Annotated in this window: 52 protein-coding genes and 2 pseudogenes; 35 read left to right on the top strand and 19 right to left on the bottom strand. The window is 71.7% G+C overall.

The window, feature by feature from the left end; translation table 11 throughout:
* Positions 1-107: 107 nt before the first annotated feature.
* Positions 108-1436: a hypothetical protein gene (locus AB0L56_RS04690; RefSeq protein ID WP_365418978.1), complete on the top strand. Its 1329-nt coding sequence runs from the start codon at positions 108-110 to the stop codon at positions 1434-1436.
* Positions 1437-1462: 26 nt separating this feature from the next.
* On the opposite strand, the gene AB0L56_RS04685 is transcribed toward AB0L56_RS04690, so the two are convergent.
* Together AB0L56_RS04685 and AB0L56_RS04680 are read right to left on the bottom strand one after the other, a co-directional pair.
* A complete protein-coding gene (locus tag AB0L56_RS04685) occupies positions 1463-2797 on the bottom strand; it encodes a PH domain-containing protein (RefSeq protein WP_365418975.1) in 1335 nt (444 codons plus the stop codon).
* The gene (locus AB0L56_RS04680) at positions 2794-3339 is read right to left on the bottom strand and encodes a PH domain-containing protein (RefSeq protein WP_361035561.1); all 546 of its coding nucleotides are present in this window, start codon (positions 3337-3339) and stop codon (positions 2794-2796) included. The genes AB0L56_RS04685 and AB0L56_RS04680 overlap by 4 nt, the downstream gene beginning before the upstream one ends.
* Positions 3340-3370: 31 nt before the next feature.
* Here AB0L56_RS04680 and AB0L56_RS04675 point away from each other — a divergent pair, with 31 nt between their 5' ends.
* Together AB0L56_RS04675 and AB0L56_RS04670 are read left to right on the top strand one after the other, a co-directional pair.
* A complete protein-coding gene (locus AB0L56_RS04675) occupies positions 3371-4522 on the top strand; it encodes an NADH-quinone oxidoreductase subunit D (protein WP_361035564.1) in 1152 nt (383 codons plus the stop codon).
* A 36-nt stretch (positions 4523-4558) separates the two neighbouring features.
* Positions 4559-4856: pseudogene (locus AB0L56_RS04670) on the top strand (alpha/beta hydrolase); the annotation flags it as partial.
* Here the strand turns inward: AB0L56_RS04670 and AB0L56_RS04665 are convergent.
* Complete coding sequence (locus AB0L56_RS04665) at positions 4837-5865, bottom strand: SAM-dependent methyltransferase (RefSeq protein WP_365419925.1); 1029 nt, start codon at positions 5863-5865, stop codon at positions 4837-4839. The pseudogene AB0L56_RS04670 and the gene AB0L56_RS04665 sit on opposite strands and share 20 nt — an antisense overlap.
* Before the next feature lie 148 nt (positions 5866-6013).
* Between AB0L56_RS04665 and AB0L56_RS04660 the strand changes: the two genes are divergently transcribed.
* The 3 genes from AB0L56_RS04660 (at position 6014) to AB0L56_RS04650 (ending at position 8627) form a co-directional block, all read left to right on the top strand.
* Positions 6014-7216, top strand: a complete 1203-nt coding sequence (locus tag AB0L56_RS04660; RefSeq protein WP_365418971.1) for a sensor histidine kinase — start codon at positions 6014-6016, stop codon at positions 7214-7216.
* Between the two features lie 78 nt (positions 7217-7294).
* On the top strand, positions 7295-7966 hold the full coding sequence (locus AB0L56_RS04655) for a response regulator transcription factor (RefSeq protein ID WP_190166706.1): 672 nt from the start codon (positions 7295-7297) through the stop codon (positions 7964-7966).
* 31 nt (positions 7967-7997) lie between these two features.
* Positions 7998-8627, top strand: a complete 630-nt coding sequence (locus AB0L56_RS04650; protein ID WP_365418967.1) for an ATP-binding protein — start codon at positions 7998-8000, stop codon at positions 8625-8627.
* Between the two features lie 42 nt (positions 8628-8669).
* On the opposite strand, the gene AB0L56_RS04645 is transcribed toward AB0L56_RS04650, so the two are convergent.
* Positions 8670-9776, bottom strand: coding sequence for a DUF5937 family protein (locus tag AB0L56_RS04645; RefSeq protein WP_365418964.1), 1107 nt, complete (start codon positions 9774-9776; stop codon positions 8670-8672).
* A 97-nt stretch (positions 9777-9873) separates the two neighbouring features.
* Positions 9874-11061, bottom strand: a complete 1188-nt coding sequence (locus AB0L56_RS04640; protein ID WP_365418961.1) for a beta-eliminating lyase-related protein — start codon at positions 11059-11061, stop codon at positions 9874-9876.
* A gap of 208 nt (positions 11062-11269) precedes the next feature.
* Between AB0L56_RS04640 and AB0L56_RS04635 the strand changes: the two genes are divergently transcribed.
* The 10 genes from AB0L56_RS04635 (at position 11270) to AB0L56_RS04590 (ending at position 19926) form a co-directional block, all read left to right on the top strand.
* Entirely contained in the window at positions 11270-12196 is a 927-nt protein-coding gene (locus tag AB0L56_RS04635) for a DUF2520 domain-containing protein (RefSeq protein ID WP_365418958.1), read from the top strand.
* Positions 12197-12254: 58 nt separating this feature from the next.
* Entirely contained in the window at positions 12255-13253 is a 999-nt protein-coding gene (panC, locus tag AB0L56_RS04630; protein WP_365418955.1) for a pantoate--beta-alanine ligase, read from the top strand.
* 11 nt (positions 13254-13264) lie between these two features.
* A complete protein-coding gene (locus AB0L56_RS04625; protein ID WP_365419922.1) occupies positions 13265-15004 on the top strand; it encodes an L-aspartate oxidase in 1740 nt (579 codons plus the stop codon).
* A gap of 5 nt (positions 15005-15009) precedes the next feature.
* A complete protein-coding gene (gene nadC / locus AB0L56_RS04620) occupies positions 15010-15984 on the top strand; it encodes a carboxylating nicotinate-nucleotide diphosphorylase (protein ID WP_361035588.1) in 975 nt (324 codons plus the stop codon).
* A 2-nt stretch (positions 15985-15986) separates the two neighbouring features.
* Entirely contained in the window at positions 15987-16784 is a 798-nt protein-coding gene (locus tag AB0L56_RS04615; protein ID WP_361035591.1) for a type III pantothenate kinase, read from the top strand.
* 717 nt (positions 16785-17501) lie between these two features.
* Positions 17502-18092, top strand: coding sequence for a hypothetical protein (locus AB0L56_RS04610; RefSeq protein WP_361035594.1), 591 nt, complete (start codon positions 17502-17504; stop codon positions 18090-18092).
* A gap of 26 nt (positions 18093-18118) precedes the next feature.
* The gene (locus tag AB0L56_RS04605; protein WP_361035597.1) at positions 18119-18283 is read left to right on the top strand and encodes a hypothetical protein; all 165 of its coding nucleotides are present in this window, start codon (positions 18119-18121) and stop codon (positions 18281-18283) included.
* A 147-nt stretch (positions 18284-18430) separates the two neighbouring features.
* Positions 18431-18850: a BlaI/MecI/CopY family transcriptional regulator gene (locus AB0L56_RS04600; RefSeq protein ID WP_361035600.1), complete on the top strand. Its 420-nt coding sequence runs from the start codon at positions 18431-18433 to the stop codon at positions 18848-18850.
* Between the two features lie 9 nt (positions 18851-18859).
* Complete coding sequence (locus AB0L56_RS04595; RefSeq protein WP_361035603.1) at positions 18860-19393, top strand: amino-acid N-acetyltransferase; 534 nt, start codon at positions 18860-18862, stop codon at positions 19391-19393.
* Positions 19394-19590: 197 nt separating this feature from the next.
* Positions 19591-19926: an Lsr2 family protein gene (locus AB0L56_RS04590; protein ID WP_361035606.1), complete on the top strand. Its 336-nt coding sequence runs from the start codon at positions 19591-19593 to the stop codon at positions 19924-19926.
* Here the strand turns inward: AB0L56_RS04590 and AB0L56_RS04585 are convergent.
* Positions 19905-20537 carry an SCO3374 family protein gene (locus AB0L56_RS04585; protein ID WP_365418949.1) on the bottom strand — a complete coding sequence of 211 codons (633 nt, stop codon included), beginning with the start codon at positions 20535-20537 and terminating at the stop codon, positions 19905-19907. The two genes, AB0L56_RS04590 and AB0L56_RS04585, sit on opposite strands and share 22 nt — an antisense overlap.
* 432 nt (positions 20538-20969) lie before the next feature.
* Between AB0L56_RS04585 and AB0L56_RS04580 the strand changes: the two genes are divergently transcribed.
* A complete protein-coding gene (locus tag AB0L56_RS04580) occupies positions 20970-23495 on the top strand; it encodes an ATP-dependent Clp protease ATP-binding subunit (protein ID WP_361035612.1) in 2526 nt (841 codons plus the stop codon).
* A gap of 107 nt (positions 23496-23602) precedes the next feature.
* On the opposite strand, the gene AB0L56_RS04575 is transcribed toward AB0L56_RS04580, so the two are convergent.
* Positions 23603-24238: an HAD family acid phosphatase gene (locus AB0L56_RS04575; RefSeq protein ID WP_361035615.1), complete on the bottom strand. Its 636-nt coding sequence runs from the start codon at positions 24236-24238 to the stop codon at positions 23603-23605.
* Between the two features lie 443 nt (positions 24239-24681).
* Between AB0L56_RS04575 and AB0L56_RS04570 the strand changes: the two genes are divergently transcribed.
* On the top strand, positions 24682-25398 hold the full coding sequence (locus AB0L56_RS04570; protein WP_365418945.1) for a M23 family metallopeptidase: 717 nt from the start codon (positions 24682-24684) through the stop codon (positions 25396-25398).
* 40 nt (positions 25399-25438) lie between these two features.
* Here AB0L56_RS04570 and AB0L56_RS04565 read toward each other — a convergent pair whose 3' ends face one another.
* Positions 25439-26035 (bottom strand): helix-turn-helix domain-containing protein, encoded by a 597-nt coding sequence (locus AB0L56_RS04565; protein ID WP_361037726.1) that lies wholly within the window; start codon positions 26033-26035, stop codon positions 25439-25441.
* A 137-nt stretch (positions 26036-26172) separates the two neighbouring features.
* Here AB0L56_RS04565 and AB0L56_RS04560 point away from each other — a divergent pair, with 137 nt between their 5' ends.
* From AB0L56_RS04560 to AB0L56_RS04550, 3 genes are all read left to right on the top strand, one after another.
* The gene (locus tag AB0L56_RS04560) at positions 26173-27759 is read left to right on the top strand and encodes an MDR family MFS transporter (RefSeq protein ID WP_365418942.1); all 1587 of its coding nucleotides are present in this window, start codon (positions 26173-26175) and stop codon (positions 27757-27759) included.
* A gap of 102 nt (positions 27760-27861) precedes the next feature.
* Positions 27862-28299, top strand: a complete 438-nt coding sequence (locus tag AB0L56_RS04555; protein WP_365419919.1) for a helix-turn-helix transcriptional regulator — start codon at positions 27862-27864, stop codon at positions 28297-28299.
* 60 nt (positions 28300-28359) lie between these two features.
* Complete coding sequence (locus AB0L56_RS04550; RefSeq protein WP_361037732.1) at positions 28360-28803, top strand: VOC family protein; 444 nt, start codon at positions 28360-28362, stop codon at positions 28801-28803.
* Between the two features lie 22 nt (positions 28804-28825).
* Here AB0L56_RS04550 and cseC read toward each other — a convergent pair whose 3' ends face one another.
* The 5 genes from cseC to AB0L56_RS04525 form a co-directional block, all read right to left on the bottom strand.
* The gene (gene cseC / locus AB0L56_RS04545) at positions 28826-30169 is read right to left on the bottom strand and encodes a two-component system sensor histidine kinase CseC (RefSeq protein ID WP_361037734.1); all 1344 of its coding nucleotides are present in this window, start codon (positions 30167-30169) and stop codon (positions 28826-28828) included.
* Between the two features lie 8 nt (positions 30170-30177).
* On the bottom strand, positions 30178-30873 hold the full coding sequence (cseB, locus tag AB0L56_RS04540) for a two-component system response regulator CseB (protein WP_361037736.1): 696 nt from the start codon (positions 30871-30873) through the stop codon (positions 30178-30180).
* A 163-nt stretch (positions 30874-31036) separates the two neighbouring features.
* Entirely contained in the window at positions 31037-31690 is a 654-nt protein-coding gene (locus AB0L56_RS04535; protein ID WP_361037738.1) for a hypothetical protein, read from the bottom strand.
* Positions 31678-32217: a SigE family RNA polymerase sigma factor gene (locus AB0L56_RS04530; protein ID WP_361037740.1), complete on the bottom strand. Its 540-nt coding sequence runs from the start codon at positions 32215-32217 to the stop codon at positions 31678-31680. The genes AB0L56_RS04535 and AB0L56_RS04530 overlap by 13 nt, the downstream gene beginning before the upstream one ends.
* Positions 32218-32505: 288 nt before the next feature.
* On the bottom strand, positions 32506-33459 hold the full coding sequence (locus AB0L56_RS04525; protein WP_361037742.1) for an A/G-specific adenine glycosylase: 954 nt from the start codon (positions 33457-33459) through the stop codon (positions 32506-32508).
* 888 nt (positions 33460-34347) lie between these two features.
* On the opposite strand from AB0L56_RS04525, the pseudogene AB0L56_RS04520 reads away from it, so the two are divergent.
* A pseudogene (locus AB0L56_RS04520) lies at positions 34348-34563 on the top strand (LuxR C-terminal-related transcriptional regulator); the annotation flags it as partial.
* A gap of 6 nt (positions 34564-34569) precedes the next feature.
* On the opposite strand, the gene AB0L56_RS04515 reads toward AB0L56_RS04520, so the two are convergent.
* Positions 34570-35226 carry a phosphatase PAP2 family protein gene (locus AB0L56_RS04515; RefSeq protein WP_365418938.1) on the bottom strand — a complete coding sequence of 219 codons (657 nt, stop codon included), beginning with the start codon at positions 35224-35226 and terminating at the stop codon, positions 34570-34572.
* A gap of 174 nt (positions 35227-35400) precedes the next feature.
* On the opposite strand from AB0L56_RS04515, the gene AB0L56_RS04510 reads away from it, so the two are divergent.
* Positions 35401-36270: a hypothetical protein gene (locus AB0L56_RS04510; protein WP_365418936.1), complete on the top strand. Its 870-nt coding sequence runs from the start codon at positions 35401-35403 to the stop codon at positions 36268-36270.
* A gap of 88 nt (positions 36271-36358) precedes the next feature.
* Here the strand turns inward: AB0L56_RS04510 and disA are convergent, their stop codons facing one another.
* Both disA and radA read right to left on the bottom strand, forming a co-directional pair.
* Complete coding sequence (gene disA, locus AB0L56_RS04505) at positions 36359-37483, bottom strand: DNA integrity scanning diadenylate cyclase DisA (protein WP_361037748.1); 1125 nt, start codon at positions 37481-37483, stop codon at positions 36359-36361.
* 80 nt (positions 37484-37563) lie between these two features.
* Positions 37564-38973 carry a DNA repair protein RadA gene (gene radA, locus AB0L56_RS04500; protein WP_190167432.1) on the bottom strand — a complete coding sequence of 470 codons (1410 nt, stop codon included), beginning with the start codon at positions 38971-38973 and terminating at the stop codon, positions 37564-37566.
* Between the two features lie 183 nt (positions 38974-39156).
* Between radA and AB0L56_RS04495 the strand changes: the two genes are divergently transcribed.
* Positions 39157-40938 carry a hypothetical protein gene (locus AB0L56_RS04495; protein WP_365418932.1) on the top strand — a complete coding sequence of 594 codons (1782 nt, stop codon included), beginning with the start codon at positions 39157-39159 and terminating at the stop codon, positions 40936-40938.
* Between the two features lie 1000 nt (positions 40939-41938).
* On the opposite strand, the gene AB0L56_RS04490 is transcribed toward AB0L56_RS04495, so the two are convergent.
* On the bottom strand, positions 41939-42832 hold the full coding sequence (locus AB0L56_RS04490; RefSeq protein ID WP_365418929.1) for a hypothetical protein: 894 nt from the start codon (positions 42830-42832) through the stop codon (positions 41939-41941).
* Between the two features lie 95 nt (positions 42833-42927).
* Between AB0L56_RS04490 and AB0L56_RS04485 the strand changes: the two genes are divergently transcribed.
* The 4 genes from AB0L56_RS04485 to ilvD all read left to right on the top strand — a co-directional run bounded on the left by AB0L56_RS04485 (position 42928) and on the right by ilvD (position 47529).
* Entirely contained in the window at positions 42928-43860 is a 933-nt protein-coding gene (locus AB0L56_RS04485; RefSeq protein WP_361037754.1) for a Ppx/GppA phosphatase family protein, read from the top strand.
* A 183-nt stretch (positions 43861-44043) separates the two neighbouring features.
* Positions 44044-44883 carry a sugar phosphate isomerase/epimerase gene (locus tag AB0L56_RS04480; protein WP_361037756.1) on the top strand — a complete coding sequence of 280 codons (840 nt, stop codon included), beginning with the start codon at positions 44044-44046 and terminating at the stop codon, positions 44881-44883.
* Positions 44880-45527 (top strand): TetR family transcriptional regulator, encoded by a 648-nt coding sequence (locus AB0L56_RS04475; protein WP_365418925.1) that lies wholly within the window; start codon positions 44880-44882, stop codon positions 45525-45527. Before AB0L56_RS04480 ends, AB0L56_RS04475 begins: the two co-directional genes overlap by 4 nt.
* Positions 45528-45675: 148 nt before the next feature.
* On the top strand, positions 45676-47529 hold the full coding sequence (ilvD, locus tag AB0L56_RS04470) for a dihydroxy-acid dehydratase (protein ID WP_365418923.1): 1854 nt from the start codon (positions 45676-45678) through the stop codon (positions 47527-47529).
* A gap of 24 nt (positions 47530-47553) precedes the next feature.
* Here the strand turns inward: ilvD and AB0L56_RS04465 are convergent, their stop codons facing one another.
* On the bottom strand, positions 47554-49674 hold the full coding sequence (locus tag AB0L56_RS04465) for a serine/threonine-protein kinase (RefSeq protein WP_365418920.1): 2121 nt from the start codon (positions 49672-49674) through the stop codon (positions 47554-47556).
* Positions 49675-49852: 178 nt separating this feature from the next.
* Here AB0L56_RS04465 and AB0L56_RS04460 point away from each other — a divergent pair, with 178 nt between their 5' ends.
* From AB0L56_RS04460 to proC, 6 genes are all read left to right on the top strand, one after another.
* Entirely contained in the window at positions 49853-50161 is a 309-nt protein-coding gene (locus tag AB0L56_RS04460) for an SH3 domain-containing protein (RefSeq protein WP_365418917.1), read from the top strand.
* A 108-nt stretch (positions 50162-50269) separates the two neighbouring features.
* The gene (locus AB0L56_RS04455; RefSeq protein WP_365418915.1) at positions 50270-50773 is read left to right on the top strand and encodes an EamA/RhaT family transporter; all 504 of its coding nucleotides are present in this window, start codon (positions 50270-50272) and stop codon (positions 50771-50773) included.
* A gap of 50 nt (positions 50774-50823) precedes the next feature.
* Positions 50824-51618 (top strand): class I SAM-dependent methyltransferase, encoded by a 795-nt coding sequence (locus AB0L56_RS04450; RefSeq protein ID WP_365418912.1) that lies wholly within the window; start codon positions 50824-50826, stop codon positions 51616-51618.
* A gap of 33 nt (positions 51619-51651) precedes the next feature.
* Positions 51652-52467 (top strand): ABC transporter ATP-binding protein, encoded by an 816-nt coding sequence (locus AB0L56_RS04445; protein ID WP_365418909.1) that lies wholly within the window; start codon positions 51652-51654, stop codon positions 52465-52467.
* Positions 52464-53249 (top strand): ABC transporter permease, encoded by a 786-nt coding sequence (locus tag AB0L56_RS04440; protein ID WP_361037772.1) that lies wholly within the window; start codon positions 52464-52466, stop codon positions 53247-53249. Before AB0L56_RS04445 ends, AB0L56_RS04440 begins: the two co-directional genes overlap by 4 nt.
* A gap of 91 nt (positions 53250-53340) precedes the next feature.
* Complete coding sequence (proC, locus tag AB0L56_RS04435) at positions 53341-54153, top strand: pyrroline-5-carboxylate reductase (RefSeq protein WP_361037774.1); 813 nt, start codon at positions 53341-53343, stop codon at positions 54151-54153.
* Between the two features lie 29 nt (positions 54154-54182).
* On the opposite strand, the gene AB0L56_RS04430 is transcribed toward proC, so the two are convergent.
* Positions 54183-54770, bottom strand: coding sequence for a cysteine hydrolase family protein (locus tag AB0L56_RS04430; protein WP_365418905.1), 588 nt, complete (start codon positions 54768-54770; stop codon positions 54183-54185).
* A 75-nt stretch (positions 54771-54845) separates the two neighbouring features.
* On the opposite strand from AB0L56_RS04430, the gene AB0L56_RS04425 reads away from it, so the two are divergent.
* The gene (locus AB0L56_RS04425; RefSeq protein WP_361037778.1) at positions 54846-55838 is read left to right on the top strand and encodes a helix-turn-helix domain-containing protein; all 993 of its coding nucleotides are present in this window, start codon (positions 54846-54848) and stop codon (positions 55836-55838) included.
* The last annotated feature ends 329 nt before the right edge of the window (positions 55839-56167 follow it).

The raw sequence follows: 56167 nt of genomic DNA, 5'->3' as shown, positions 1-56167 counted from the left end.
ATTCACGATCGATCCGAGTTCCCTGATGCCCTGTGAAACCCTACGTATGGCTTTGTTTTTACGGGCCGGGGCACCACGATTACCGTACGCGCGGTAAGTTTCTGGCCATGCCACGTGGACGTCACCGTCATTCCCCGCCGCTGCACAGGATGCTGCCCCCGTCGGCGATCGCAGGCGTCTCCGCCGTCTGCGCCCTGGGGCCCTGGGTGTTCACGCAACCGATGGCGCTTCGCCTCCTGGCCGCGGTCGCCGCGGTCACCGCGATCGTCGGCGCCGTCGTCATGCGGCACTGGGATGCCCAGGCGGGCAAACGCGTCGCCGATCTCACGCGCGCGCGTGCGAGCGATGAGTGGCGTTTCGAGGAACGGGTCGCCGAACTCGAGGCCGACCTCGAGGAGTCGCGCGAACTGCGGATCAAGCTGGAGCAGCGGCTGCGTGCCAAGCGCGCGGAACTGGCCGGGCTGCGCAACGAGCACGCATCCCTACTGCGCAGGTACGCCGCGGCGGAGGTCGACCGGGCGAGCGTCCTGGAGGAGCGCCGGGTCCTCGAGATAGAGGCCACGGTGCCGGCCCGCGCGCTGCCGGCCGGGCCGTCGGCGTCCGCGGAGCCGGGATCCGCGGAAGCGTCCGTGGAGGCTGAGGACGTGACGCCGGCGGAGGAGGCGGCCGACGCCGAGGAGTCGGAGGACACGGCTCCCGCGGTCTTCTCGCCGGAGGGGTCGAAGCTGTTCCTGCGGGCCGACGCGGCGCTGTCACGGTTCGCCGAGGAAGCGGACGAGGAAGCCGACGCGGAAGTCGATGCCGAAGCCGACACGGAGACCGGCGGGCAGGCGGCAGAGGAGCCCGGCGACGACCGTGCCGAGGCCGCCGGTGCCGCCGGCACGGCCGACCGGCCCGCCGCAGACACGCCGAAGGACGACGCCGCCCCGAAGCGGAACGACGCCCCGAAGGGCGATGGCACCCCCGAGGACGACGGCCCGGAGCCCACCAGGAAGTCCAGGCCCGATCCGGCGCAGGAGGACGACGCCGAGGGGCAGCCCGAGGCGGCCGGCGATCACGAGCGCGCGGCCGCCTCCACCGCACCGGCCGCGCCTTCGACCCAGCCCGTGCGACAGCCCTCCGGGCACTTCACCGTGCCGACGGCGGTCGCGGTCGTACCGCCGACGGCACCCGTACGGCGTCCCGTGTCCGGGGGCGGGTTCGACTTCTTCGGGACGAAGAAGGACACGGACGATTCCGCCCTGGACACCGTCCAGAACGAGGACCTCGCCGATGTCGTAGGCCAAGAGGCGCTCGCGCTGCACAAGGCCGAGGCGGAGGCGCGGTACAAGCCCGCCGACGAGGAGGCCCGCGGGGTCGGCCAGGTCATCGACCTGACGGAACACGACGAGACGGAACCCATCGACCTCAAGGGCCTGCGCAGCGCGGTGTCCTGAACCACCGACCTCACCGACGGGGCCCGTCAGGCCATCCAGCGGTCCGGGCGGGCGTCCCTGCGGCCCGTGCGGGAGCGCTCTGCCTGGGCGCGCAGCAGGGCCGCCGCCTCCACGGCGTCCCTGAGGCGGGCCGTGACCGACTTGTTCGCGCCGGTGTCGACCACGACGTCGGCGACCCCCCGGGCCCGCTGCCAGGGGCCCTGGACGAGCCGTACGCTCTGCACCTTGGCGTGCGGCACCAGGGCCAGGCTGCGGCGCAGCAGCCCATGCCGCGCGACGAACACGGCGTCGGTCACGGTGAGCCCATAGCCGCGCCACCACACCGGCACGCACCACCGCGCGCGGCGCGGCGGCGGGACGAGCGCCTCGCGCGGGGGCACGCTCACCCCGGGCAGCACCCGCGCGACGACCGACTCGGCCAGTTCGCGCGGGGCGACCGGCAGCAGCAGGGAGTTCGACGACCCCGCCACGTCGAGTTCCACCCGCACCCAGCCGCGCCCCCGCCACAGCAGCGGTTCCACGAGCCGTACGGTCTGCACGCGCCCGGGCGGCACCGTCTCGTGCGCCCGGTCCAGCAGCCCGTGGTCGATGCGCAGCCCGTCCGGCGACTCGCCGAGGGTCCAGTCGTACTCGGCGACGAACCGCCCCACGCTGCTCGCGCCCGCCGCGCCCAGCATCGGCACGGCCGCGGCGAGCACCGTCCACAGGCTGTGGGTGGCCGTCCACAGCAACGGCACCGCCACACAGGCGACCACGAGCCAGCCCCAGGTCGCCCCGGTCAGCAGCAGGGAGACGGCGAGGACTCCCGGCGGCACCCGCACCATCTGCCGGGACGGCGCCTCCCCGACCTCGTGCGCGGTCTCCGGCGCGAAACCCGCCGCCCGCGCGAGCAGCTCGGCGCGCAGCGCCCGCGCCTCGTCGGCGCCGAGGAAGGCGAGCTCGTCCTTGCTGTCGGTGCCTATGACGTCGAGTTTGAGTTTCGCCACGCCCGCGACCCGCGCGAGCAGCGGCTGGGTGACGTCGATGGCCTGGATCCGCTCCAGCCGGATGTGCGCGGTGCGCCGGAACACCAGCCCGGTACGGATGCGCAACTCGCTGTCGGTCACCGCGAAGTGGGTGAACCACCAACTCAGAAAGCCGTAGAGAGCGGCCGCCGGGACGAGCACGGCGAGCGCGATCAGCAGGGTGGTGGTCGTCAGCCGGGTCAGCTGGCGCTGCGCCTGGTCGGGATCGTGCACCGCCCAGCCGATCAGGACCGCGACGGGCGCCCACGCCCGCCTGAAGGGCGTGACGGGGTGCAGCCGCCTCTCGGTCACCGGCGGCCGGCCGTGTACGTCCTCATGGACGTCCGGGGCCGTCACAGCCCCGCCGATCGGGCCTCGCCCAGCTCCGTGAGCCGGTCGCGCAGCCGTTCCGCCTCGGCCGGATCGAGGCCGGGGATGGTCGCGTCGGTCGCCGCGGCCGCCGTATGCAGCTGCACGCTGGACAGCCCGAAATGCCGCTCCACGGGCCCGGAGGTGACCTCGACCAGCTGCATCCGCCCGTACGGGACGACCGTCTCCTCGCGCCACAGCACGCCCCGGCTGATGAGCAGGTCGTCGGCGCGCTCCGCGTACCGCCAGGAGCGCCAGTTGCGCTCCAGCATCACCCAGCCCCAGAGGAGCAGAGCCAGCGGCAGCACCGCGAAGGCGGCCCAGCCGGGTCCCGCGAGCAGCCCCGGCACCAGACCCGTGGCGAGCGTCAGCAGCCCCAGCCACACCACCAGCAACAACCGGCGCATCCTCAGCAGCCCCGGGGGCAGCGCGATCCACACCGGTTCGTTCCCCGCGCCCACCGGCTCCGCCGCTCGCGCCGTCCCGTCCGTTCCCGCCGGCCCCGTGTCGTGCGGGCTCCCCGTCTCCATGGAGCCAGCGTACGTAGGAGAGACTGTGTTCATGACTCCTACGACGGAGACCATGGTCGGCATCGGCGGCGGGGCGGAGAGCACCGACATGGTGCTGAACATCGGACCCCAGCACCCCTCCACGCACGGCGTGCTGCGGCTGAAGCTCGTCCTGGACGGCGAGCGCATCGTCCGCGCGGAGCCCGTGATCGGCTATATGCACCGGGGCGCGGAGAAACTGTTCGAGGCCCGTGACTACCGCCAGATCATCATGCTGGCCAACCGCCACGACTGGCTGTCGGCGTTCTCCAACGAGCTGGGCGTGGTCCTCGCCGTGGAGCGGATGCTCGGCATGGAGGTTCCCGAGCGCGCGGTGTGGCTGCGCACCCTGCTCGCGGAGCTGAACCGGGTGCTCAACCACCTGATGTTCCTCGGCTCCTATCCGCTGGAGCTCGGCGGCATCACCCCGATCTTCTACGCCTTCACCGAGCGCGAGGAACTCCAGCACGTGATGGAGGAGGTCTCCGGCGGGCGTATGCACTACATGTTCAACCGCGTGGGCGGCCTCAAGGAGGACCTCCCCGCCGGATGGACCACGCGCGCGCGTGCCGCCATCTCCGACGTCCGCTCCCGCATGGACCGCTTCGACGACCTGGTACTCGGCAACGAGATCTTCCGGGGCCGCACGCGCGGCGTCGGCGTGCTCTCCCCGGAGGCCGTGCACGCGTACGGGGTGAGCGGGCCGATCGGGCGCGCCTCGGGTGTCGACTTCGACCTGCGCCGTGACGAGCCGTACCTCGCCTACGGGGAGCTGGGTGGCGTCCTGAAGGTGGTGACCCGCGAGGAGGGCGACTGCCTGGCCCGCTTCGAGTGCCTCCTGGCGCAGACCCACAACGCCCTCGACCTCGCCGACGCCTGCCTCGACCGCCTCGCCGACCTGCCCCCGGGCCCGGTCAACCAGCGCCTCCCGAAGGTCCTCAAGGCGCCCGAGGGCCATACCTACGCGTGGACCGAGAACCCGCTCGGCATCAACGGCTACTACCTGGTCAGCAAGGGCGAGAAGACCCCGTACCGGCTGAAGCTGCGCTCGGCGTCGTACAACAACATCCAGGCACTCACCGAGTTGCTGCCGGGGACGCTGGTGGCGGACATGGTGGCGATCCTGGGGTCGATGTTCTTCGTGGTGGGCGACATCGACAAGTAGCCCCGCCCCAAACCGCCCGCACCCCGCCCGCGCCACCAGCGCAGCCACGGCTGTTCGGCGCGGGGCGCGGCGCAGACGGAGCGCCGCGAGCCGGTCACCATCGAGCAGCGGCGCGCGATCTGAAGGCCGTCATCGACGCTCCGGCGCCCAAGGGGCCTGTCGTGCCGGCCGGTCACTCCATGGCGGCATGACGGTGATAGTCCTCGCCGACCAGGACCCGGAGCTGATCCGGGAGCGGTGTGTGGGCGTCGCCCCGGTCGGTACGCCGTCGGGGCGGCTCGGAGAGGTCAACGTCGGGCTCCCGGTGGCCCCCGTCAACGCGGTGCGGCGGGTGCGCCGCCCAGTACGTCCCCGATCCCCACCGGCTGCACCAGCCACCCGAAGTCCCCGAGCCCGCCCGGCGCGGTGAGTTCGGCGGCCTCCCCCGCGCGGGCGAGGGCACGCATGTACCCGGTGGGGTCCGTCGACGCCAGGGCGAGCGGGGGGCGTGCGCCGCTCACCCCGAGGGCGTGCAGGGCCTCCCGCTGCGACAGCAGGCGCGCGCCGGGGAGCGGGCAGGCCTCGGCGCACGCGTCCAGCGCGACATGGGCGGTGAGGTCGCAGGACCCGTCCGGCACGGGCGTCGTCTCCCGCCCCTCGCGGAAGGCGGTGAGCGTCCCGAACGGTGGCCGCGCGGCGGCCGTGTGCGCGTAGTCCACGGCGACGGCGAGCCCCCGGGCGACCGTCCCGGCCGCCGCCGCCCACGCCCGGTCCCGGGGCAGCCCGATCTCCGCGCGGAGCCCCGGCTCGTCCCCCAGGGGCCACCACCGCGCCAGCCACGCGGCCTCCGCACCGGCGACCGGCGCACCGAGCCGCTCCGTCCCGTCCTCCCGCACCAGCACCGTCCGCGGTACGCCCGCCGGGTCCACCTCGGCGACCTCCACGGGCACGTTGTCCAGCCACTCGTTGGCGAAGAGCAGCCCCGTGATCCCCGCCGGGGGCTCCGTCCGCCACTCGATGCGGTGATCGAGGCCGGCAGGCCGGCCGGCGAGCTCGACGGCGTACGCACGCGCGCGTGCCGCCACGTCCGCGGGCAGCGCGGCGAGGACGCCGGTGACCAGTTCGCCCCGCCCGGCCGCCATGTCCACGAGGCCCAGCTCCGCCGGCCGCCCCAGCGCCTCGTCGACCCGGCACAGCAGCCGCGCCACGGCGTCGGCGAACAGCGGCGAGGCGTGCACCGACGTACGGAAGTGTCCGGCCGGGCCCTCCCCGGACCGTCGGTAGAAGCCGCCTGGCCCGTACAGGGCCTCCTGGGCCGCCGCCCGCCAGCCCCGCCCGCCGTCCGCCCCCGCCACTGCCGTCACCGGTTCCGTTCTCCCGTCCCTGCCGTCGTCACCGCCCAGGTTAGGGGCGCGGATATGCACGGCCTCCACCTTGCGGAGTACACGTACCGACCGGGGATCGACCCTCCGGTTGACCCTGCACGCATTTCACCTCCCTACGCTGGGTTACGTGCAGCGCCTCTATGACTTCCTCCGCAGACACCCGACATGGGTCGACGGCTTCTGGGCCGTGGTCCTGTTCGGGATTTCGCTACTCGGCGGAGCCGCCACGGAGGAGGCGCGGGGGACGGATCTGCCGGCCCTCACCGTGCCGGTCATGCTGCTGTTGTCGCTGGTGGTCGCGCTGCGCCGGCGGATGCCCGAGCGGATGCTGGTGCTCGCCGTCGTGGTGGGTGCGGGACAGCTGCTGGCGGACGTGGCACCGCTGCCCGCCGATTTCGCGCTGCTGGTGATCGTCTACACGGTCGCGGCGGTCGGCGCCCGCTGGGCGTCCCGCTTCGCGCTGGCCGCCGCCCTGTGCGCGGCGCCGCTGGCGCAGCTGCGCTGGCCCAACCCCGACGCGAGCGCGGCGGAGAACATCGCCGTGATGATCTTCCAGACCGTGCCGTTCGCCCTCGCCTGGGTGCTCGGCGACTCCATCCGCACCCGCCGCGCCTACTTCGCGCAGCTGGAGGAGCGGGCCGCCCGCCTGGAGAAGGAGCGCGCGGCGCAGGCCAAGGTCGCTGTCGCAGCCGAGCGCGCCCGGATAGCCCGCGAGCTGCACGACGTCGTCGCGCACAACGTGTCGGTGATGGTGGTGCAGGCCGACGGTGCCGCCTATGTCCTCGACGCAGCGCCCGACCAGGCGAAGAAGGCCCTGGAGACCATCTCCTCCACGGGCCGCCAGGCCCTCGCCGAGATGCGCCGTCTGCTGGGCGTGCTGCGCACCGGCGAGCACCAGGAGGCCGGCGAGTACGTGCCGCAGCCCGACGTGCGGCAGATCGAGGACCTCGTCGAGCAGTGCCGGGATTCCGGACTGCCCGTGGACTTCAAGGTCGAGGGCACCCCGCGCCCGCTGCCCAGCGGCGTCGAGCTCACCGCGTACCGCATCGTGCAGGAGGCGCTCACCAACACCCGCAAGCACGGCGGGCCCAACGCGGGGGCCAGCGTGCGCCTGGTGTACTTCGACGACGGACTGGGCCTGCTCGTGGAGGACGACGGCAAGGGCGCCCCGCACGAGCTGTACGAGGAGGGCGGCTTCGACGGCCAGGGGCATGGCCTGATCGGCATGCGCGAACGCGTCGGCATGGTCGGCGGAACTCTGGACGCGGGACCGCGCCCGGGCGGAGGATTCCGCATCAGTGTGCTGCTGCCGCTCAAACCCGCGCACTGACGCATTCGCGCGCCGCCTGTTGACACCTGTCACAACCCCTGTGACGCCCGACGACCCAACCGAACGGAAGAGGCCCCGATGACGATCCGCGTGATGCTCGTCGACGACCAGGTGCTGCTGCGCACCGGGTTCCGGATGGTGCTCGCCGCCCAGCCGGACATGGAGGTCGTGGCCGAGGCGGGCGACGGCGTCGAGGCCCTGCAGGTGCTGCGTTCCACCGCCGTCGACGTGGTGCTGATGGACGTCCGCATGCCCAAGCTCGACGGCGTGGAGACCACCCGCCGGATCTGCGCGGACACCGACCCGCCGAAGGTGCTCATCCTCACCACCTTCGACCTTGACGAGTACGCCTTCTCCGGGCTGAAGGCGGGCGCGTCCGGCTTCATGCTCAAGGACGTGCCGCCCGGCGAGCTGCTCGCCGCGATCCGCGCGGTGCACAGCGGCGACGCCGTGGTCGCCCCCTCCACCACCCGCCGCCTCCTGGACCGTTTCGCGCCGATGCTGCCCAGCGCCGGCAAGCAGCCCGAGCACAAGGCGCTGGAACGGCTCACCGAGCGCGAGCGCGAGGTCATGGTGCTGGTCGCCCAGGGCCTGTCCAACGGCGAGATCGCGGCCCGGCTGGTGCTCTCCGAGGCGACCGTGAAGACCCATGTGGGCCGCATCCTCACCAAACTGGGCCTGCGGGACCGGGTGCAGGTGGTCGTTCTCGCCTACGAGACGGGTCTGGTACGGGCCGGCGGACACGGCTGAACGGACGGCCGGACGCCGGTAGGGTCTGCGCATGCTGCTGTGGATCAACGGGCCCTTCGGGGGCGGCAAGACACAGACCGCACACGAGATACGGCGCCGCCTGCCGGGCAGCGTCATCTGCGACCCGGAGCATCCGGGGTTCGGCCTCAACTACATGCTGCCGCCCGGACTGCGCGGCGACTTCCAGGATCTGACGGCCTGGCGGCAGGGCGTCGTCGAGGTCCTCGACCTCGCCCTGACGAAGCACGACGGCGTGGTGATCGCCCCCATGACCGTCACCGACTCCGGATACTTCGCGGACACGGTGGGCCGGCTGCGCGACATGGGCCACGACGTCCGTCACTTCACCCTCCTCGCCGAACGCGACACCGTGCTGCGGCGCCTGCGCGAGCGCACCTTCGTCCACACCCTCGGGGCCGTCATGGGCAAGGCCGCCCCGCGCCGGGAGAGCTGGGCGGTGCGGCGGCTCGACCACTGTCTGGAGCGGCTGGCCGAGCCGGAGTTCGCGGAGCACCTGTGGACGGACCACACCACGGTGCCGAAGACCGCGGACCGCATCGCCGTGCTGGCCGGGCTGACCCTGCGCCCCAACCGCGAGGGCCGGCTGCGGACCCGGCTGCGGCAGGCGGCCGTGGGCATCCGGCACATCCGCTTCGACTGACGACGCGGCAGGCGTCCACCGCGCGGGAGCGGGCGGGCGCCGTCAGCGCAGGATCCCCTCCAGGAAGTCGCTGCCGAGCCGGGCCACCACCGTCACGTCCAGCTGGTGCAGCACATACCGCCCACGGCGCCGGGTGCTGATCAGTCCCGCCTTCTTCAGCACGCCCAGGTGCCGCGAGATCTCCGGCGCCGTCATCCCGTGCACCTGGGCCAGCTCGCCCGTGGTGTACGCGCCGCGGGCGAGGTGGCGGCACATGTGCATACGGACCGGATGGGACAGCGCGGTCATCCGCAGCGCCAGCTGCTCGACCGTCGGCGGGGCGGCCGGCTCGGGGGAGCCGACCGGGTAGTGGAGCACCGGCTGCCAGCCGTACCGGTGCAGCACCATGAGGTGCGGCCAGCCGAGGCTGGTCGGGATCAGCAGCAGCCCGCCGTCGCCGGTGGCCGTACGGCCGTCGCCCAGCTTGTCCACGGTGATCCGGCCGGCCGCCTCGTCGAGCGTCACCGCGGGGGACACCGAGGCCAGTGCCTCGGACAGCCCCTTGTGCCGGAGCAGGTCGGTCTTGAGGCGGGCGTCCGCGGCGAGCTGATGATGCAGCCGGGCCCACGTCCCGGCGAAGAACGCGTCGTCGCAGTCCTTCAGGAACTGCCGCAGCCAGTCCCTGATCCGCGGCGGATCGGACAGCAGCCGTTCCGTGAACAGCACCTGTCGCGGCCCCCGCGCGGCGGCCAGCTCCAGCGAACGGCGCCGCAGTCCCGCGTCGGCGAGCGGCCCGGCACCCGGCAGGGCATGGGGGAGGGCGCAGGTGAACTCCAGGGCGGCGTCCACGAACTGTTCGTCGGACAGCTTGTCCAGCAGGTCCAGCTCCTCGGCGAGGGTCCCGCCCGGGAGCGTCGCGCGGCCCGCAACACCGGCGCTCGCCAGAAACAGGTCCGAGAACGTCGTCCGCCACAGGAAGTCCGCCTCGCACATCCGGTCCGCGAGATGCTGGTCCAGGCGCGCGGTCACGCCCGTCACCCAGGCCTGGAGCCCCGGGTGGTGCGACGGCTCGGACAGCGCGTGCAGGGCCATACCGAGCTCGGCCAGCGGGGAGGGCACGACGGCGACCCTCTCCGGGCGCAGCCCCGCTATGTCGATGTGCACACCCATGCGCACATGGTGCACCGACGCTCCCGTCCCGCAGGCGCCGCCCCCGGCTCCCCGACGCCGGACGGGCTGCACGCGAGCGCCGCGAGGTGAACCGCCCTCAGCCCCGGAGCAGCCGCCCGGCGAAGTCCACCGCCGCCGCCCGTACGTCGTCGGCCGTCCACTCCAGCGCCGCGGCCCGCACGTTCACCTCGGTGAAGGACAGCCCCGGGCCCTTGGGATCCCAGTAGTTGGCGAACAGCATCGCCCCCGTCTCCTCCGCCGCCCCGATCGCCGCCTCGGCGGCCACCTCGTGCTCGTACGGCACCCACACCTGGAAGTCGCAGGTGTGCGGCACCTCGGGATGCACCCGGAACCAGGGCAGCCCCCCGGTTTCCAGCCCCTCGCGCAGCGCGGCGGCGACCACGCGCGCGTGCCGTACGTACTCCGGCAGCCGGGGCAGCTCCCGCTCCAGCCCGATCAGCGCGGACAGCGCGGTCGGGAACTGCTGGAACACGGCGCCCCCGTACCGGTGCCGCCAGACCTTCGTCTCCTCCACCAGCGTCGCGGGCCCGGCGAGGGCGGCACCGCCGAAGGCCTCGAGGGACTTGTAGAACGACACGTAGACGCTGTCCGCGAGGCCCGCGATCTCCTCCAGCGGGCGCCCGAAGTGCTCGGTGCACTCCCACAGCCGGGCGCCGTCGAAATGCACGACCGCCTCGCGCTCCCGCGCGGCGTCCGCCACCTCCGTCAGCTCCTCCCACGTGGGCAGCACGAAACCGGCGTCCCTGAGTGGCAGCTCCAGCATCAGAGCCCCGAAGGGCTCCTCGAGGTCGCGCACCTCGTCGGCCGTGGGGAGCCGGGGCTCGCCCGTCATCCGTACCGGGCGCAACCCGCTGACCTGGCTGAACGCGTTGCGCTCGTACACCTCCGGGTGGCTGAGCGGATGCAGGGCGACCGCCGGGTCGCCGGTACGGCCGGCCCAGCAGCGCAGCGCGACCTGCTGCGCCATCGTGCCGGTCGGGAAGAACGCGGCGGCCTCCGTGCCGAGCAGCTCGGCGACCCGCTTCTCCAGGGCCTCCACGACACCGTTGCCGTACATGTCGGAGTCCTCGTCGAGGTCGTACACGCTCCCCGCCGCGTCCAGTACGGCCAGCCGCTCCGAGAGCGGGGCGAGGAAACCGAGGCGCGCGAGCACCCGCGGGGCCTTGCGCCAGGCGGCGATCCGCCGTTCGCGCGGTGTCGGCCGCTGTGCGCCCTCCGCGTCGGTTCCTGTCGTGTCGTCGGTGCCGTCCGCCGTATCACTCATGCCGGGATCATCCCGTGCCGCGGCCCGCGCGGGCACTCCCCTTTTCGGCATGCACACATGCCGCACATGACCGCACGCGCGCGTGCCGCGACGCCGCACGGAAACCCACAGCCTGTGGACAACCGACCACCCCCACAACCGATCGCGTTAACATGACGAGAAATCGTCCGGTACCCCGAGCGGACTGGAACGGGAAGGCCGCCGTCGCGTGAACACAACCCCACAGCCCGATCCCAAGGACCGCCCCGCGCGGCTCACCGTCGGCGTCGTAGGCGCCGGACGCGTGGGCCCGGCCCTGGCCGCGTCCCTCCAGCTCGCCGGGCACCGCCCGGTGGCCGTCTCCGCCGTCTCCGACGCCTCCCGAAGGCGCGCCGAGGAGATGCTCCCGGACGTGCCGGTGGTGCCGCCCGCCGAGGTCCTCCAGCGGTCCGAGCTGGTGCTGCTCACCGTCCCGGACGACGCGCTGCCGGAGCTGGTCTCCGGGCTCGCCGGCACCGGCGCGGTGCGGCCGGGACAGCTGCTGGTGCACACCTCCGGCCGGTACGGCGCGAAGGTCCTCGACCCGGCCCTGCGGGCGGGGGCCCTGCCGCTCGCCCTGCACCCCGTGATGACGTTCACCGGCACCCCCGTCGACGTGCAGCGTCTCGCCGGCTGCTCCTTCGGCGTCACCGCGCCCGAGGAGCTGCGGCTGGCCGCCGAGGCCCTCGTCATCGAGATGGGCGGCGAGCCCGAGTGGATCGCCGAGGAGAACCGCCCGCTCTACCACGCGGCGCTCGCCCTGGGCGCCAACCACCTGGTCACCCTGGTCGCCCAGTCCCTCGAACTGCTCCGCACCGCCGGCGTCGGGGCCCCGGACCGGATGCTCGGACCGCTGCTCGGCGCCGCCCTGGACAACGCCCTGCGCTCCGGCGACGCGGCTCTCACCGGCCCGGTCGCGCGCGGCGACGCGGGCACGGTCGCCGCGCACATCACCGAGCTGCGCCGGCACTCCCCGGCGGCCGTGGCCGGCTATCTGGCGATGGCCCGCGCGACGGCCGACCGCGCCCTCGCCCAGGGCATGCTGAAGCCGGAACTCGCCGAGGACCTCCTCGGGGTCCTCGCCGACGGAGCCGAAGGCCCCGGGGAGGACCGATGAGGACCGGCCCGTCTCCCGCCCGCACCACGACCCGCGCGTCCCGGAACGGAGTCGCCCGATGACCGCCACTGTGCTGCGCACCGCCGCAGAACTGAGCGCACGCGCGCGTACCGGCCGCCGCGCCGTCGTGATGACCATGGGCGCGCTGCACGAGGGCCACGCCACGCTGATCCGCACCGCACGCGAGATCGCGGGCCCCGAGGGCGAGGTCGTGGTCACCGTCTTCGTCAACCCGCTGCAGTTCGGCGCGGGCGAGGACCTGGACCGCTATCCGCGCACCCTGGACGCCGACGTCAGGATCGCCGAGCAGTCCGGCGCGGACGCCGTGTTCGCCCCCGCCGTGGACGAGGTCTACCCGGGCGGCGAACCCCAGGTGCGGATCAGCGCCGGCCCCATGGGCGAACGCCTGGAGGGCGCCGCCCGCCCCGGCCACTTCGACGGCGTGCTCACCGTCGTCTCCAAGCTGCTCCACCTCACCCGGCCGGACATCGCCCTGTACGGGCAGAAGGACGCCCAGCAGCTCGCCCTGATCCGCCGCATGGTGCGGGACCTGAACTTCGGCGTCGACATCGTCGGGGTCCCCACCGTCCGCGAGGAGGACGGACTCGCCCTGTCCAGCCGCAACCGCTATCTCTCGCCCGCCGAGCGGCGCACCGGGCTCGCGCTGTCCCAGGCCCTGTTCGCCGGCCGCGACCGGCACGCGGCCCAGCAGGCCCTGCGGGCGCGAGCCAGCGAAGTGCCGGCCACGCGCGCGCGTGCGGAGGCGCTCAGCGCCATCGGCGAGTCCCGCGCCGCGGCCGACGCGCACGCCGTCGCCACCACCGCCGGCGGCCCGGCAGCCATCCTCGCCGCCGCCCGCCTGGTCCTCGACGAGGCCGTCCGCCTCGACCCGCCCCTTGCCCTGGACTATCTGGCCCTGGTCGACCCGTCCGACTTCACCGAGATCGGCGACGACTTCACCGGCGAGGCCGTCCTCGCCGTGGCCGCCCGCGTGGGCGGCACCCGCCTGATCGACAACATCCCCCTGACCTTCGGAAGTTTCGGAGCCGCCTCGTGACCAGCACAGGCATACGCCCGTCCGTCGCCCACCACCCGGGAGCCAGAGCGCTCGGCGCTCGCCCCCGGCTGCATGCGCCCGCGCCCGGGTGGTCCATCGACGCGGACGTCGTGGTCGTCGGCTCCGGTGTCGCCGGCCTCACCGCGGCGCTGCGCTGCGAGGCCGCCGGCCTGACCACGGTGGTGGTCACCAAGGCCCGCCTCGACGACGGCTCCACCCGCTGGGCGCAAGGGGGCGTCGCCGCGGCCCTGGGCGAGGGCGACACCCCCGAGCAGCACCTGGACGACACCCTGGTCGCCGGTGCCGGCCTCTGCGACGAGGAAGCCGTCCGCATCCTCGTCACCGAGGGCCCCGACGCCGTACGCCGCCTCATCGCGACGGGAGCGCACTTCGACGAGTCCGGCGAGGGCGGCCTCGCCCTCACCCGCGAGGGCGGCCACCACCGCAGCCGCATCGCCCACGCGGGCGGCGACGCCACCGGCGCGGAGATCTCCCGGGCCCTCGTCGAGGCGGTCCGCGCGCGCGGGCTGCGCACCATCGAGAACGCCCTCGTCCTGGACCTCCTCACGGACGCCGACGGCCGCACGGCCGGTGTCACCCTGCACGTCATGGGCGAGGGCCGGCACGACGGCGTGGGAGCCGTGCACGCCCCCGCCGTGGTCCTGGCCACCGGCGGCATGGGCCAGGTCTTCTCGGCGACGACGAACCCCGCCGTCTCCACCGGCGACGGCGTGGCCCTGGCCCTCCGCGCGGGCGCCGAGGTGAGCGACCTCGAATTCGTGCAGTTCCACCCCACGGTCCTCTTCCTCGGACCCGAGGCGGAAGGCCAGCAGCCCCTGGTCTCCGAGGCGGTACGCGGCGAGGGCGCCCACCTGGTGGACGCCGACGGCGTGCGCTTCATGCAGGGACAGCACGAACTGGGCGAACTCGCCCCGCGGGACATCGTGGCCAAGGGCATCCTGCGCCGCATGCGGGAGCAGGACACCGAGCACATGTACCTCGACGCCCGCCACTTCGGCGCCGAGATGTGGGAGCGCCGCTTCCCCACGATCCTCGCGGCCTGCCGCGCGCACGGCATCGACCCGGTCACCGAGCCCGTCCCGGTCGCCCCGGCCGCCCACTACGCGTCCGGCGGCGTCCGCACCGACTCCCACGGCCGCACCACCGTGCCCGGCCTGTACGCGTGCGGCGAGGTCGCCTGCACCGGTGTGCACGGCGCCAACCGCCTGGCCTCCAACTCCCTCCTCGAAGGCCTGGTCTACGCCGAACGCATCGCCACGGACATCACGGGAAACACCCGCCCCGCGCGTGTGCCGCAGCCGCTCCCCGCCACGGAGCGCCCCGCGGACCCCCTCCTCCCCCCGGAGGCGCGCTTCACCATCCAGCGGATCATGACCCGGGGAGCGGGAGTCCTGCGCTCCGAGGCGTCCCTTGCCGAGGCGGCGCAGAGCCTGCACCGACTGCACGCCGAGGCGCGCGAGGCCCTCGACGAGAACGGCAAGACCGCCGAGCCCGGAGTGGACACCTGGGAGGCCACCAACCTCCTGTGCGTGGCCCGGGTCCTGGTGGCCGCCGCGCAGCGGCGCGAGGAGACCCGCGGCTGCCACTGGCGCGAGGACCGGCCCGAGCGCGACGACACGGCCTGGCGCCGCCACATCGTCGTACGGCTGAATCCGGACCGGACGCCGGCGGTGCACACGACCGACACCACAGATTTCCCCCCGACCCTCCCTCAGCCCCAGGAGCAGTGACAGCAGTGACCACCCCCGACCTTCCCCTCGTTTCCTCCGGCGGCTGTGGCGACGGCTGTGCCTGCGGCGCCGACGAGGAGACCTATCTGGAGTGCGGCCTCGACCCCGCACTCGCCCAGCTCCTGGCCGACGCGGGTCTCGACCCCGTGGAGGTCGAGGACATCGCCAACGTGGCCCTCCAGGAGGACCTGGCCGACGGCGTGGACGTCACGACGGTCGCGACCATCCCGGAGGACGCCGTCGCCACCGCCGACTTCACCGCGCGGGAGGCGGGCACGGTGGCGGGCCTCAGGGTCGCCGAGGCGGTCATGTCGATCGTCTGCACGGAGGAGTTCGAGGTCGAGCGCCACGTGGAGGACGGCGACCGCGTGGAGGCGGGCCAGAAGCTCCTCTCGATCACCACGCGCACGCGCGACGTCCTCACGGCCGAGCGCAGCGCACTGAATCTCCTGTGCCGCCTGTCGGGCATCGCGACGGCCACGCGCGCGTGGGCGGACGTCCTGGACGGCACCAAGGCGAAGGTCCGCGACACCCGCAAGACCACTCCGGGCCTGCGCAGCCTGGAGAAGTTCGCCGTGCGCTGCGGGGGCGGCGTCAATCACCGCATGTCCCTCTCGGACGCGGCCCTGGTCAAGGACAACCACGTGGTGGCGGCAGGCGGCGTCGCGGAGGCCTTCCGCGCGGTCCGCGAGCGCTTCCCCGATGTCCCGATCGAGGTCGAGGTCGACACCCTGCCCCAGCTCCGCGAGGTCCTGGAGGCCGGCGCCGACCTGATCCTGCTGGACAACTTCACGCCCGGCGAGTGCGAGGAGGCGGTGGCCCTCGTGAACGGCCGCGCCGCCCTGGAGGCCTCCGGCCGCCTCACCCTCACCAACGCGAAGGCCTATGCGGACACCGGCGTGGACTACCTGGCCGTCGGGGCCCTGACCCACTCCGCTCCCATCCTGGACATCGGCCTCGACCTGCGAGCGGCGGAGTAGCCATGCTGCTGACCATCGACGTCGGAAACACGCACACCGTTCTGGGGCTCTTCGACGGCGACGACATCGTCGAACACTGGCGTATCTCCACGGACGCCCGCCGCACGGCCGACGAACTGGCGGTGCTCCTCCAGGGCCTCATGGGCATGCACCCGCTCCTGGGCGAAGACCTGGGCGACGGCATCGACGGCATCGCCATCTGCGCGACCGTCCCCTCCGTCCTGCACGAACTCCGCGAGGTCACCCGCCGCTACTACGGCGACGTCCCCGCGGTGCTCGTGGAACCGGGCGTGAAGACGGGCGTGCCGATCCTCACCGACCAGCCCAAGGAGGTCGGCGCGGACCGCATCATCAACGCGGTCGCGGCGGTCCACCTCTACGGCGGTCCGGCGATCGTCGTCGACTTCGGCACGGCGACGACGTTCGACGCGGTCAGCGCGCGCGGGGAGTACGTCGGCGGCGTGATCGCGCCCGGTATCGAGATCTCCGTGGACGCGCTCGGCGTCCGCGGTGCGCAGTTGCGCAAGATCGAGGTGGCGCGTCCGCGCAGTGTGATCGGCAAGAACACGGTCGAGGCGATGCAGTCCGGCATCATCTACGGGTTCGCCGGGCAGGTCGACGGTGTGGTGAACCGGATGGCGCGGGAGTTGGCGGACGATCCCGACGATGTGACGGTCATCGCGACGGGTGGGTTGGCGCCGATGGTGCTGGGCGAGAGTTCGGTCATCGACGAGCACGAGCCGTGGCTGACCCTGATCGGGCTCCGCCTGGTGTACGAACGGAACGTGTCCCGCATGTAGTCCGCCCGGGGGTGGGCTCGGCGGCACGCGCCCACTCTCCCCCACTCTCGGCTTCGCTCGAGCGGGGGGACCCCCATCGCCCTGGGGGCACCTCCCAGGCCCTTAAGGCACTGGGGGAGGCACGACTGCCCGCGGATCGCGGCAGGGGCCGCGGGAGCGGCGGTGCGAGCGGGTGCACGGGGTGGGTGTTGGCCGGGGGGTGTTTGCGCAGCCCGGCGCGTGCGGGGTGCCGTCGCGCCCACCCGTGCCGCCCCAGCGGCACGACTGCCCGCGGATGGCGGCAGTGGGCCGTGGAGGGCGGCAGCGGGGCGCGGAGGGCGGCAGCGGGCCGCAGCCCGGCGCGTGCGGGGTGCCGTCGCGCCCACCCGTGCCGCCCCAGCGGCACGACTGCCCGCGGAGGGCGGCGCGGAGGGCGGCGGCGGGCCGCGGATCGCGGCGGCGGGGCGCGGGAGCGGCGGGCGGCTGCTCGCGGATGGCGGGAGCAGGATGCCGCCTACGGCGGGGAGGGCGAGGGGCGGGGGTGTTCGCCCGCAGTGGCTGGCGCGTCCGCGCCCCGCACCTCCACCAACAGGCACAGTCGCGCCAGTCCAAGGACGGACACCCCCGACCCGGCCCGCACCACCCACCGTGAGCGCATCCCGCCCACCCGGGTGGCGCCGCACGCCACACCTGAGCCCCATACGCGGTGTTTGTCTGATTAGCGCGTATCGTCACACCATGCCCACGCCCTACGGATCCCGCGGCGGCATGGCGTTCGGCGCAGAGGAACTGCGCGTGCTCCGCCGCGCTCTCGCCCTCGCCCTGCACCCCACCCCCGCCTCGGCCGACGACGTCCAGGACTGCCTCCACCTCGCCGACTCCCTCGACGAGGCAACGCGGGAGAGTGCCAGGCTGCGCGCCTTCCTCCTGGCCGACCTCGGCCGCTACCGCGCCGCCCTCCCCGGCACCGCCGCCGGCTACCTCACGCTCCTGGAGGAGGCGCTGGGCGCCGGATACCGCCCCCACCCCGAGGATCTGGCCGCCCTCCGAGCCCTGCGCGGCAACCCCACCGCCGTGACCCTCCTCCATCACTGCGAACGCACCCGCCTCACCGCCCTCCCCGGCGGCCGGGGAGCGACCGCCGAGGACCAGCAGGACGAGAAAAAGAAGCCTGCGGAGAACCCCTCCACCCCCCACCCCGCCCCGAACCCCAGTCCGGCCCCAGGCACCCCCAAGCCCACCCGCCGCCCCATCCCCACCCCCGGCGAGGTCTTCCCCCGCCGCAAACCCACGCCGCCCCCACCCGAGGAGCACCTGGCCGTGGGCTGACGGCCCGCCCTGGCTACCCTGGATCCATGGACTACGTCTCCGCGCTCCTTCCCCCGGTCGTCATGGCCGTCCTCTTCATCGCCGTGATCCGGGTGATCGTGAAGACCCAGGGCGGCGCCAACAAGACCAAGGAGGACGCCGCAGTGGACGCGGCCCTCGCAAAGGCCGAAGCCCCCAAGCCCAAGGCCTGACGAACCGCACCGCACGCACCCCAAGCACCACACCACCCGCACCTCAGGGGCGTACGACACACCGCCGTACGCCCCTTTTGTGCGCGTTTGCCGCATCGGCCCCCGCCCGGCACGCCATTGTCAAGATCCCGCACTATCGTCGAAGTTGTGCCTCGCCCATTGGGAGAACTCGAAGACGCGGTCATGACCCGGGTGTGGAAGTGGAACCGTCCGGTGACCGTTCGAGAAGTCCTGGAAGATCTGCAGAAGGAACGGTCCATCGCGTACACCACGGTGATGACCGTTCTGGACAATCTCCATCAGAAGGGCTGGGTGCGCCGAGAAGCCGAAGGCCGGGCCTATCGATATGAGGCCGTCTCCACTCGCGCCGCCTACGCCGCCGCCCTGATGAACGAGGCGTGGTCGCAGAGCGACAACGCCGCTGCCGCTCTCGTCGCCTTCTTCGGCATGATGAGCGAGGAACAGCGCCGGGCCCTCACCGACGCGGTGCGGATCGCCCAGCTCCCGGAAACCTCCGACGAGAACCCAGGGAACCCCGGCTCCACTGAGGACCGCCCCGGACGATAGCGTCCGCTCATGTCAGCAGACAGCCCCGAAGTCACCGCAAATGCCATCACGGTCCGACGGGCCCGCACCAGCGATGTGCCGGCCGTACGCCGTCTCCTCGATGCCTACGTCCGCGGGGGCATCCTGCTCGACAAAGCGACGGTGACGCTTTACGAGGACATCCAGGAGTTCTGGGTCGCGGAACGGGACGACAACGCCGAGGTGGTCGGCTGCGGCGCGCTGCATGTGATGTGGGAAGACCTCGCGGAAGTCCGCACTCTCGCCGTGAAGCCCGGACTGAAGGGCGCCGGCGTCGGACACCGGGTGCTGGAGAAGTTGTTGGAGACGGCCCGCTGGCTCGGTGTTCGACGCGTATTCTGCCTGACCTTCGAAGTGGACTTCTTCAGCAAGCACGGCTTCGTGGAGATCGGCGAGACGCCCGTCGACAGGGATGTGTACGCCGAGTTGCTGCGCTCCTATGACGAGGGCGTCGCGGAGTTCCTCGGTCTCGAACGCGTGAAACCGAACACCTTGGGCAACAGTCGCATGCTTCTGCATCTGTGATCTGTACGGGGTTCCCTATGTCCGAAACGCGCATGTTTCCGTGCCGGGTGCGGGAGCAGGTCTCTCCCAGGGGTTTGTGTTTTTACGGCAAAAGCGGTTTGCTTTCCGAGGTACTGCAGTACTGCATATAACAAGGGGCGGCGATACGGCGGACGCCGGCACCCCCGGCCCTCAAGTTATCGATGAAAGGAAATCCGGTGGCACAGAAGGTTCAGGTCCTTCTTGTCGACGACCTCGACGGCGGCGAGGCGGACGAGACCGTGACGTTCGCGTTGGACGGCAAGACATACGAGATCGATCTCAGCACCGCCAATGCGGACAAGCTCCGTAGCCTTCTCGAGCCTTACGTGAAGGCGGGTCGTCGAGTGGGGGGCCGTGCTTCGGGCGGGCGCGGAAAGGCGCGTGCGTCTTCCGGCGGCAGCCAGGACACCGCGGCCATCCGCGCCTGGGCGAAGGAGCACGGATACGAGGTCAACGACCGCGGCCGTGTCCCGGCGTCCATCCGCGAGGCCTACGAGAAGGCCAACGCCTGAGAGTCGCGCCGCAGCCGAACGCGGTGGATCTCCGTGGCCACCGTGTTCACCAGCCGCACGAGGTCCGGGGGGCTGTCACAGTCCCCCAGTGCGCGCCTCGTGCCCATCGCCGACAGCGTCGGCAGCGAGGCCTCGGCCCCGCGTTCCTGCCCGGGGGGCCGCAGCCACACGGCGGCCCCCTGCGAACTGCCCCGGGCACAGGCACAGGCACCGAAGCCGACGGACGGAGGAGCGGGAGCGGGAGGAAAGGGAGCGGGAGCCTCCATGACCCCGCCGGCCCCCACCGCCGTAAGGTCCAGCTCCAGCGGCGCCCCCCACTCCAGCCACTCCAGCAGCCCCGGCAGCTCCGCCGCGCTGCCCGCGGCCACCAGCAGCCGCATCCGGCTGCCGCACAGCGCGACAGGAAACCCTTCGCACTCCGAACCCTCCAGCCGGGCCAGCGCGGCGACCCCCGCCTCCACCGGCACGTCGAGGACGTCGAACCGCACCCCCACCGCGAGCCGCACGGGCTCCCCGGGCACCGTGGGCCAGCCCAGAACGCTCTCGTACCAGAGCCGCACCTCGCCGCAACTCGACCCGCCGTAACTCAGCCGGCCACCACTCGACGTCATGCCCCGCACAACCATCCGAAGCACCGACGAGTTACGCTGGGTCTCCCCGCATGAGCACAGAGTGTCGAACAGGGGGGCGCGTGGGGGTGTGGGGAGGCGCAAGGTTGTTCGCCCGTAGCGGAGGGAACCCGTGCACTCGGCATGGACTGTCCGCAGCAGCGGGTAAGACATCCCTAGTGGGAGGGGGCGACACGCAGGACGGCACGTCTCCCGTTCGCCACGGGCGTACTGGCGATGGGGGTAACTGCCTGGCCTGCGGGAACATCGTCTCGCACCATCGGGTTGGAGCAGATGTCGGCGTGAGCGGGGTCAGGAGGCCATCGACGGTGTCGACAGTTGGAATGAGCGGTCCCCGCTTGCGGGACTAAGCTGCGGAAGGACAGGGAGGGGAAGTTCCCCCCACTGCCTGACCGCTCTGAGGAGCGATTAACGATGTTCGAGAGGTTCACTGACCGCGCGCGGCGGGTTGTCGTCCTGGCTCAGGAAGAAGCCCGGATGCTCAACCACAACTACATCGGCACCGAGCACATTCTCCTGGGCCTGATCCACGAGGGTGAGGGTGTCGCCGCCAAGGCCCTTGAGAGCCTCGGGATTTCGCTCGAGGCGGTCCGCCAGCAGGTGGAGGAGATCATCGGCCAGGGCCAGCAGGCCCCCTCCGGCCACATTCCCTTCACCCCCCGTGCCAAGAAGGTCCTGGAGCTGTCGCTCCGGGAGGCCCTTCAGCTGGGTCACAACTACATCGGTACGGAGCACATCCTGCTCGGCCTGATCCGTGAGGGCGAGGGCGTCGCCGCCCAGGTCCTGGTCAAGCTGGGCGCTGATCTCAACCGCGTGCGGCAGCAGGTGATCCAGCTGCTCTCCGGTTACCAGGGCAAGGAGACCGCCACCGCCGGCGGTCCTGCCGAGGGCACCCCCTCCACGTCCCTGGTCCTCGACCAGTTCGGCCGGAACCTCACCCAGGCCGCTCGTGAGTCCAAGCTCGACCCGGTCATCGGGCGCGAGAAGGAGATCGAGCGGGTCATGCAGGTGCTGTCCCGCCGTACCAAGAACAACCCGGTGCTGATCGGTGAGCCCGGCGTCGGCAAGACCGCCGTCGTCGAGGGCCTCGCGCAGGCCATCGTCAAGGGCGAGGTGCCCGAGACCCTCAAGGACAAGCACCTCTACACCCTGGACCTCGGTGCGCTGGTCGCCGGCTCCCGCTACCGCGGTGACTTCGAAGAGCGCCTGAAGAAGGTGCTCAAGGAGATCCGCACCCGCGGGGACATCATCCTGTTCATCGACGAGCTGCACACGCTGGTCGGTGCGGGTGCCGCCGAGGGCGCCATCGACGCGGCGAGCATCCTCAAGCCGATGCTGGCCCGCGGCGAGCTGCAGACCATCGGTGCGACCACGCTGGACGAGTACCGCAAGCACCTGGAGAAGGACGCGGCCCTCGAGCGCCGCTTCCAGCCGATCCAGGTCGCGGAGCCGTCCCTGCCGCACACGATCGAGATCCTGAAGGGTCTCCGCGACCGTTACGAGGCGCACCACCGCGTCTCCATCACGGACGAGGCCCTGGTCCAGGCGGCGACGCTTGCCGATCGCTACATCTCGGACCGCTTCCTGCCGGACAAGGCGATCGACCTGATCGACGAGGCCGGTTCCCGGATGCGTATCCGCCGGATGACCGCTCCGCCGGACCTGCGCGAGTTCGACGAGAAGATCGCCGGCGTCCGCCGTGACAAGGAGTCCGCGATCGACTCGCAGGACTTCGAGAAGGCCGCATCCCTGCGCGACAAGGAGAAGCAGCTCCTCGCCGCCAAGGCGAAGCGGGAGAAGGAGTGGAAGGCCGGCGACATGGACGTCGTCGCCGAGGTCGACGGCGAGCTGATCGCCGAGGTCCTCGCGACCGCCACCGGCATCCCGGTCTTCAAGCTGACCGAGGAGGAGTCCAGCCGTCTGCTCCGCATGGAGGACGAGCTGCACAAGCGGGTCATCGGCCAGAACGACGCCGTCAAGGCGCTGTCGAAGGCGATCCGCCGTACCCGTGCGGGTCTGAAGGACCCGAAGCGTCCGGGTGGCTCGTTCATCTTCGCCGGTCCGTCCGGTGTCGGTAAGACCGAGCTGTCCAAGGCGCTGGCGGAGTTCCTCTTCGGTGACGAGGACGCGCTGATCTCCCTCGACATGTCGGAATTCAGCGAGAAGCACACGGTCTCGCGTCTCTTCGGTTCGCCCCCCGGCTACGTGGGCTACGAGGAGGGCGGTCAGCTGACGGAGAAGGTGCGCCGCAAGCCGTTCTCGGTCGTCCTCTTCGACGAGGTCGAGAAGGCACACCCGGACATCTTCAACTCGCTGCTGCAGATCCTGGAGGACGGTCGTCTGACCGACTCCCAGGGCCGGGTCGTGGACTTCAAGAACACGGTCATCATCATGACGACCAACCTCGGCACCCGGGACATCTCCAAGGGCTTCAACCTCGGCTTCGCCGCCGCGGGTGACACGAAGACCAACTACGAGCGGATGAAGAACAAGGTCCAGGACGAGCTCAAGCAGCACTTCCGGCCCGAGTTCCTCAACCGTGTCGACGACGTGGTCGTCTTCCCGCAGCTCAGCCAGGACGACATCCTGCGGATCGTCGACCTGATGATCGGCAAGGTGGACGAGCGTCTGAAGGACCGGGACATGGGCATCGAGCTCTCCCAGTCCGCCAAGGAGCTGCTGTCCAAGAGGGGCTACGACCCCGTTCTGGGCGCCCGGCCGCTGCGCCGGACGATCCAGCGGGAGATCGAGGACTCGCTGTCGGAGAAGATCCTCTTCGGCGAGCTGCGTCCCGGTCACATCGTGGTCGTGGACACCGAGGGCGAGGGCGAGACCGCGGCCTTCACCTTCCGCGGTGAGGAGAAGTCGGCGCTGCCCGACGTCCCGCCGATCGAGCAGGCGGCCGGCGGAGCCGGACCGAACCTGAGCAAGGACGCGTAACCGGCGCGTTCAGCGGCAACGAGAAGGGGTCTGCCCCGGGACACACGTCCCGGGGCAGACCCCTTCTCTGCGTTTCTCAGCCTGTGTTTCTCGGCGGTGCGGTCGTTTCAGGACAGCTGTCCGTCGTAGTCCGGCAGCTTGAACGTCTTCTCCGCGTGGCCTCCCGACAGGTCGGAGGCGCTGTTGCCGATGTTGGCGACGATCGTGTAGCCCTTCGACTCGATGTGGGCGCGCTGGGCCGTCTTGTACTCGGCCACGTCCCGGAACAGATCGACGAAGCCGCGCACATAGAGCCCCGCGGACTCGTAGCCGGCGTGGTCGAGGTTGTACTCGGTGGGCCAGTGGATGATGCCCGGGCGGGCGGTCACGAAGAACACGGCGACCCCGCGCTCCTGGGCGTACTGCGCGACCTCCAGGACCGGCCGGTTGGCGGGTTGCGGGTAGCTGAACCCGAAGTCGGTCTCCAGCGCGGTGTTGTCGATGTCGAGCACGATCGCCGGCTTCTCGCCGGGCGCCGCGTCCCCGATCCGCTCCTTCAGATAGGGCAGGGCCCGGTCCATGACCACCCGGCAGTCCCGCTGCCACGTGTCGTAGTCCACGTCCGCCGCCGCGGACGCCGCCACCGGGGGACCGGCGGGTGCTGCGGGGGCCGCGGCCTCGGCCGGTGCGGCTAAGGCCACCAGGGCGGCCGCGGAGACGGCGGTGACCGATGCGCGGCGCAGCCAGGAGTGTCGGCTTCTCATTGTCGTGGGGGTCCTCTCACGTCCGTAACGCTGCCAACATGGCGTGTGCATGCTCGTCTGCCAGGGTGACGTGAGGTGAACCGTAAGGTTACCGGGCGGTAGGCGCCTAGAGGCCTGCGTCACATTTATGGAATGGCCGAAGTGGCTCGCCGGTGATATGGCCCACAGGCGGTTTGTTCGGTACTAGCCGGAATAGTGGCGAAATTTGAACCGCAAAGCAGACATTTACCCCGTAATCCTGGCCAATCAGCTCTAAATGGGCGGTTCCGGCCCATAAGACCGTTCTGTCAAGAGACGTGCATCTCAGTGCGGAAGTACGACCTTTCGTCGTAGGTCACACCTTTGCGCCGTTATGGGTGGAGGGGCTACCAATGTGTCACCACCGAGGTGCGGACCCGTCCGCCTGGTGGTTTTCCTCTGTCCCCTCCCTTACGAGGTTTTGAATGTTCGAGCGAGTCACGTCCCATTCCTCCCGTGCGTCCCGGATCCGCACCCGTGCGGCCGTGCTGGCCGCCGGCCTGGGGGCCTCGGTCGCACTGGGAGCCGGGGTCGCGGCCGCTGCCGACACCACGGCCGCGTCCGGCGCCGCCAGTGCCGTTCAGGCGCAGGCCGCCGCCCAGGCCAAGGCCGCGAAGACCCAGGCCGCCCAGGCCGAGAAGGCGGCCGTGGCGAAGAAGGCCGCGGCAGCCAAGGCGGTCCAGGCGAAGAACGCGGCGAAGAAGGCCGCCGCGAAGAAGCAGGCGTCCTGGGTCTCCCCGGTGAAGAACTACAAGCTGTCCGCAAGCTTCGCCCAGAACGGCGGCATGTGGGCCTCCAAGCACTCCGGCCAGGACTACGCCGTCCCGACCGGCACCCCGGTCGTCGCCGCACACGGCGGCACCGTCGTCAAGGCCGGCGGCAACGGCGCCGGCGACGGCCCCGCCTACGGCAACGCCGTCGTCATCAAGCACGGCAACAAGACGTACTCCCAGTACGCCCACCTGTCCTCGGTGAACGTGAAGGTCGGCCAGGTCGTCAAGACCGGTCAGAAGATCGCCCTGTCCGGCAACACCGGCAACTCCAGCGGTCCTCACCTGCACTTCGAGATCCGCACCACCCCGAACTACGGCACCGCCGTGGACCCGGCGAAGTTCCTGCGCGCCAACGGCGTCAACCTCTGACCCGGACGACTCCGGGCGCGTGACAGTGCCTAGGCGATACCTAGGCGCCCGCAGAGCCCCGGTGGGCCTGGGTGATCAGATCGATGGCGACCTCGAGGACGGCCTTGCGCTTCTCCTCGGGGTCGCTTTCCACGTCCTGCAGGACGTGCATCCCCGCGTGCATGGTGAACAGGGCGCTGACGCAGCGCACCTGGTCCACCAGGTCGGCGTCCGGGTCCATGAGGATGTCCCGCAGCCCGAGCATGCTGGTCTTGAACATCTCGCCGATGCTCAGTTCGCGGATCGTGGCCTGGTTCTCCTGCATGAAGCGGAAGAGCGGGGCCGCACCCATCAGCGCGTCGCTGTACCGGCGGATGATCTCCTGCTTCGTCTGCAGCGAGCGCGGCTGCTGCCGCCCCCACTCGATCAGATCCTCGATCGGCCGCGAGAGGTCCTCGAAGATGCTGACGAGGATCTCTTCCTTCGTCTTGAAGTGGTAGTAGAGCGCCGCCTTGGTGACGTCCAGGTGCTCGGCGATCTCGCGCAGCGAGGTCTTCTCGTAGCCCTGCTCGGCGAAGAGTTCGAGCGCTACGTCCTGGATGCGCTGGCGGGTGTTCCCGCGGCGCCGATTCGTGGTGCCGTCCATGGTGCCGCCCATCCTCCTACTCGACCCGCCCTCGGCAAAAACTTACTTGACGCCCGGCTAGTTCCGCGACTAGCTTCCCGGTGCAGGCACTAGCCGGGCGGCAAGTAAGTAGCAGCGGCCACGCAAGCGTGGCCGGGGGAGTGGACATCATGGCGGAGACAGGGGCGGCGGGGGCCGCTGAGACGGACGGCGGCAAACAGCCGCGCAGCGTGCGGGTGGTCCTGCTCGCACTCATGATCGCGATGATGCTCGCGATGCTCGACAACATGATCATCGGCACCGCGATGCCGACGATCGTGGGCGACCTCGGCGGCCTGGAACACCTGTCCTGGGTGGTCACCGCCTACACCCTCGCGACCGCGGCCTCCACCCCGGTCTGGGGCAAGCTCGGCGACATGTACGGGCGCAAGGCCACGTTCATGACGTCCATCGTGATCTTCCTGATCGGCTCCGCACTCAGCGGCATGGCGCAGAACATGGGCGAGCTGATCGGCTTCCGCGCGGTGCAGGGCCTGGGCGCCGGTGGTCTGATGGTCGGCGTCATGGCGATCATCGGCGACCTCATCCCGCCCCGGGAGCGCGGCAAGTACCAGGGCATGATGGCCGCCGTCATGGCGCTGGCCATGATCGGCGGACCCCTGGTCGGCGGCACCATCACCGACAACTGGGGCTGGCGCTGGGCCTTCTACATCAACCTGCCGCTCGGCGCGGTCGCGCTGGCCGCCGTGGGGGCCGTCCTGCATCTGCCGAAGAAGCGGGCCAAGGCCGGCATCGACTACCTCGGAGTCGCGCTGCTGACCGTCGGCATCACCGCCATCGTGCTGGTCACCACCTGGGGCGGCACGGAGTACGCCTGGACCTCCGCGCGGATCATGGAGCTGATCGGCCTCGGTGTCGCCTCGCTCGTCGGCTTCGTCTTCTGGCAGACCCGGGCCGTAGAGCCGGTCGTACCGCTGCATATCTTCCGCAGCCGCAACTTCACGCTGATGTCCCTCATCGGCTTCATCACCGGCTTCGTGATGTTCGGCGCCACCCTCTTCCTGCCGCTGTACCAGCAGTCCGTGCAGGGCGCCTCCGCCACCAACTCCGGTCTGCTGCTGCTGCCGATGCTGGCCGCGATGCTGGTCACCTCGATGGTCGCGGGCCGAGTGACCACCAACACCGGCCGGTACAAGGTCTTCCCGGTCCTCGGCAGCGTGCTGATGATCGTCGGCCTGTACCTGCTGTCCACGATGGACACCGGCACCTCACGCCTCACCTCCGGGGTCTTCATGGCGGTGGTCGGCCTCGGCATGGGCTGCCTGATGCAGATCACCATGCTGGTCGCCCAGAACAGCGTGGAGATGAAGGACATGGGGGTGGCGTCCTCGTCCACCACCCTGTTCCGCACCCTCGGCTCGTCCTTCGGCGTCGCGATCATGGGCGCGCTGTTCAACAACCGCGTCCAGGACGTCATGGCCGAGCGGGCGGGCGCGCTGGGCTCCAAGGTGACCGAACAGTCCGCCCAGCTGGACGCGGAGAGCCTGGCCAAGCTGCCGGACGCCGCCCGCGAGGCCTACCAGCACGCGGTGTCCTCGGGCACCCACTCGGCGTTCCTCCTCGGCGCCCTGATCGCGGTGTTCTCGCTCGCGGCAGCCGTGTTCGTGAAGGAGGTCCCGCTGAAGGGCGACGGCCCCGGCGGGAAGGACACCGACGACGGTGCCCCGGCGCCCGCGGCGGTGACCGAGCCCGTCTGATGACGACCACGCGGAAGGCCCCCGGAGGAACTCGCTCCTCCGGGGGCCTTCCGCACACATGGACCCGGACCGTTGTCAGACCCCCGTGCCACCATCAAGGGCATGGACAAGGCGCGCCGGATGAGGCTGGCCAAGGACGCGATGGACCGGGACTGGGCGGACCCGGAGCTCGACCTGGAAGCGGTCGCGGCCCACGCGGGCTACTCGCGCTACCACTTCATACGCGCCTTCAGGGAAACCTACGGCGAGACCCCGGGCCAGTACCTCACCAACCGCCGGATCGAGCGCGCCGAGGACCTGCTGCGCACCGCCAACCTGACGGTCACGGAGATCTGTTACCTGGTCGGCTTCAGCAGCCTGGGCACCTTTTCGGCACGGTTCAAGGCCTGGACCGGCCTCACCCCCAGCGAGTACCGCAGCCGGCACGTGGGCCGCGGCGCCGCCCTGATCCCGGGCTGCTACGCCATGCACTGGCTCGGCGGCCGGCGAGCCGGGCCGGGCGGGGCGGCGGCACAGCGCAATTCCGGAGAAGCGGACTGACGGCGGCGCTGCCTACGGTGACAGCGCACTGAAAAAACGGCCGCGGAGCAGGAGTACGCCATGATCAAGGGTCTCGCCATCACCACCGTCTGGGTCCTCGACCAGGAACGGGCGAAGGAGTTCTACACCGAGAAGCTCGGCCTGGAGGTCCGCACCGACATGACCCTGGGCGAGGGCGGCATGCGCTGGCTCACGGTCGGCTCACCGCAGCAGCCCGACGTCGAGCTGACCCTGATGGTGCCCGGCGCGGGCATGGACCCCGAGTCGGCCGAGATGATCAAGAAGCTGGTGGCCAAGGGAGCACTCGGCCCCGGAGTGCTGGCGACCGACGACATCCACGGCGACTATGCCAAGCTCAAGGACCGCGGGGTGGAGTTCATCCAGGAGCCTCAGGAACGCCCGTACGGCATCGAGGCGCTGTTCCGCGACGACTCCGGCAACTGGTTCTCCTTCACCCAGCGCCGCGAGGGCGGCCTCGACATGGACAAGGACTGGTCCTGCTGAGGCACCTCGGCCAGGGGCACGGCTAGGGCGCCAGTACGGGGTAGCTCCCGGTGTTCGTCGGCGCGTGCTCCGGCAGCCAGAGCACGGCGACCGCACCCTCGGCCGGTACGCGGTCCGGCGCCCCCGCCGGCCGTATGTTGCGGAAGGTCAGCCGCGCGCCCAGCACCCGGGCCTGGCCGGCCGCGATGGTCAGTCCCAGTCCGTGACCGCGGCCGGCCCGGTCCGCGCTCCCGGTGCGGAAGCGGCTCGGCCCCTCGGCGAGCAGTTCCTCCGGGAAGCCGGGCCCGTGGTCCCGGACCCGGATGACCCGCCCCTCGACGGTGACCTCGAGGGGCGGCCTGCCGTGCCGGGCGGCGTTGGCGAGCAGGTTGAACAGCACCCGCTCCAGACGCCGCGGGTCGGTGGTCACCTCCGATTCGTGCACGACGTGCACGGTGACGTCCGGGTCCTTCGCCGCGACCCGCCGGGCCACGAACTCCCCGAGCAGGATGTCCTGCAGTTCCGCCCGCTCCGAGGCGCTGTCCAGCCGGGCCACCTCCAGGACGTCCTCCACGAGGGTGCGCATCGCCTTGGCCCGGTCCAGCACCAGCTCCGTCGGCCGGCCCGGCGGCAGCAGCTCGGCCGCGGTGAGCAGACCGGTCACCGGTGTGCGCAGTTCGTGCGCGATGTCGGCGGTGACCCGGCGCTCGGCCTCCAGCCGCTGCCGTAGCGCGTCCGCCATGGCGTCCACCGCGCTGGCCAGGTCGTCGGTCTCGTCCCGCACCACCCCGCCGATGGACTCCCGCACCCGGACGTCCGTCTCACCCTTGGCGACCCGGTTGGCGGCGCTGGCCGCCTTGCGCAGCCGCCGCGACAGATGCCCGCCGACGAGCACCCCGAGCGCGCTCCCGCCCAGCACCACCGCGATCGAACCGATCAGCAGGGCCTGGTCGAGGTCCTTGAGGATGTCCGAGCTGCGGTCGGTGAAACCGGAGTGCAGCGACATCACATGACCGTTCTTCAGCGGCACCGCCGCCCAGATGTCCGGCGCCCCGCTCCGGTCGGCCACATAGGTCGCCCGCCGTCCCGCCTCGACCTTCTCCCGCAGCTCCTGCGGCAGCTGGGGATCGTCGATCTTGGTGTTGGGGAAGTTCAGCCGCCCGGACATCTCGTAGTTGCGCTGGGCGATCATGATCCGCTCGTCGGCCAGATCGCGGGCGTTGTCCAGCATCGACACCCGCGCAGCGTTGTGCACCACCAGGCTCAGCACGACGGCCACCAGCGCCCCGACCAGCGCGATGGCCGCACTGAGCTTCCACCTCAGACCTGCCCCGATGCCCGCCCGGTGCACGCACGCCGCCACCAGGCCCCGAAAGTTCCCCGGCATCCGCTCGCTCAGGCCTTCAACTTGTAGCCGAAGCCACGGACCGTCTCGATACGGTCCTGGCCGATCTTCGTACGCAACCGCTGCACATGGACGTCCACGACCCGGGTGTCACCACCCCAGCCGTACTCCCACACCCGTTCGAGCAGCTTGTCCCGGGAAAGCACGGTGCCCGGCGCCGCGGAGAACTCCAGCAGCAGCCGCATCTCCGTCGGCGTCAGCGCCACCTGCTGCCCGGCCCTGCGCACCTCCATGCCCTCCGTGTCGATCTCCAGCTCGCCGAAGGCCAGCACGCCCCCGCCCTCCGGCGCGGCCTCCTCCCGCCCGTTGCCCGCCCGCTCGAAGCGACGCAGCACCGCGCGGATGCGGGCCAGCAGCACGGCCCCGTCGAACGGCTTGGTCACGTAGTCGTCCGCGCCCGCCTCCAGACCCAGCACCACGTCGATGGCGTCGGCCCGCGCGGACAGCATGATGACCGGAACCATCGACTCGTCCCGGATACGCCGGCACAGGCTGACCCCGTCGAGCCCCGGCACCATCACGTCGAGAAGCGCGATGTCCGGCCGGTCGGAGCGGAACGCCTCCAGGCCCGACAGCCCGTCGGGCATCGCGGTCACCACGAAGCCGTCCCGTTCCAGGGCGAGCGTGGTGGCCTCGCGGATGACGTCGTCGTCCTCGACGAACAGGACGTGGGTCTGCTCTGCCATCCCGGTGCTCTCAGTCCTCGTGTCTACTCGGGTCGGTGCGAACGCGGCCGTTCCGGTCCGCCCGGGCCTTTCCCTGCCCACCCCACGGACGCGTGAGCCGCACCAAGGGTTCACCCCTTCATCGGCCGGGGCGGTCCCGGGGGTTCACACCATGAGCCAGGTCTCAGCCCTCGGGCATCGGCGACGGCTGCGCACCGGCCACCTGCCCGTAGTCGTTGTGCGTGCGGTACTCCTCGTCGAACCGGTCCGCGGCCCACCGGTACGTGATCACATGCTCGGCGGACGGACTCGTCAACGGGTCGCCGCGTTCGTACACCTGCTTGGTTACCACCAGGTCCCCGCGGTCGATCTCCGCGTACACCGGGGTGTCCTCGGCGGTGAACACGTTCACATACGCGTCGCCCCGGTCGCGGTAGACGTAGGAGCCGACGCCTACGGCGTCCCCGCAGGTCAGCACATTGACGACGACATCGTCGACGGCCCCGCCGGTGAGGTTGCCGTAGCTCACGTCGACCGGGTACTCGTCGGCCACGCACGGCTTGAGCTCCCGCTTGACCTCCGCGGAGACCGCGGGATCCGCCTTGACCAGGCGCACCGCGTCCATCCGGTCCGGAGTTTTCGAGGGCGGAGCCGACGGTGCGGCCGCGCTCGCCACCGAGTCCGCGTGTGCCGGGCCTTCGTCCCGGGCCCCGGTGCCGCCCGTGCCGCAACCGCCGGTGAACAGCACGGCGGCGGCGAGCACGGCCGTCACCGTGATCGCCGCCCGGGCGATGGACCGGGTCCGCCGTGTGGACCTCGGGCCGGTCAGGCCGCGCAACGCTCCCGCTCCTCACGCTCCAGCGCACGTGCGTCCAGATCGCGCGCCTCCAGCTCCCCGCGGAGCCGGGCGAGAGCCCGGTGCAGCGTGCTCTTGACCGTTCCGGCCGACATGCCGAGGGCGGCGGCCGTCTCGTCCGTGGACATCTGCTCCCAGTGTCGCAGCACCACGACACTGCGCTGCTTCGGGGCGAGTACCTTCATGATGTCCATCAGCAGGGCCCGGTCCGCGTGCTGTTCGGTGGCGTCGTCCACACAGGGCTCCGGGAGCTGCTCGGTGGGCACCTCCTCGAGCTTGCGTGCCCTCCACCACTCCGTCCGCGTGTTGATCATGACGCGGCGCAGATAGGCGTCGGCCAGCCGCTTGTCCTCGATGGTCTCCCAGCGGCCGTACGTCCGGGCCAGCGCGGTCTGCAGCAGGTCCTGCGCGTCCACGGGGTCCGGGACCAGGCGGCGGGCGCTGCGCAGCAACGCGTCCTGCCGGGTGCGGACGTACTCCTCGAACTCGAGCACCTCGCCCTGCGCCATGGTGAACCGCCTTCCGCTCCCCGTTCCGGGCCGCCCGCGCGGACCGGTCGCACTGCCTGTGTTCCTTGCTCGTCGTGCCCTTGTCGAGCACGCGATCGAAAGTACGGAGGCGTTGTCACGGCACTGTCCGAGGCACCTTGCGGGCAGCCCTCGGCTGTCCGTCGGTTGTGTAACGGAAGGAGGAAGGGGATAAAGCGGTCGCCCGACAAGGGTGACCTCCGGCCCTTATGACCGATTATGTGACTGTGACGGGAGTGAACCGGGTGAACGGATGCGCACCTGAGTGGCTCAGCCGTGCCGCTCGGATGAGGTCAGCGGCAGCCGGTACAGACCTCCCGGCAGGGGCTCCACCAGTCCGTCGGCGACCAGACCGTCCAGCGCGCGGGCGCGCTGCACCGGTTCGTGCCACACCCGGTCCAGCGCGGTCCCCGGAACGGGCCCGGGTGCCTCCCGCAGCACGGCCAGCAGCCGCCCGCGGACCTGACGGTCCGTGCCCGCGTACGTCTGACCCCGCCGGGGCGGACCGTCGTGGGCCGGCTTGCCCGCCAGCCGCCAGGCACAGAGGGCGGCGATCGGGCAGCGCTCACACGACTCGTTCTTCGCCGTGCACACCAGCGCGCCCAGCTCCATGGATGCGGCGGCCCACCGCGCGGCGGTCGCGGCGTCCTCAGGCAGCAGCATCCGGGCCAGCCGGCGCTCGGCCGCGGTCGTGGCGTTCGGCGGGTACTGCGTACCGGTGACCGCGCGGGCGAACACCCGGCGGACATTGGTGTCCAGCACCGCGTGCCGCTGCCCGTACGCGAACGACGCCACCGCCGCGGCGGTGTACTCGCCGATGCCGGGCAGCGCCAGCAGCTGGGCGTGATCCGCCGGTACGTCACCGCCGTGCCGTTCCGTTATGGCGACGGCGGCGCCGTGCAGACGGAGCGCGCGGCGCGGATAGCCGAGCCGGCCCCAGGCGCGGACGGCCTCGCCGGGCGCCTCCGCGGCGAGGTCGGCGGGGCGCGGCCAGCGGGCCAGCCACTGCTCGTAGACGGGGAGGACCCGGTTCACCGGGGTTTGCTGGAGCATGAACTCACTGACCATCACCCCCCACGCACCGGCCTCCGGGCGCCGCCACGGCAGGTCCCGGGCGTGCTCGTCGAACCACTCGATGACGGGGGAGTGCAGCGGCTCACCGGGAGCGCGCTCGGACGCGGAATCGGCTGCGTTGCCGTACGGGGGCTTCGTGGGAGCAGTCATGACCCACCGATCCTGCCACGCCGGACCCCACCTCCAGGGTGAGCGCCACGGCCACGTGACCCCGAGGCACCCACAAGAGCACCGTTCGCCGCGCGGATCACCGTCCGTTGTGTGGAGCGTCGTCCGCCGTGCGGAGCACCGTTCGCTCCGGGGAGCACCGTCCTCTGTGTGGAGCATGGTCCGCTGTGTGGAGCACACCGTTCGCTCTGGGGAGCACCGTCCGCCGTGCGGAGCACCGTTCGCTCCGGGGAGCACCGTCCGCCGTCCGGAGACCGTTCCCTTCGGAGGTCGCTGTCGCCTTGGTGAGCACCGTTCGCGTCGGTAAGCGCTGTCTGCCGTCAAGAGCGCTGCTCACCTTGGAGGACACCGCCCGCCGTGGAGCATGCCGCTCTCCTCTGAGAGCACCGGCCGTCCCCGAGAGCGCCGATCGTCTCGGAGAGCACCGCTCCTCTCGGAGAGCACCGCTCGCCTCTGAGAGCGCCGCCCGCCTGGGAGGGCGCCGCTCCTCTTGGAGAGCACCGCTCGCCTCGCAGAACGCCGCCCGCCTGGGGGCACCGCTGGAGGACGTCGCCCCCCGCTGCCGGACCGGCAGATACAGGACCCGCCGACGGAGCGCGCGCCCGCGCCGCCGAAGGCACGCGGTGCCGCTACTACCGCGCGAGCGGCGAGCTCTTCGTCTCCGTCGACCACTTCCGGCTGTGCTTCGACGACGAGGGCCGCCTGGCCGCCAAGAACGTATCCCGCGCGTCGGCCCGTCCGGCGAAGTCCACGAAGACGACGAGGAGTTCGCACGATGATCCGGGTGCTGCCGGCCGACAACGAGGCGATGGTCCGCGCGGGGGTGCGCGCCGCCATCCTGGGGAGCAGCGGGGTGTCGAAGTTCGGGGCCCGTACGAACTTATCGCGGGCGTACGGGCGGTGGGCGGCGGCGGCGCCTTGCTGTCGCCCAAGGTGGCCCGGTACGTCACCGAGATCGCCGCCCCGCTGCATCTCGTGGAGGGCACGGTGAAGGCGTACGTCAGCGCGGTTCTCGACCGGCTCGGTGTGCGCAATCGCGTACAGGCGGCGATCGTCGCCTACGAGGCCGGCCTGGTGGCGGCCTGAGCCCGCTCAGCGGCGCCGGGGGTGGGTGGCGCGGGGCGGCACCGCGCGGGTGACGGATCGCGGCCCCGGCCCGGCGAGCCATCGCGCGGGGGGCGCCGAGGAGGCCCGCATTGCCTCGGTAAGCCGGAGTGCCGGACGCGTGGCGAGCCGTACGGCGGTCAGCGCGACGACCGCGCCGAGCAGCAGCCCGGCCGCCACGTCATGCGGGTAGTGCACGCCGACGAACACTCGTGAGAACGCCATGAGTAGCGCCAAGGGCGCGGTCAGCCAGACAAGCGCGCGCCGGACCAGCACCAGGGTGAGGGCCGAAGCGCCCGCGATGGTGGCGTGGTTGCTCGGGAACGACCAGTCGCCGTGCGGCGGGCACTCCGCGAGGGAGGGGGCGGCGCCGGTGACCGCGCGGCACGGACGCTCCTCCGTTACAAGGGACTTGAGGACCTCACTGCTTACGTACGCCACAGCCGTGGCCACAGGTGCAAGGGCCGCGATCGCGAACGCGCGGGTGTCTGCGTGCCGGGCCCGCCACCAGCCGGCCGCGAACAGCGCGACGAAGACCAGAAGTCCGGCCTCCGTGCCGATCTCGGCCAAGTGCCGCACCCACGCAGGTGTGTCGTGTGCGTAGTCGGTGATGTCGCGGTAGAGCCCGCTGTCCACGAAGTCCATGGTCACGGACGGTAGGCGAGAAGCCGGAATGATCACACCCAGCGATCGTCGCGTGCCGTACCCGACGAACGTCAGGGGTGACAGGGCGGTTTCCGGGATGATGATCCTGAAAAGTTGTCGTGCGAGCGGCGGGTGGGGCAAGTCAACGCACCGATCTCTCGTAAGGTTTGCGCCGTGGGATCTCTGCGCAATCCGGTCGGGCCGCTTCCCTCCTCCATCTACTGGCGACGGAGGGCCGTACTGCTGTCCGTGCTGGCCTTGTTGGCGTTGTTGGTCACCTGGGTCGTCGTCTCCGGCGGCGGGGGCGGCGACGACCGTGACAACGGGGCCGACGGCAAGAATCCCGCGCCGTCCATCACGCCGGGCCCGTCGGGTTCGGGGCCGGCGATCAGTCAGGCGCCGGGTGGGCGGGACGAGTCGGGCGACGGCGGCTCCGACGGTGGCGGCTCCAACGGTGGTGGTGGTTCCGGCGGTTCCGGTGGCTCGTCGTCCGGCACGGGCGACGACGGCGCCAACGGCGATCCCGCGGGCTCCGGCGGAGGCGACGGAGCGGGAGGCAGCGCCGGCGGTGGTTCCGTGGGCGGTACGTCGGCCGGGGTCGGCGCGGGGGACGCGTTGCCAGCCGGGTCGGGCTCGGGTCTGCCCAACTGCACAGCGAGCGCGGTGGAGTTCAGTCTGCGCAGCGCCCGTAACGCCTACGAGCCCGGGCAGACGCCCACGTTCCTGCTGACCGCGCGCAACACCTCCGGCAGTGACTGCAAGATCGATCTCGGCCCGGAGAGCGCAGTGTTGACGGTTGCTCAGGCGAGCGACGACGACACGTACTGGGCGTCCGACGACTGTCCGAAGGGGGCGCGGAGCCTGGTGTTCCGGGTGCCGGCGGAGGACAGCATCACCTACACGGTGAAGTGGGACCGAAAGGCAAGTGCGTCGGAGTGTGCGACGCCGGAGGCGGGGGCGGCAAAGCCGGGGACGTACCTGGTGGAGGCGAAGGCGCCGGGATTCGAGAAGGCGCGGACGTCCTTCGTGTTGAAGGCGGATTGACGTGCTGAAGGTCGACTGACCTGGCCGCGCCCGGCGCCAACAAGGCGACGGGCGACCAGCGGTGCCCCGGACGTGCCACCAACGCGCCCTAGACGTACCGCTCGAGGATCGAGCTCTCCGCCAGCCGCGACAGGCCCTCGCGCACGCTCCGCGCCCGGGCCTCGCCGACGCCGTCCACCGTCTGCAGATCGTCCACGCTGGCGGCGAGCAGCTTCTGCAGACCGCCGAAGTGCTCCACCAGCCGGTCGATGATCGCGCCGGGCAGCCTCGGTACCTTGGCCAGCAGACGGAAGCCGCGCGGCGAGACCGCCGAGTCCAGGGTCTCCGGCGAACCGGTGTAGCCGAGGGCGCGGGCCACCGTCGACAGCTCCAGCAGTTCCGCGTGGGTGAGCACGTTCAGCTCGTGCAGGGCCTCGTCGACCGTGCGGGAGCGCTTGGCGGTGGGCTCGGGCACATAGTCCCGCACGACCAGGCTCCGCTCCGGCTCCACGCCCGCGATCAACTCGTCGAGCTGGAGGGCGAGGAGACGCCCGTCGGTGCCCAGTTCGACCACGTATTCGGCGATTTCGGTGGCGATACGGCGCACCATCTCCAGTCGCTGCGCGACCGCCGACACGTCCCGGACGGTCACCAGGTCCTCGATCTCCAGCGCCGACAGCGTGCCGGCGACCTCGTCGAGGCGGAGCTTGTAGCGCTCGAGGGTGGCCAGCGCCTGGTTGGCGCGGGACAGGATCGCCGCCGAGTCCTCCAGGACCCGGCGGTGGCCGTCGACGTACAGGGCGATCAGCCGCATCGACTGGGACACCGAGACGACGGGGAAGCCGACCTGCTTGGAGACGCGGTCGGCGGTGCGGTGCCGGGTGCCGGTCTCCTCGGTGGGGATCGTCGGGTCCGGCACCAGCTGCACGCCCGCCCGCAGGATCTTCGACAGGTCCGACGACAGGACGATGCCGCCGTCCAGCTTGCACAGCTCGCGCAGCCGGGTCGCGGTGAACTCGACGTCCAGCACGAAGCCGCCGCTGCACAGCGTCTCGACGGTCTTGTCGGAACCGAGCACGATGAGCCCGCCGGTGTTGCCGCGAAGCACGCGCTCCAGGCCGTCACGCAGGCTGGTGCCGGGTGCCACGGCGCTCAGTGAGGCGCGCATCAGGCCATCGGAACCGGCACTCCCACCGGACTTTCCGGGAGCTGCTGCCCGGTCGTTGGCTGCCACTGCACTCCTCCGGTCGCAGGTTCTGGGCGCCCCCGTTCAGCGCACTCGGTTCGTACGGACGGGCGAGACCTGCGCAAAGTCTACCGGCGGTCCTCCGTCTCCCGTGGGGCCTCTCGGCGACGCGAGCGCGGAAGGACACGCAGAGCGTCCCCTATGTCCGCTACCTCCAGCACCTTCATGCCCGCCGGCACCTTGCCCGGATCGCCCGGAACCAGAGCGTGCGTAAAGCCCAGACGGTGGGCCTCGGCGAGCCTGCGCTGGACGCCCGTGACGCGTCTCACCTCGCCTGCGAGGCCGACCTCGCCGATCGCGACCAGGTTCTTCGGCAGCGGGGTGTCGCTCGCCGCCGACGCCAGTGCCAGCGCCACGGCCAGGTCGGCGGCCGGTTCGGAGAGCTTCACCCCGCCGACCGTCGCGGAGTAGATGTCCCGTTTGCCCAAGGCGCTGATCCGGCCGCGCTGTTCCAGCACCGCCAGCATCATCGACACCCGAGAGGTCTCCAGGCCGGAGGTGGTGCGCCGGGGGGAGGGGATCTGCGAGTCGACCGTGAGCGCCTGCACTTCGGCGACGAGGGGGCGGCGGCCCTCCAGGGTGACGGTCAGACAGGTGCCCGGTACCGGTTCGGCACGACGAGTCAGGAAAAGTCCGCTGGGGTCCGCAAGGCCCGTGATGCCCTCGTCGTGCAGTTCGAAGCAGCCGACCTCGTCCGTGGTGCCGTAGCGGTTCTTGACGCCGCGCACCAGGCGCAGCCGCGCGTGACGGTCGCCCTCGAAGTGCAGGACGACATCCACCAGGTGCTCCAGCAGGCGCGGTCCGGCGATCGCGCCGTCCTTGGTGACGTGTCCCACAAGGAGCGTGGACATCCCGCGCTCCTTGGAGGCCCGGATCAGCGCGCCCGCCACCTCGCGGACCTGGGCCATACCGCCCGGGGCGCCGTCGATCTCCGGGGACGCCACCGTCTGCACCGAGTCCAGGATCAGCAGGGACGGCTTCACCGCGTCCAAGTGGCCGAGCACGGCGGCCAGATCCGTCTCGGCGGCCAGATACAGATGGTCGTCGATGGCGTGGATGCGGTCGGCGCGCAGCCGGACCTGACTCGCCGACTCCTCGCCCGTGACATAGAGCGTGCGGTGCTCGTCGCTCGCCGACTTGGCCGCGACGTCCAGCAGCAGCGTGGACTTGCCCACGCCCGGCTCACCCGCCACGAGCACCACGGCACCGGGCACGAGTCCGCCGCCGAGCACCCGGTCCAGCTCGGGCACGCCGGTGGACCGGGCGGTGGCCTGACGGCCGTCGACCTGGCCGATGGGCAGGGCGGAGGTGGTGACCCGCCCGGGTGTCGTCGTACGGACCGCGGGCGCGCCGTACTCCTCGACCGTCCCCCAGGCCTGGCACTCGGGGCAGCGGCCGAGCCACTTGGCCGTCTGCCAGCCGCATTCGGTGCAGCGGTAGGACGGGCGGTCCTTGGTGGTCTTCGTACGGGCAGCCATGCGGAAAAGGTAGCGGCAGGCTCTGACAACGCGGCCTCCGCTCCCTCGCCCGCTGTGCCGGGCGTGGGCGCCCCACCGGTGAGGAAAGGTTCCTGTCCCCGATTGAGGGATCGTTTCACCCGTACGGATTAAAAGTGCTCAGGGCTCCGGAAGGGGCCGCCCCGAGCCCCCTACGGTCGCCGAATGACAAGCAGTGGCGCCCAGACCCCGACCCGCACGACCGGATCCCGCCGGACGCACCGGGAAGTGCGCGACCGCGGCGCCGCACGCACCCTCGCCGAGCGGCCCGCCACCCGCTACGAGCCCCATCTGGACGGCCTGTTCACCTACTGCCTGTCCGTGCTCTGCGACCACGACGCGGCGACCGCCGCCCTGGCCGACGTCCTCACGCTCGCGGAGCGCCGCGCCCGGCACGCCCCGGACGAGCTCGGAAGCCGCCGGGCCTGGCTGTACGCGCTGGCCCGCTGGGCGTGTCTGCGCCGGCTGGCGGAGGCCAGACAGAAGAGCCAGGCCACGCACGCCGGCGGCCGCGCCGACCGTCGGCGGGCGGTCAGGACGCCCACCGCACCGGCCGTCTCCGAGGAGATGCGGGAGCGGCGCCGCCGGGAACTGGCCGAGCTGGCCTGGCCGGAGGCCGCCGGGACCAGCCCAGAGCAGCGCGAGGCGCTGGAACTCGCGGTGCGCCACCATCTCGCCCCCCACGAGGTCGCCTCCGTGCTCGGCATGGAGCCGGCCGCCGCGCAGGAGCTGCTCGCCACCGCGGCCTGTGAGGTGGAACGCACCCGCGCGGCGCTCGCCGTCGTCGAGACCGGCGCCTGCCCGGGCGTGGCGCATCTCACCGGCGACCAGCGGGTCGTGCTCAGCACGACCCTGCGCCGCGAACTCGTCCGGCACGTCGACGACTGCCCGCGCTGCCGCCGCACCGCCGAGCGGGCCGTCCCGGGCCGCTGGCCCGGCACCAGCGTCACCCCCAACGCCCTGCCGGTCCTGCCGGTGCCCGGCGCGGCCCTGCGCGCCGCCCTGGCGCACCACCCGCGCGCGCGGGGCGCCGCGCCGCGCTTCGACCGGCGGGGCTTCCCCCTGGACCCCAAGGACCGCGTGGCGCGCCGGGACCGGCTGCGCGCGCGGGTCATGACGACGACCGTCGTCGCCACCGTCGTCGCCGCGCCGGTGCTCGCGCTGTGGGCCGCCTACCGGGGCACCCCGGTCGGAGAGGCCCAGGACGGCCGTTCGGCCTCCGCGCGGGAGGACGGCGGCACCGTCGAGCTCGACGGTGAGGAAGCGGGCGTCGGCTATGAGAACACCGGCAACGCCGGCACGCGCCCGGGGTCCCGTTTCGACGAGGGCGGCGAGGCGGATGTGTCCGTGGAGGTCGTCGGTGTCCCCGGGGCGGGACAGAAGGGCGCCGCGGCGATGGACGTCAGGGCCGGCCACAGCGGTGACACGACGCTGATCACCCTCACCGCGACGGGTACCCGACCGGTCCGCTGGTCGGCCGCGACGGGCGCGTCCTGGCTCTACCTGAGTGAGTCCTCGGGAACCCTCGACCCCGGCGAGTCGGTGACCGTCAGGGTGTACGTCGACCAGTTGCGCGAGCCGTCCGGCCACTGGCGCGCAACCGTGGCGATCTCCCCCGCGGGATCGGTCGTGACCATCAGCGGTTACGGCACCGCGCCCTCCGCCCCCGGGAGCGGCTCGCCCTCCGGCCACCCCGGCGGCCCGGGCACCCCAAGCGCCCCTCCCGCCTCGTCGCCCGACCCGGAGCCGACGCCCACGACACCACCGCCCTCGCAGCCCGCACCGAGCGAGCCCCCGACCTCGCCCGACCCGGAACCCACAACGGACGGCCCCACGCCCACCGGCCCAACCCCGAGCGACCCGGTGCCCACCGACCCGAACACGGCCACCCCAGAGAACCCGCCCCCACCGCCCGACCCCGGCACTCCAAGCCAGACCGCCCCGTAGCCCACACGTGCCGCCCAACGCACCGACGCCCGACACTCCCCGATCACCATGGCGCCGGGCCGCGAGCGTCGGACACTCCCGCGTGGAGCGCTTCCATACGGCTGTCCCGGGGTCGGGTGCCCCGGCGTGGGGCGTTCGGCGTCGCACCGACGCCGGATACTCCCCGGCCATCCCGGCGCCGGGCCGGGAGCGTCGGACACTCCCGCGCGGAGCGCTTCCGCATGGCTTAGCTGTCCCGGGGGCGGGTGCACCGGCGTCGGGCGTTCGGCGTCGCACCGACGCCGGGCACTCCCCGGCCACCCTGGCGCCGGGCCGCATGCGTCGGACGCCCCCGCGCGGAGTGCCTCCGCACGGCGTCCCCGGCGTCGGACACCCCGCGCGGAGCACCTCCGTACGGCCGTCCCCGGCGTCGGATTCCCCGGCGCGGAGTGCCTCGGTACGGGTGTCCCGGGGTGGGTGCCCCTTGCGTCGGGCGTTCGGCGTCGCACCGACGGCCGGGGACTCCCCGACCATCCCGGCGTCGGGCACCCTCGCGCGGTGCTTCCGCACGGGTGTCCCGGGGTCGGGTGCCCCTTGCGTCGGGCGTTCGGCGTCGCACCGACGCCGGGCACTCCCCGGCCACCCTGGCGCCGGGCCGCGAGCGTCGGACGCCCCCGCGCGGAGCGCCTCCGTACGGCCGTCCCCGGCGTCGGATTCCCCGGCGTGGAGCGCCTCGGTGCGGGTGTCCCGGGGTGGGTGCCCCTTGCGTCGGGCGTTCGGCGTCGCATCGACGCCGGGCACTCCCCGATCACCATGCCGCCGGGCCGTGAGCGTCGCACGCCCCCGCGCGGAGTGCCTCCGCACGGCGTCCCCGGCGTCGGACACCCCCGCGCGGAGCGCTCAGCGTCGGGCGCCCTATGTCGGCCACGGCCTCAGGCGCCCCCGTGTCACCCACCGGCGTCAGGCACACGCCCCACAGGTGGACCCGCGTTCACACGCCCCCGCGCCCGCTCTCCCCGTGTCAGGCCCCCGGTTCCCCCGTCGGGTCCGCCGGGTGCGGCGCCAGCAGAGGAAGCTCGGAGGCCATGCGTTCCTCGCAGAGCTCGACCAGGCGGTCGTAGCCCGCCTTGCCCATCAGCTCGGTCAGCTCCGCGCGGTAGGAGACGTACACCGGGTCCCCGGCGCCGTGCGCCGAGGTGGCCGAGGTGCACCACCAGTGCAGGTCGTGACCGCCCGGCCCCCACCCGCGACGGTCGTACTCGCCGATCGACACCTGCAGGACGCGGGTGTCGTCCGGCCGGTCGATCCACTCGTAGGTCCGCCGGATGGGCAGCTGCCAGCACACGTCCGGTTTGGTCTCCAGCGGCTCGCGGCCTTCCTTCAGGGCGAGGATGTGCAGCGCGCAGCCCATGCCGCCCGCGAACCCCGGCCGGTTCTGGAAGATGCACGACCCCTGGAACGGCCGGGTCTGACGTTCGCCGTCCTCGTCCTCCGAGACCCAGCCTCCCCGCCGGCCCTCGTCGTGGTGCTGCCAGATATCGGGAGTGAGCCTCGCCACATGCTGGGCGACCCGCTTCTCGTCGTCCTCGTCCGAGAAGTGGGCCCCCAAGGTGCAGCACCCGTCGTCCGCGCGGCCGGCCTGAATGCCCTGACAGCCGCTGCCGAAGATGCAGTTCCAGCGAGAGGTCAGCCATGTCAGATCGCAGCGGAAGACCTGCTCGTCGTCCGCCGGATCAGGGAATTCCACCCATGCGCGAGCGAAATCGAGACCCTTCTCGTCGTCCACCGGCGCCTTCCCCGGCGTCTGCGGTGCTGTCACCCGCGAAGAATCCGCGGCCAGTCCGGCCTTGTCCTTCTTATCCGTCTTGGCCTTCTTGTCGGGCTTGGCGTCCTTCGCCTTTTTCGTCTTTGGCACCCGTCCAGGGTAAGTCGCCCACACCCGGAACCGGGACCGGCTCGGCCACCGCAGACAGCGCAACACGCCGCGCTGCGCGCAGTAGCGTTCCGTACATGAGACTCGGAGTCCTCGACGTGGGGTCGAACACGGTGCATCTGCTGGTGGTGGACGCGCACCCCGGCGCACGCCCGCTGCCCGCGCACTCGCACAAGACCGAACTGCGCCTCGCCCAGCTCCTCGACGACGACGGAGCCATCGGCCCCGACGGCGTGGACAGGCTGATCGCGGTCGTCCACGAGGCGCTCCAGGCGGCCGAGGACAAGGGAGTCGAGGAACTGCTGCCGTTCGCGACCTCCGCGGTGCGCGAGGCCGGCAACGCCGACGACGTCCTGGCGCGGGTGCGCGACGAGACCGGGGTCGAGCTCCAGGTGCTCAGCGGCGAGGAGGAGGCGCGGCTCACCTTCCTCGCCACCCGCCGCTGGTACGGCTGGTCGGCCGGGAAACTGCTCGTCATCGACATCGGCGGCGGCTCCCTGGAGATCGCCTACGGCCTCGACGAGGAGCCCGACACCGCGGTGTCGCTGCCGCTCGGCGCCGGCCGCCTCACCGCCGGCTGGCTGCCCGGTGACCCGCCCGGGCCGGACGACGTGCGCGCGCTGCGCCGTCATGTGCGCACGGAGATCGCCCGCACGGTGGGTGACTTCAGCCGCCTCGGCGCCCCCGACCACGTGGTGGCCACGTCCAAGACCTTCAGGCAGCTCGCCCGTCTCGCCGGCGCGGCCCGCTCCGCCGAGGGCCTCTATGTGCAGCGCGAGCTGAAACGGGAGTCCCTGGAGGCCTGGGTGCCGAGGCTCGCCGCCATGACCGCGGCCGAGCGCGCCGAACTCCCCGGTGTCTCCGAGGCCCGCGCGGGACAGCTGCTCGCCGGAGCCCTGGTCGCGGAGGGCGCGATGGACCTGTTCGGCGTCGAACGCCTGGAGATCTGTCCCTGGGCCCTCAGGGAGGGCGTCATCCTCCGCCGCCTGGACCACATGGGCCAGGGTTAAGGGCTTGTCCGGCGGATCAGGCCGGGGACGCGGGGTCCGGCACGCCTGGGTTGCACGGCGCCGTCCCTTTCCCCCGACCTGATCCGCCGGACAGGCCCTCGCAGCGCACGCGCCTATGGCAAACACCACAACGGCCAACGGGCACCCCGCACCCACCGGACCCCACCCCGTAACCTGATCCTCGTGGCAGAACCAAGGGACGTAGTCCGCATCCCGGATGCGAAGGTCGCCCTGTCGACGGCCTCCGTCTATCCGGAGTCGACGGCGACGGCCTTCGAGATCGCCGCGCGCCTCGGATACGACGGCGTCGAGGTGATGGTGTGGACCGACCCGGTCAGCCAGGACATCGAGGCACTGCGCAGACTCAGCGACTACCACCGCATCCCCATCCTGGCCATCCACGCGCCGTGCCTGCTCATCACGCAGCGTGTGTGGTCCACCGACCCCTGGACCAAGCTCCAGCGCGCCCAGGCCGCCGCCGAGAAGCTCGGGGCCGGCACGGTCGTCGTCCATCCCCCCTTCCGCTGGCAGCGGCAGTACGCCCGTGACTTCGTGGACGGCATCTGGCGGATGGCGAACGAGACGGATGTGCGGTTCGCCGTGGAAAACATGTACCCCTGGCGCTACCGCGACCGCGAGATGCTCGCCTACGCCCCCGACTGGGACGTCACCAAAGAGGACTACCGGCACTTCACGATCGACCTCAGTCATGCCTCGACCGCCCGCACCGACACCCTGCAGATGATCGACCGCATGGGCGACCGCCTCGGCCATGTGCACCTGGCCGACGGCAAGGGCTCCGCCAAGGACGAGCACCTCGTCCCCGGCCGCGGTGACCAGCCCTGCGCCGAGGTGCTGGGGAGCCTCGCGTCGAACGGCTTCGACGGCCATGTCGTCATCGAGGTCAACACCCGCCGGGCCATGTCGAGCGCGGAGCGGGAGGCCGATCTGGCCGAGGCGCTGGCCTTCACGCGCCTCCACCTGGCCTCCGACTCCTCCACGATCAAGGTGCCCCGCCGGTGACCGGCATCACCGCCGGCGACGGTCCGGGCGCCTCCGCGCGGGGCAACGGCACCGCCCGGCGCCGCGGCCGCCCTCCTCGTACGGAATCCGCCGGCACCCGGGACCGCATCCTCGACGCGGCCCGCGAGGAGTTCTCCGCGCGGGGGTACGAGAAGACGTCCGTCCGGGGGATCGCCAAGTCGGCCGGGGTCGACTCCGCGCTGGTGCACCACTACTTCGGCACCAAGGAGCAGGTGTTCGAGGCCGCCGTCGAGGTCGCCTTCGCTCCGGCGTTGGCCGTGCGGGACACGATCTTCGACGGTCCGGTCGAGGAGGCCGGCGAGCGGATGACCCGCATGATCATCGGACTCTGGGAGAACCCCGTCACGCGGTCGCCGTTGCTCGCGATCGTCCGCTCCGCCGTGAACAACGAGACGGCGGCCGGGGTCTTCCGCCGCCTGATCGCCGGCCAGCTGCTGCGCCGGATCGCGGGGCAGCTGGACATGCCCGACGCGGAACTGCGCGCCGAGCTGGCCGCCGCCCAGCTGGTGGGGATCGCGATGATCCGTTACGTGATCAAGGTGGAGCCGCTGGCCTCGGCGGACCCCGAGCAGATCATCCGGCGGGTGGCGCCGGTGGTGCAGGGTCACCTCACCGGCCGCTGACGCCGTCCGGGTGAAACCCGCGCCGCTTATCGGTACATGCGCAGGTGCCACTGAAACATCCGTCCCGCATTCCGGACACCTCGTCCCGCCCTCTGGATGACCGGCGTACGCTCGATCCCGTCAGAACTCTCCGAAGGAGCGAGCGACGATGCCCGAGCTGAGGTCCCGCACAGTCACCCACGGCCGCAACATGGCGGGCGCACGCGCCCTTATGCGCGCCTCCGGTGTACCGGGTGCGGACATCGGCCGCAAGCCGATCATCGCGGTCGCCAACAGCTTCACGGAGTTCGTCCCCGGTCACACCCACCTGGCCCCGGTGGGCCGGATCGTCAGCGAGGCGGTGACGGCGGCCGGCGGCATCCCGCGCGAGTTCAACACCATCGCCGTCGACGACGGCATCGCGATGGGCCACGGCGGCATGCTGTACTCGCTCCCCTCCCGCGACCTGATCGCGGACAGCGTGGAGTACATGGTCGAGGCGCACTGCGCGGACGCCCTGATCTGCATCTCCAACTGCGACAAGATCACGCCGGGCATGCTCAACGCGGCCCTGCGCCTGAACATCCCCACGGTCTTCGTCTCCGGCGGCCCGATGGAGTCCGGCCGCGCCACCCTGGTCGACGGCACGGTCCGCACGCTGGACCTGGTCGACGCCATGGTCGACGCGGCCAACGACAAGATCTCCGACGCGGACGTGCTCCGTATCGAGGAGAACGCCTGTCCGACCTGCGGGTCCTGTTCTGGCATGTTCACCGCCAACTCGATGAACTGCCTCACCGAGGCCATCGGCCTCTCCCTGCCCGGCAACGGCTCGGTCCTGGCCACTCACACCGCCCGCAAGGCGCTCTACGAGAACGCCGCGCGCACGGTGCTCGACCTGACCCGCCGCTACTACGAGCAGGACGACGACTCGGTCCTGCCCCGCAGCATCGCCACCGCCTCGGCCTTCGAGAACGCCATGGCGCTCGACATCGCGATGGGCGGCTCCACCAACACGATCCTGCACCTGCTGGCCGCCGCCCAGGAGGCCGGAGTCTCCTTCGGCCTCACCGAGATGGACGCCCTCTCACGCCGCGTCCCCTGCCTCGCCAAGGTGGCCCCGAACGTCGCCAAGGACCGCACGTACTACATGGAGGACGTGCACCGCGCGGGAGGCATCCCCGCCCTGCTGGGCGAGCTGCACCGCGCGGGGCTGCTCAACGAGGACGTCCACTCCGTCCACAGCCCGTCCCTCGCCGACTGGCTGAAGACCTGGGACGTCCGCGGCGGCTCGCCCTCCCAGGAGGCGGTGGAGCTCTGGCACGCCGCCCCCGGCTGCGTGCGGTCGGCGGAGGCCTTCTCCCAGTCCGAGCGCTGGGACTCCCTGGACGAGGACGCCGAGGGCGGCTGCATCCGCTCCGTCGAGCACGCCTACTCCAAGGACGGCGGCCTCGCGGTCCTGCGCGGCAACCTGGCGGTCGACGGCTGCGTCGTCAAGACGGCCGGTGTGGACGAGTCCATCTGGACCTTCGAGGGCCCGGCGGTCGTCTGCGAGTCGCAGGAGGAGGCCGTCAAGAAGATCCTCACCCAGCAGGTCAAGGAGGGCGACGTCGTCGTCATCCGCTACGAGGGTCCCAAGGGCGGCCCCGGCATGCAGGAGATGCTGTACCCGACGTCGTACCTGAAGAGCCGCGGCCTCGGAAAGGCCTGCGCCCTGATCACCGACGGCCGCTTCTCCGGCGGCACCTCCGGCCTGTCCATCGGCCACGCCTCCCCGGAGGCGGCCTCGGGCGGCACCATCGCCCTGGTCGAGGACGGCGACCGCATCCGCATCGACATCCCGAACCGCTCGATCGAGCTGCTGGTCGACGAGGCCGAGCTCGCCCGCCGCGAGCAGGCGCTGGGCGGCCGGTACGTTCCGGCGAACCGTGACCGCAAGGTCTCGGCGGCCCTCCGGGCGTACGCGGCGATGGCGACCAGCGCGGACAAGGGCGCGGTGCGGGACGTGAGTAAGCTGGGCTGACCGCCCGGCCCCGCCCCCGCCGGGTCACCAGTCGGCCGGGTCGGAGCCCGCCACGCCGAACACGGTTGCGTCGGGTGCGCCGGCGTAGACGTGGCCGCCCGCGAGCACGGGCGCCGGCAGCGAGGCGGGGACGCGGTCGGACGCGGCGCCGAGACGCGGCCGGGTCTGCCCGAGCAGCTTCCCCTGACGTGCGTCGACGCCCAGCAGCCGCCCGTCGGGAGCGGTGACGTACACATGCCGTCCGTCGGAGACGGGCGCCGAGCCCCGGCTCACGCCCGTCTCCAGCCACCACTTCTGCTTCCCCGTGGCCATGTCAACGGCCACCAGCGAACCGCCGGCACCCATGAGGTACACGGTGTCCCCGTGCACACCGGCCTCCGCCTGCGTGACCGGCACCGGCAGCTTCACCCGGCGCGTCTCCCCGGTGGCGGGCGTATGGCGGAGTACGGCCTTCACGTCCCCGTACACCTCGCCGCCGACGACGAGGTACACGGCCCCGTCCGCGGCGCCCACGGGCGTCAGCGACCCCTTCAGCTCCGCGTCCCACCGCACGTCACCCGTCGCCGGATCCACCGCGGTGACCCGGGTCCCGCTCCCGTCCCGCGACGGACTCGTCGCATACGCCGACGGCTCCCCGGCCTTTCCGTACCTCCCCGTCCCTTCGGCGAACGAGGAGAAGTACGGCACGTCATGGCCCGGTATCCGGCGGGACCACCTGGTCTCGCCCGAGGCGGCGTCCACGCCCATGACCGTCCCGTCGGAACGGGTCAGCAGGAGCATGTCACCGACAGCCCGCACGCCCTGGTGCCCGGGCGCGTCCTTCCGCCACACCTGCCTGCCCGTGGCGGGGTCGAGCGCTTCCAGGTCACCGATCCGGTCGAGCGAGGGCTGGACGAGACCGCCCGCCACAACCGGCGGCCCGCTGCGGGTCGTCCCCGCGACATCGTGCCGCCACAGGGTGCGGCCGTCGGCCGGATCGAGGGCGACGACCAGGCCGGGCAGCGCACACAGCAACCGCCGAGTCCCGTGGGTGCAGATGGGCATGCCGCCGTCCTGGGCGGGCACCGCCTCCCACGCGCCGAAGGCCCCCGCCGAGCTCCGCGCGGCGGGGGCCCTCCGCGCGGCGGTTTCCGTGCCGCCGAGCACCTGAACCGCCGTGAGCCCGCCGAGGACGGCAAGACAGAGCGCCCCGGCCACCAGAGCCGTCCGCCCGCTGAGACGCCGCACAGGCCGCTCCCCGCGTGCCTGCGGCTCCGGCGCCTCCTTGGGCGCTTGGGGCGTCCGCGGCGCCGGTACAAACACCTGCGTGTCGTACGCCGCCGACACCGACCGCAGCTCCCGCATCAGCTCGTCCGGCGTCGGCCGGTCCTCGGGCTCCTTGGCGAGACACCGCAGCACCAGCGGCGTGAGCGACTCCGGTACGCCGGTCAGGTCGGGCTCGTCATGCACGACCTGGTAGGCGACGACGTAGGGGCTGTCGGAGTCGAACGGACCGCGTCCCGTCGTCGCGTGCACCATGAGCGAACCGAGGGCGAACACGTCGGCCGCGGGGCCCACCTCACGGGGCCGCCGGAACTGCTCGGGCGCCATGAACGGCGGCGTCCCGATCAACTTCCCGGTCTCCGTACGCAGTTCACTGTCCCTCGGACGGGAGATGCCGAAGTCGATGACCTTCGGCCCGTCCTGGGCGAGCAGGACGTTGCTCGGCTTCAGATCCCGGTGCACGACCCCCACCCGGTGGATGTCGCGCAGTGCCTCCGCCATCCCGGCCATCAGACGGCGCGACTGATCCGGGTCCATGGGGCCGTTCCGCTTCACCTGCTCGGAGAGCGTCGGACCGGGGATGTACAGGGTGGCCATCCAGGGCCGCCCGTCCTCCGGATCGGCGTCGACGACCGGCGCCGTGAACGCCCCGCTCACCCGTCGCGCCGCAGCCACTTCCTGCCGGAACCGCCCCCTGAACTCGGGATCCCTGGCGTACCGGGCGTGTACGACCTTCACCGCGACCCGCATCCCGGACGTGCTCCGGGCCAGATGCACCACGCCCATGCCCCCTGCCCCCAGGCAGGACTCCAGACGGTAGTGACCGGCGTATTCCGGAAGTTCCGCTTCCGCGCCCGCTCCGACGTTGTGCTGCGGCGCCATGGAACCACCCCCGTGCTGTTCGTTCGCGAGCGCTCGGAGCCTAGTCGATGCCCTGTTCGGGACCGAGGCGGCTTGCCCGCCCGTGCGTACGAGCGAAGAGTTGATGTTTCATGACGTGTCCCAGGGGAATCACTGGGGCCCCACGACAGTCGTGGGGCGCAACGGGGGAGATTTTTTCATGTCCGACCAGACTCAGCAGCGGCCCGGCGAGGACGAGAAGGCGACCACGATGGCCGCTGCCGCGGCTTCCTACCCGGTGGCGCCGGGCTACCAGCTCAACGTCCGCAGCGGCCCCGGCACCGGCTACTCCATCGTGAAGGTCCTCCCCGAGGGCTCCAGCGTCCGGATCAACTGCCAGACGCCGGGCACCCGGGTATCGGGCCCGTACGGCACCTCGAACATCTGGGACAACATCGGCAGCGGCCAGTACGTCTCCGACGCGTACATCCACACCGGCAGCGACGGGTACGTCGCCCCGCGCTGCTAGGTGTATTGGTCGAACGTTGTGGGGACTGCCACCGCCGGGTGAATTCCCGTTCCGGCGGTGGCAGCCCCAGCCGCAATCCCCGCCCGCGCGGGCTGTCAGAATCGACGGGTGAGCGCAGAGACCGACACGAACGGCACCCCGGAGACCCCCGCGGGCCCCCGGCCCGAGCCCATCCGCTTCTTCGGCACGACCTGGGTCGACCACTCCGGCGGCTACACCGCCCGCCGCATCGGCGTCGCCGTCGGCTCCCTCGCCGCCGCGGCCGCGGCCTGCTTCGTGCTGCGCATCGCCTACGACGGGCTCCGGATCGCCGACGTCGGCAGCTTCGTCTCGCTCCTCATGGTCGTGATGTTCGCGGTCTGCAGCTCGCTCGCCTTCCGCCACACCTGGTCGGGCTTCAGCACCCGCCCCGACCCCGACCGCCACGCGTCCCTGCGCGGCCTGCTGTCCATCGGCTTCGTAGGCTCCCTTCTTGCCTACTTCTTCCGCTCGCTCACCGAAGCCCCGGGCGAGAAGCTGCACCGCGCGGAGTACGCCAATGCCCGCGAGGAGTACGACAAGCGCCTCACCCGCCGCTCGGGGAACCCGTCGAAAAAGCGCCGCCGCTCCTGACCTCACCGGAACCCTCCGGCCCGCACCCCTCGCACGGCCACCATGGCCGTATGACGTCATCGCCCGCAGAACAGGCCGCCCACACCGCCCGAGCCCACTCCTTCAACGCGGCCGCCGCTCAGTACGCGGCCAACCGCCCCTCCTACCCGGCCGCGCTCTTCGACACGATCGAGGAGCTGACCGCACGCCCCCTCGCCAGCTCCCGGGTCGTGGACATCGGCGCCGGTACGGGCATAGCGACCGCCCGCCTGCAAGCGCGCGGCGCCGAGGTGATCGCCGTCGAGCCCGGTGACGGCATGGCCGCCGAGTTCCGCCGCGCCCTCCCCGGCGTGCCGGTCGTCCGGGGCAACGGCAACGCCCTCCCCTTCACCGACCACTGCGCCGACCTGCTCACCTACGCCCAGTCCTGGCACTGGACCGACCCCGACCGCGCCGTCCCGGAGGCGCTGCGTGTGCTGCGCACCGGCGGTGCGCTCGCGCTGTGGTGGAACACCGACGCGCTCGACGTGCCGTGGATCGGCGACGCGGCCCGGCGCATCGACCGCCACTTCGGCCGCGAACACTCCGCCTGGCAGCGCACCGTCGGCGCCCGCATCGCCGACCCCTCCGGCCGCCTCCACCTGCGCCGCCGCGACATCCGCTGGAGCCGCCGCGTGCCCGTCGACACTCACCTGGCGAACATCGGCAGCCACTCGGTCTTCCTGACCCAGGACGCGCATCGCACCGCGGCCTTCCTCGCCGAGGAGCGACGGCACCTCCTGCGGGTCTTCCCCGACGGGATCGTCGAGGAGACCTACGACGTCGTCCTCCTCCTGGCGACCACACCCCCCACGCCGACGACTTGACGCCTCCCCGGGCGCCGGAGCAGTATTCATCGCATGATGAATTACTCCTCCCACCCACCGGAGGAACCAGCCGTCCACGCCCAGGACCTCACCGTCGACCGAGGCCCCCGCACCGTCCTGCGCGGCCTCGACTTCACCGTCCCGCGCGGTCAGATCACCGGCCTCCTCGGCCCCTCCGGCTGCGGCAAGTCGACCCTGATGCGGGCCGTCGTCGGCACCCAGGCCAAGGTCACCGGCACACTCGATGTCCTCGGCAGCCCCGCCGGCCACCCCACCCTGCGCACCCGCATCGGCTACGTCACCCAAGCCCCCTCCGTCTACGACGACCTCACCGTCCGCCAGAACCTCGACTACTTCGCCGCGATTCTCGACCCCGGCCGGGCGGCCGCCGACCGCCGCCATGAGAACGTCGCCCGCGCCATCGCCGACGTGGACCTCACCACCCACGCCGACGCCCTCGCCGGCAACCTCTCCGGCGGACAACGCAGCCGCGTCTCCCTCGCCGTGGCCCTCCTCGGCACCCCGGAACTGCTGGTCCTCGACGAACCCACCGTCGGCCTCGACCCCGTACTGCGCCGCGACCTCTGGCAGCTCTTCCACACCATCGCCGCCGAACACGGCGCCACCCTGCTGGTCTCCTCCCACGTCATGGACGAGGCCGAACGCTGCCACCGCCTCCTGCTCATGCGCGCCGGCGAGATCCTCGCCGACGACACCCCCGTCGCCCTCCGCACCCGGACCGGCTGCGACACCGTCGAGGACGCCTTCCTCCGCCTGGTCGACGAAGCGACTGCGGCAGGCCGCACAAAGGAGACGACGCAGGAGACGACAAAGGAGACCACCCGATGAGCACCACCCGCCCGGCGACGGCGACACCCGCCCCAACCAGTGCCCTGAACCTCTCGCGCACCACGGCCACCGCCGCCCGGGTCCTGCGCCAGCTCCGCCACGACCCGCGCACCATCGCGCTGATGATCCTCATCCCCTGCGTGATGCTGTTCCTGCTCCGCTACGTCTTCGACGGCAGCGCACGCGTCTTCGACAACATCGGAGCCTCACTCCTCGGGATCTTCCCGCTCATCACGATGTTCCTGGTCACGTCGATCGCCACCCTTCGCGAACGCACCTCCGGCACCCTGGAACGCCTCCTCGCCATGCCCCTCGGCAAGGGCGACCTCATCGCCGGCTACGCCCTCGCCTTCGGCGCCCTGGCGATCATCCAGTCCGCGCTCGCCACCGGCCTCGCCGTCTGGTTCCTCGGCCTCGACGTCACGGGCAGCCCCTGGCTCCTCCTCCTGGTGGCCCTGCTCGACGCCCTCCTCGGCACGGCCCTCGGCCTCTTCGTCTCGGCCTTCGCGGCCTCGGAATTCCAGGCGGTGCAGTTCATGCCGGCGGTGATCTTCCCCCAGCTTCTCCTCTGCGGCCTCTTCACCCCACGCGAGAACATGCACCCCGTCCTGGAGGCGATCTCCGACGCCCTCCCCATGTCCTACGCGGTCGACGGCATGAACGAGGTCCTCCAGCACACCGACATGACGGCAGCCTTCGTACGCGACATCCTGATCGTCGCCGGCTGCGCCCTCCTGGTCCTGACCCTGGGCGCGGCCACCCTGAAACGCCGAACGGCGTAAACGTCCCGCCCACTGGACGTGCACCCCCGCCGCGCCTCCGGGGGTGCGAGGATGACGAGGGACGACCCACCCCCGGAGGGCACCAGCAACCATGACCCAGAAAGTCGCAGTCCTCGGCACCGGCAAGATCGGCGAAGCCCTGCTCAGCGGAATGATCCGCGCCGGCTGGGACCCCACGGACCTCCTGGTCACCGCCCGCCGCCAGGAGCGAGCCGAAGAACTCCGCGCCCGTCACGGAGTCACCCCGGTCTCCAACCAGGAAGCCGCCAAGACCGCCGACACCCTGATCCTCACGGTCAAACCCCAGGACATGGGTGCCCTCCTCGACGAACTCGCCCCGCACGTCCCCGCCGACCGCCTCGTGATCAGCGGGGCCGCGGGCATCCCGACCTCCTACTTCGAGGAACGCCTCACCACCGGCACCCCGGTCGTCCGCGTCATGACCAACACCCCCGCCCTCGTCGACGAGGCCATGTCGGTCATCTCCGCCGGCACCCACGCCACCGCCGACCACCTTGCCCACGCCGAGGAGATCTTCGGCGCCGTCGGCAAGACACTGCGCGTCCCCGAGTCCCAGCAGGACGCCTGCACCGCCCTCTCCGGCTCCGGCCCGGCGTACTTCTTCTACCTGGTCGAAGCCATGACGGACGCCGGCATCCTGCTCGGCCTGCCCCGGGACAAGGCCCACGACCTGATCGTCCAGTCCGCGATCGGCGCCGCGACGATGCTCCGCGACAGCGGCGAGCACCCTGTGAAGCTCCGCGAGAACGTGACCTCCCCCGCCGGCACCACCATCAACGCCATCCGCGAACTCGAGAACCACGGCGTACGAGCCGCCCTCATCGCCGCTCTCGAAGCCGCCCGCGACCGCAGCCGCGAACTCGCGAGCGGCAACAAGGACTGACCGACGTCACCACCCCCTGCACGGGAGAGTCACCCCGCGGCCTCCACGACCTCCTTGGTCGTCACGACCCGCGCGAAACCACCCCCGTGCAGGGTCACCGCCGTCGCCTGCGCCAGCTCATCCGCATCGCGCCGCCAGCCGAACGGCCCCTCCGCACCGAACGTGTACGTCGCGTCGTACACGAAGAGCACGTCGTACCCCAGGTTCCCGCCCATCCGGGCCGTCGTCTCCACACACATGTTGGTCTGAATCCCGACCACCGCGAACTGGGAGATCCCCGCGCCCTTCAGCCAGGCATCGAGATCCGGCGAACCGTAGAACGCCGAGTTCACGCTCTTCGTCACCAGCAGCTCGGCCCCCGCACCCCCTCTCCCACGCCGTGCCTCCACGTACTCCTTGAAGTCGTTGCCCGGCTGCCCCGGCCGCAACGGCGACCGCGGGCTGACCGAGTCGTGCCGCACGAACACCACCGGCCGGCCCGACGCCTGCCAGGCGTCGATCACCGAGGCGATGTTCTCGTCGGCTCCCGGGTTGTTCCGCCTCCCCCAGAAGTCGAGGTCCTCGAAACCCTGCTGCACATCGACGACCACCAGCGCTGCGTTCTCCGCAATATCCATGCCCCCGATCGTGGCGGTCCGCCGTCCCCTTCCCCAGAGGTACAGAAGTCAGCGATCGATGGTTTACTGCCAGCCATGGAGAGCGTCACCGCACCGGACCGCCCACGCGACCCGTACCGCGTGGCCCTGGTCGCCTTCCCCGGCATCCGCGCCTTCGACGTCTCCGTCATCACCGAGGTATGGGGCCCCGACCGCACCGACCGCGGCGCCCCCGCCTTCGACCTGCACCGCGTCGCCCCCGACACCACCCCCGTCCCCATGCGCGGCGGCCTCACCCTGCTCCCTGACCGCCCCCTGACCTGGCTGACCGACGCCGACCTGATCCTCGTCCCCGGCCTCGACGACCACCTCACCCCGGCACCACCCCCCGTCCTCGACGCGCTCCGCCACGCCCACGCCCGCGGCACCACCCTCGCCGCCCTCTGCGGCGGCGCCTTCACCCTCGCCCAGGCCGGCCTCCTCGACGGCCGCCGCGCCATCACCCACTGGAACCTGATCGACCTGTTCCGCACCCACCACCCCCACGTCACCGTCGTCCCCGACGCCCTGTTCATCGAGGACGACAACATCTGGACCGCGGCCGGCACCGCCGCCGGCATCGACCTGTGCCTCCACCTCATCCGCCTCAACCACGGAGCCGAAGCCGCCGCCACCATCGCCCGCTCCATGGTCACCGCGCCCTTCCGCACCGGAACCCAGGCACAGTTCATCGAGCACCCCACCCCCCGCACCGACCGCGACGCCGACGCCCTCGCCGCCGTACGCGAGCACGCCCTGCGTCAGCTCCATCAGCCGCTCACGGTCGCCGACCTGGCCGCCCACGCCGGCATGGCACCGCGCACCTTTGCCCGCCACTTCACCGCGGCCACCGGCACCACTCCGCTGCGCTGGCTCCTCGACCAGCGCATCGCCGCGGCCCAGCGCCTCCTGGAACGCACCGACCTCCCCATGCCCGAGGTCGCCCGACGGGCCGGCTTCGGCAGCGAGGTCACCATGCGCCAGCACTTCGCATCGCGCCTCGCCACCAGCCCCCGCGCCTACCGAGCCGCGTTCAGCACGGGGGGTTGACACGCCCCGGCGGGATCCGTAAGGTTCTTCGAGTTGCCCGACGTGAGCACCGACTCCGGTCGGTCCCCGGGCGGCCATTCCGCAAGTACCACTACTGATCGACGTCAGCAGTCTGTCTGCCGACGCTCCATTGGTGTGCGTATTCGCGTAATGAGGAATCCGCGCCTGAAAGGGCGCAGGCCCCGATTAGGTCGGGGGCCGGGAATCCGCTAAAGTCTCACTCGTCGGAACGGCCCAACGGCCGGGAAGACAAGCCCCGCTGACTGGGGGTCAGGTCGAGAAAAAGATCTGATAGAGTCGGAAACACCGAAGGGAAGCGCCCGGAGGAA

Origin of the sequence: Streptomyces sp. NPDC052079 (assembly GCF_040680275.1) — a bacterium.
Lineage (GTDB): Bacteria > Actinomycetota > Actinomycetes > Streptomycetales > Streptomycetaceae > Streptomyces.
Note: the sequence above shows the minus strand (reverse complement) of the source record. Positions and strands in the feature narration are given on the sequence as shown.

What these genes read in the sequence shown, in the direction of transcription:
- AB0L56_RS04690 (WP_365418978.1), top strand. Translation starts at nt 108, where the DNA reads ATGCCACGTGGACGTCACCGTCATTCCCCGCCGCTGCACAGGATGCTG.
- AB0L56_RS04680 (WP_361035561.1), bottom strand. Translation starts at nt 3,339, where the DNA reads ATGGAGACGGGGAGCCCGCACGACACGGGGCCGGCGGGAACGGACGGG.
- AB0L56_RS04675 (WP_361035564.1), top strand. Translation starts at nt 3,371, where the DNA reads ATGACTCCTACGACGGAGACCATGGTCGGCATCGGCGGCGGGGCGGAG.
- AB0L56_RS04655 (WP_190166706.1), top strand. Translation starts at nt 7,295, where the DNA reads ATGACGATCCGCGTGATGCTCGTCGACGACCAGGTGCTGCTGCGCACC.
- AB0L56_RS04650 (WP_365418967.1), top strand. Translation starts at nt 7,998, where the DNA reads ATGCTGCTGTGGATCAACGGGCCCTTCGGGGGCGGCAAGACACAGACC.
- AB0L56_RS04645 (WP_365418964.1), bottom strand. Translation starts at nt 9,776, where the DNA reads ATGGGTGTGCACATCGACATAGCGGGGCTGCGCCCGGAGAGGGTCGCC.
- AB0L56_RS04640 (WP_365418961.1), bottom strand. Translation starts at nt 11,061, where the DNA reads ATGAGTGATACGGCGGACGGCACCGACGACACGACAGGAACCGACGCG.
- panC (WP_365418955.1), top strand. Translation starts at nt 12,255, where the DNA reads ATGACCGCCACTGTGCTGCGCACCGCCGCAGAACTGAGCGCACGCGCG.
- AB0L56_RS04615 (WP_361035591.1), top strand. Translation starts at nt 15,987, where the DNA reads ATGCTGCTGACCATCGACGTCGGAAACACGCACACCGTTCTGGGGCTC.
- AB0L56_RS04610 (WP_361035594.1), top strand. Translation starts at nt 17,502, where the DNA reads ATGCCCACGCCCTACGGATCCCGCGGCGGCATGGCGTTCGGCGCAGAG.
- AB0L56_RS04605 (WP_361035597.1), top strand. Translation starts at nt 18,119, where the DNA reads ATGGACTACGTCTCCGCGCTCCTTCCCCCGGTCGTCATGGCCGTCCTC.
- AB0L56_RS04595 (WP_361035603.1), top strand. Translation starts at nt 18,860, where the DNA reads ATGTCAGCAGACAGCCCCGAAGTCACCGCAAATGCCATCACGGTCCGA.
- AB0L56_RS04585 (WP_365418949.1), bottom strand. Translation starts at nt 20,537, where the DNA reads ATGACGTCGAGTGGTGGCCGGCTGAGTTACGGCGGGTCGAGTTGCGGC.
- AB0L56_RS04580 (WP_361035612.1), top strand. Translation starts at nt 20,970, where the DNA reads ATGTTCGAGAGGTTCACTGACCGCGCGCGGCGGGTTGTCGTCCTGGCT.
- AB0L56_RS04575 (WP_361035615.1), bottom strand. Translation starts at nt 24,238, where the DNA reads ATGAGAAGCCGACACTCCTGGCTGCGCCGCGCATCGGTCACCGCCGTC.
- AB0L56_RS04570 (WP_365418945.1), top strand. Translation starts at nt 24,682, where the DNA reads ATGTTCGAGCGAGTCACGTCCCATTCCTCCCGTGCGTCCCGGATCCGC.
- AB0L56_RS04565 (WP_361037726.1), bottom strand. Translation starts at nt 26,035, where the DNA reads ATGGGCGGCACCATGGACGGCACCACGAATCGGCGCCGCGGGAACACC.
- AB0L56_RS04560 (WP_365418942.1), top strand. Translation starts at nt 26,173, where the DNA reads ATGGCGGAGACAGGGGCGGCGGGGGCCGCTGAGACGGACGGCGGCAAA.
- AB0L56_RS04555 (WP_365419919.1), top strand. Translation starts at nt 27,862, where the DNA reads ATGGACAAGGCGCGCCGGATGAGGCTGGCCAAGGACGCGATGGACCGG.
- AB0L56_RS04550 (WP_361037732.1), top strand. Translation starts at nt 28,360, where the DNA reads ATGATCAAGGGTCTCGCCATCACCACCGTCTGGGTCCTCGACCAGGAA.
- cseC (WP_361037734.1), bottom strand. Translation starts at nt 30,169, where the DNA reads ATGCCGGGGAACTTTCGGGGCCTGGTGGCGGCGTGCGTGCACCGGGCG.
- cseB (WP_361037736.1), bottom strand. Translation starts at nt 30,873, where the DNA reads ATGGCAGAGCAGACCCACGTCCTGTTCGTCGAGGACGACGACGTCATC.
- AB0L56_RS04530 (WP_361037740.1), bottom strand. Translation starts at nt 32,217, where the DNA reads ATGGCGCAGGGCGAGGTGCTCGAGTTCGAGGAGTACGTCCGCACCCGG.
- AB0L56_RS04525 (WP_361037742.1), bottom strand. Translation starts at nt 33,459, where the DNA reads ATGACTGCTCCCACGAAGCCCCCGTACGGCAACGCAGCCGATTCCGCG.
- AB0L56_RS04515 (WP_365418938.1), bottom strand. Translation starts at nt 35,226, where the DNA reads ATGGACTTCGTGGACAGCGGGCTCTACCGCGACATCACCGACTACGCA.
- radA (WP_190167432.1), bottom strand. Translation starts at nt 38,973, where the DNA reads ATGGCTGCCCGTACGAAGACCACCAAGGACCGCCCGTCCTACCGCTGC.
- AB0L56_RS04495 (WP_365418932.1), top strand. Translation starts at nt 39,157, where the DNA reads ATGACAAGCAGTGGCGCCCAGACCCCGACCCGCACGACCGGATCCCGC.
- AB0L56_RS04485 (WP_361037754.1), top strand. Translation starts at nt 42,928, where the DNA reads ATGAGACTCGGAGTCCTCGACGTGGGGTCGAACACGGTGCATCTGCTG.
- ilvD (WP_365418923.1), top strand. Translation starts at nt 45,676, where the DNA reads ATGCCCGAGCTGAGGTCCCGCACAGTCACCCACGGCCGCAACATGGCG.
- AB0L56_RS04465 (WP_365418920.1), bottom strand. Translation starts at nt 49,674, where the DNA reads ATGGCGCCGCAGCACAACGTCGGAGCGGGCGCGGAAGCGGAACTTCCG.
- AB0L56_RS04460 (WP_365418917.1), top strand. Translation starts at nt 49,853, where the DNA reads ATGTCCGACCAGACTCAGCAGCGGCCCGGCGAGGACGAGAAGGCGACC.
- AB0L56_RS04450 (WP_365418912.1), top strand. Translation starts at nt 50,824, where the DNA reads ATGACGTCATCGCCCGCAGAACAGGCCGCCCACACCGCCCGAGCCCAC.
- AB0L56_RS04445 (WP_365418909.1), top strand. Translation starts at nt 51,652, where the DNA reads ATGATGAATTACTCCTCCCACCCACCGGAGGAACCAGCCGTCCACGCC.
- AB0L56_RS04440 (WP_361037772.1), top strand. Translation starts at nt 52,464, where the DNA reads ATGAGCACCACCCGCCCGGCGACGGCGACACCCGCCCCAACCAGTGCC.
- proC (WP_361037774.1), top strand. Translation starts at nt 53,341, where the DNA reads ATGACCCAGAAAGTCGCAGTCCTCGGCACCGGCAAGATCGGCGAAGCC.
- AB0L56_RS04430 (WP_365418905.1), bottom strand. Translation starts at nt 54,770, where the DNA reads ATGGATATTGCGGAGAACGCAGCGCTGGTGGTCGTCGATGTGCAGCAG.
- AB0L56_RS04425 (WP_361037778.1), top strand. Translation starts at nt 54,846, where the DNA reads ATGGAGAGCGTCACCGCACCGGACCGCCCACGCGACCCGTACCGCGTG.